This is a genomic window from Nocardia mikamii NBRC 108933, from assembly GCF_001613505.1.
Classification (GTDB): Bacteria; Actinomycetota; Actinomycetes; order Mycobacteriales; family Mycobacteriaceae; genus Nocardia; species Nocardia mikamii.
This window is the reverse complement of the sequence record NZ_BDCM01000010.1, coordinates 1-57671: the sequence shown is the minus strand read 5'-3', so window position 1 is coordinate 57671 and position 57671 is coordinate 1. Positions and strand designations below refer to the sequence as shown.

The 57671-nt window shown below is 65.9% G+C and carries 29 protein-coding genes and 3 pseudogenes; 20 read left to right on the top strand and 12 right to left on the bottom strand.

Annotated features, from left to right (window positions below):
- Window positions 1-609: 609 nt before the first annotated feature.
- The 3 genes from NMI01S_RS13335 to NMI01S_RS13325 all read right to left on the bottom strand — a co-directional run bounded on the left by NMI01S_RS13335 (window position 610) and on the right by NMI01S_RS13325 (window position 4780).
- The gene (locus NMI01S_RS13335) at window positions 610-1503 is read right to left on the bottom strand and encodes an SAM-dependent methyltransferase (protein WP_062997115.1); all 894 of its coding nucleotides are present in this window, start codon (window positions 1501-1503) and stop codon (window positions 610-612) included.
- 109 nt (window positions 1504-1612) lie between these two features.
- The gene (locus NMI01S_RS13330; RefSeq protein ID WP_157126163.1) at window positions 1613-2746 is read right to left on the bottom strand and encodes an acyl-CoA dehydrogenase family protein; all 1134 of its coding nucleotides are present in this window, start codon (window positions 2744-2746) and stop codon (window positions 1613-1615) included.
- Between the two features lie 192 nt (window positions 2747-2938).
- Entirely contained in the window at window positions 2939-4780 is a 1842-nt protein-coding gene (locus NMI01S_RS13325) for a cutinase family protein (protein WP_245716844.1), read from the bottom strand.
- Between the two features lie 751 nt (window positions 4781-5531).
- On the opposite strand from NMI01S_RS13325, the gene NMI01S_RS13320 reads away from it, so the two are divergent.
- The 7 genes from NMI01S_RS13320 to NMI01S_RS36525 all read left to right on the top strand — a co-directional run bounded on the left by NMI01S_RS13320 (window position 5532) and on the right by NMI01S_RS36525 (window position 36499).
- Window positions 5532-5798, top strand: coding sequence for an MbtH family protein (locus NMI01S_RS13320; protein ID WP_062997436.1), 267 nt, complete (start codon window positions 5532-5534; stop codon window positions 5796-5798).
- Window positions 5799-5912: 114 nt separating this feature from the next.
- Window positions 5913-6698 (top strand): hypothetical protein, encoded by a 786-nt coding sequence (locus NMI01S_RS13315; RefSeq protein WP_245716843.1) that lies wholly within the window; start codon window positions 5913-5915, stop codon window positions 6696-6698.
- 559 nt (window positions 6699-7257) lie between these two features.
- A complete protein-coding gene (locus NMI01S_RS13310) occupies window positions 7258-31725 on the top strand; it encodes a non-ribosomal peptide synthetase (RefSeq protein WP_062997109.1) in 24468 nt (8155 codons plus the stop codon).
- Window positions 31726-31861: 136 nt separating this feature from the next.
- Window positions 31862-33163 (top strand): cytochrome P450, encoded by a 1302-nt coding sequence (locus NMI01S_RS13305; protein ID WP_062997107.1) that lies wholly within the window; start codon window positions 31862-31864, stop codon window positions 33161-33163.
- A 360-nt stretch (window positions 33164-33523) separates the two neighbouring features.
- Entirely contained in the window at window positions 33524-35578 is a 2055-nt protein-coding gene (locus NMI01S_RS13300) for an NACHT domain-containing protein (protein ID WP_062997105.1), read from the top strand.
- A gap of 340 nt (window positions 35579-35918) precedes the next feature.
- Window positions 35919-36278 carry a nuclear transport factor 2 family protein gene (locus NMI01S_RS13295; protein ID WP_062997103.1) on the top strand — a complete coding sequence of 120 codons (360 nt, stop codon included), beginning with the start codon at window positions 35919-35921 and terminating at the stop codon, window positions 36276-36278.
- On the top strand, window positions 36239-36499 hold the full coding sequence (locus NMI01S_RS36525; protein ID WP_439956259.1) for a DUF6630 family protein: 261 nt from the start codon (window positions 36239-36241) through the stop codon (window positions 36497-36499). Before NMI01S_RS13295 ends, NMI01S_RS36525 begins: the two co-directional genes overlap by 40 nt.
- 166 nt (window positions 36500-36665) lie before the next feature.
- Here the strand turns inward: NMI01S_RS36525 and NMI01S_RS13290 are convergent, their stop codons facing one another.
- Window positions 36666-37373 (bottom strand): dihydrofolate reductase family protein, encoded by a 708-nt coding sequence (locus tag NMI01S_RS13290; RefSeq protein WP_245716842.1) that lies wholly within the window; start codon window positions 37371-37373, stop codon window positions 36666-36668.
- Window positions 37374-37435: 62 nt separating this feature from the next.
- Between NMI01S_RS13290 and NMI01S_RS13285 the strand changes: the two genes are divergently transcribed.
- Entirely contained in the window at window positions 37436-38428 is a 993-nt protein-coding gene (locus tag NMI01S_RS13285) for a sigma-70 family RNA polymerase sigma factor (RefSeq protein ID WP_084512961.1), read from the top strand.
- A 216-nt stretch (window positions 38429-38644) separates the two neighbouring features.
- On the opposite strand, the gene NMI01S_RS36365 is transcribed toward NMI01S_RS13285, so the two are convergent.
- Window positions 38645-38824 carry a carbohydrate-binding module family 14 protein gene (locus NMI01S_RS36365; protein ID WP_084512933.1) on the bottom strand — a complete coding sequence of 60 codons (180 nt, stop codon included), beginning with the start codon at window positions 38822-38824 and terminating at the stop codon, window positions 38645-38647.
- Between the two features lie 162 nt (window positions 38825-38986).
- Window positions 38987-39478, bottom strand: a complete 492-nt coding sequence (locus NMI01S_RS13280; protein WP_062997097.1) for an RICIN domain-containing protein — start codon at window positions 39476-39478, stop codon at window positions 38987-38989.
- Between the two features lie 587 nt (window positions 39479-40065).
- On the opposite strand from NMI01S_RS13280, the gene NMI01S_RS13275 reads away from it, so the two are divergent.
- The 6 genes and pseudogenes from NMI01S_RS13275 to NMI01S_RS13250 all read left to right on the top strand — a co-directional run bounded on the left by NMI01S_RS13275 (window position 40066) and on the right by NMI01S_RS13250 (window position 45567).
- Window positions 40066-41319, top strand: a complete 1254-nt coding sequence (locus NMI01S_RS13275; protein WP_245716841.1) for an MFS transporter — start codon at window positions 40066-40068, stop codon at window positions 41317-41319.
- A gap of 347 nt (window positions 41320-41666) precedes the next feature.
- The gene (locus tag NMI01S_RS13270; protein WP_062997093.1) at window positions 41667-42386 is read left to right on the top strand and encodes a DUF8020 domain-containing protein; all 720 of its coding nucleotides are present in this window, start codon (window positions 41667-41669) and stop codon (window positions 42384-42386) included.
- Between the two features lie 372 nt (window positions 42387-42758).
- A pseudogene (locus NMI01S_RS13265) lies at window positions 42759-43259 on the top strand (acetyl-CoA C-acetyltransferase); the annotation flags it as partial.
- Window positions 43260-43293: 34 nt separating this feature from the next.
- Window positions 43294-43875: pseudogene (gene ribB, locus NMI01S_RS13260) on the top strand (3,4-dihydroxy-2-butanone-4-phosphate synthase); the annotation flags it as partial.
- 243 nt (window positions 43876-44118) lie between these two features.
- Complete coding sequence (locus NMI01S_RS13255) at window positions 44119-44415, top strand: carboxymuconolactone decarboxylase family protein (RefSeq protein WP_439956258.1); 297 nt, start codon at window positions 44119-44121, stop codon at window positions 44413-44415.
- Window positions 44416-44766: 351 nt separating this feature from the next.
- On the top strand, window positions 44767-45567 hold the full coding sequence (locus NMI01S_RS13250; protein ID WP_062997089.1) for an alpha/beta fold hydrolase: 801 nt from the start codon (window positions 44767-44769) through the stop codon (window positions 45565-45567).
- Window positions 45568-45625: 58 nt separating this feature from the next.
- Here NMI01S_RS13250 and NMI01S_RS13245 read toward each other — a convergent pair whose 3' ends face one another.
- From NMI01S_RS13245 to NMI01S_RS13240, 3 genes and pseudogenes are all read right to left on the bottom strand, one after another.
- Window positions 45626-46678, bottom strand: a complete 1053-nt coding sequence (locus NMI01S_RS13245) for an SDR family oxidoreductase (RefSeq protein ID WP_062997087.1) — start codon at window positions 46676-46678, stop codon at window positions 45626-45628.
- Between the two features lie 788 nt (window positions 46679-47466).
- Window positions 47467-47712 (bottom strand): annotated as a pseudogene (locus NMI01S_RS34810) (family 1 glycosylhydrolase); the annotation flags it as partial.
- A complete protein-coding gene (locus NMI01S_RS13240; protein WP_167669905.1) occupies window positions 47713-48909 on the bottom strand; it encodes a lactonase family protein in 1197 nt (398 codons plus the stop codon).
- 676 nt (window positions 48910-49585) lie between these two features.
- On the opposite strand from NMI01S_RS13240, the gene NMI01S_RS13235 reads away from it, so the two are divergent.
- Entirely contained in the window at window positions 49586-49957 is a 372-nt protein-coding gene (locus tag NMI01S_RS13235) for an ester cyclase (RefSeq protein WP_062997083.1), read from the top strand.
- A 747-nt stretch (window positions 49958-50704) separates the two neighbouring features.
- Here the strand turns inward: NMI01S_RS13235 and NMI01S_RS13230 are convergent.
- On the bottom strand, window positions 50705-50947 hold the full coding sequence (locus NMI01S_RS13230; RefSeq protein ID WP_174554514.1) for a hypothetical protein: 243 nt from the start codon (window positions 50945-50947) through the stop codon (window positions 50705-50707).
- Window positions 50948-50962: 15 nt separating this feature from the next.
- Between NMI01S_RS13230 and NMI01S_RS34805 the strand changes: the two genes are divergently transcribed.
- Window positions 50963-51130: a hypothetical protein gene (locus NMI01S_RS34805; RefSeq protein WP_157126161.1), complete on the top strand. Its 168-nt coding sequence runs from the start codon at window positions 50963-50965 to the stop codon at window positions 51128-51130.
- A 147-nt stretch (window positions 51131-51277) separates the two neighbouring features.
- Here NMI01S_RS34805 and NMI01S_RS13225 read toward each other — a convergent pair whose 3' ends face one another.
- Window positions 51278-52192 carry an alpha/beta hydrolase gene (locus tag NMI01S_RS13225; protein ID WP_062997081.1) on the bottom strand — a complete coding sequence of 305 codons (915 nt, stop codon included), beginning with the start codon at window positions 52190-52192 and terminating at the stop codon, window positions 51278-51280.
- A gap of 346 nt (window positions 52193-52538) precedes the next feature.
- Between NMI01S_RS13225 and NMI01S_RS35320 the strand changes: the two genes are divergently transcribed.
- Window positions 52539-52823 (top strand): putative quinol monooxygenase, encoded by a 285-nt coding sequence (locus tag NMI01S_RS35320; RefSeq protein ID WP_167669904.1) that lies wholly within the window; start codon window positions 52539-52541, stop codon window positions 52821-52823.
- 60 nt (window positions 52824-52883) lie between these two features.
- Here the strand turns inward: NMI01S_RS35320 and NMI01S_RS13215 are convergent, their stop codons facing one another.
- Entirely contained in the window at window positions 52884-53315 is a 432-nt protein-coding gene (locus NMI01S_RS13215) for a hypothetical protein (RefSeq protein WP_157126160.1), read from the bottom strand.
- A gap of 674 nt (window positions 53316-53989) precedes the next feature.
- Between NMI01S_RS13215 and NMI01S_RS13210 the strand changes: the two genes are divergently transcribed.
- The 3 genes from NMI01S_RS13210 to NMI01S_RS13200 all read left to right on the top strand — a co-directional run bounded on the left by NMI01S_RS13210 (window position 53990) and on the right by NMI01S_RS13200 (window position 57632).
- On the top strand, window positions 53990-54484 hold the full coding sequence (locus NMI01S_RS13210) for a GNAT family N-acetyltransferase (RefSeq protein ID WP_245716840.1): 495 nt from the start codon (window positions 53990-53992) through the stop codon (window positions 54482-54484).
- Between the two features lie 267 nt (window positions 54485-54751).
- Entirely contained in the window at window positions 54752-55267 is a 516-nt protein-coding gene (locus NMI01S_RS13205; RefSeq protein WP_062997072.1) for a GNAT family N-acetyltransferase, read from the top strand.
- A gap of 745 nt (window positions 55268-56012) precedes the next feature.
- Complete coding sequence (locus tag NMI01S_RS13200; RefSeq protein WP_062997070.1) at window positions 56013-57632, top strand: ice-binding family protein; 1620 nt, start codon at window positions 56013-56015, stop codon at window positions 57630-57632.
- The last annotated feature ends 39 nt before the right edge of the window (window positions 57633-57671 follow it).

Below are 57671 nucleotides of genomic sequence, written 5' to 3'. Positions count from 1 at the left end.
TCAGCAAAGGCAACGACGTCCTCGAAGGGAGGTGATTGCTTGTGATTCTGTCTTTTGTCGTGAACCTGCTGCACTCGCTGCTCGGCATTGTCGGGCTGTGAGTGCGAGCCGGCCGGCGTATCTCCCCAATGTGCGGCCGGTATTTCATTTCGGCCCGTAAATTTCCGCAGTTGATCTCCTCTGTTGTGGGGTGCGCGGTGACGGGTCGAATCAAGGGTGCACCACACACCCTCGGGTAACGCGAATAGTCGATTCGCGGGAATTGGGTGCGGTGATAGAATCCGGCGATTTACCAACACCGTATTCAATTCTGTCTATGCTCGGATTTCCTTATCGGCGTCAACAGCTCGGTCAGGTAATTCGGTCACTGCTGGGATCTCACCCACGAGATACCCCATAATGTCGGACGCGGGTGGCACCTTGGCATGCCGCCCGCGTCCGTATATCCAGGTAATTCGACCCCGGCCGTGAACATCGTGGGTGGCGCGGTGCCACGGCTACTCGAAGCTCTAGTTTCCGCGTCAGCCACCTCCTCCCGCAGGTTCCGCCGCCACGGTCCGTTCGCGGACTCGGGCGTCACCCCCCCGAGAATTCCGCGCACCGAGCTCGTCACCGATGCTTGCTCTGCTGCTGAAGTGGGATCACGGTGGACCGCAACGTTTTGCGCCCGACTCCGCCGAGAAGTAACCGTTTCTCGAGGCACCGGTGTTCGAGTTCGGGTCCCATCGGCCACCAGTCGTCCAGTTCGACGAGTCCAGGGGCAAGTACCTCCAGATCCCCGAAGAACGAGGCGATCTCGTCGCGAGTGCGATACCAGCCGGACCCCAACCCCGACGCCATGAACCGGTGCTGGAGTCGAACAGCCATTTCGTGTGCCGCCGATCCGTCGGCGGGATCCCAGAAGTGGGTGATCGCAATGTAGGATCCGACCGGTATCGCGTCGATGTATCGGCGCATGACTCCGGCGGGGCCGGCATCGTCATCGATGTGGTGAAGGACGCCGCACAGGATCAGAGCGAGGGGGCGGCCCGGATCGAGCTGGGTGGCAATCTCGGGACAGGCCAGCAAGGCATGCGGTTCGGTCAGGTCGGCCGATATGAAGTGCGTGTGTTCGTTTCTTTCGAGTAGGGCTCGGCCGTGGAGAGCGCACAGCGGATCGTTGTCGACGTACACCACCTGTGCGGTGGGAATGTGCTGTTGCGCGATCTCGTGGGTATTGCAGACGGTCGGCAGTCCGGCACCGAGATCGAGGAACTGGTCGATGCCGACGCAGCCGGCGAGGTAGCGAACCACTCGGTGCAGCCATCGACGGTTCATCCATGCCACATCGCTTTGGCGCGGAGCGATTTCAGCGACCGTATCGCGAACGACACGATCGACTTCGTAGTTGTCCTTGCCGCCGAGCGTCGCGTCATACACGCGAGCGATGCTTGCCCGCGAAGTGTCCAACCCGACAGGTGTGCGCCTATGGGCCGCAGCGATGGGTTCGGACGGGTCCGGCATGAAGACCTCTCTGGACTACGTAGTCGATTGCGAAGTGTGGGAGCGTTTGCCGCAATTCCTCAGTGTGCCAGCAGATTCAGTGACGTGATGCGGTTTCCGGCCGCGGTCCTCAGATCGTGGCGACCGACGTCGCCGCAGAGACGAGGTCGGCAGTACTCGGCGCAGCCCCGTGGTCCTGTGATCGAGCCAGAGCGCATTCGGCGCGAGGGCACTCCAGTCGGAACGGCGATCCGCCGAGAACGCGGGCGATGCCCTTTGCTTGCGAGTAGTAGCGGGACAGCGGTCCCGTGTGTTCCGCGCCGATGCCGTTGAGCTGGTAGCACTTCTGCATGGCCTCCGGCAGCGCCGTGGTGACCCGGTAAGCCAACGTCTCGAGGGCAGTGTCGACCCGCTTTCGATGTTCGGCGCTGTCGTCCTCCTGCGCAAGCGCCCGATTCGCCGACAGTGTGATCGAATGCACCGCGCGAGCGGCGACGTAGATATCGTGGATATTCCGAGATGCTGCCCGGAACTGCATGGGGGACAATCCGAGCCGAGCCTGGGCCTGCACTCTTTCGGCGGTCCGTCTCAGCACTCCGTGCAGCAGGCCATCCGCCACCGATCCGATCGAAGCCAGCGCCAACCACTTCAGTGGCGGGACACTGTCGGGCAGCAACTGCTCCGCTGGTATGGACACGTTGTCCAATCGCAGCGTGAATTCGGGCACGCCGGTCGGGGACGCGTTCGGGACACGGCTGATACCGGGCGCTTTCGCATCCACGACAGCGAGTCCGGAATCGGTCGGCACCAGGATCCAGCTTGCCCGGTTCGCATACTGTACGCCGACCTTGTGGCCGCTTATTCTCACCGTGGTGCCGTCGATGACTGCAGTCGTCGAGGGTTTCGAGGAGAATGGTGCCCCGGGTTCGTTGAGCGCCGCTGTGATTATCGCTCCCGCGGCGACAGCGGGGAAAACCAGTTCCGCCACGCCAGCCGTCGCGGCTCGGAGCAAGGGAAGGACCCCGAATCCGAGGGTCGACAGCAGCGGAACCTCTACGGCGTCGGTTGCCAGCTCCTTCAATATCGCCGAGACCTCCAAGAGGCCCAGGCCGTCTCCGCCGTAGCCTTGTGGCAGGGGTGCCGAGAGCAGGCCGCTGCCGATGATGGCGGGCCACAGGTCGATATTGCGTGCCCTCTCGCGCTCCAGCAGGCTTACGACAATTTCGGCAACTGCATCCTGGCGCTCATCCATGGTGACGTTCAATACAAAGCTCCCGGTCGACCTAGATTCGTGTGCGACTTCGATGGATAACTCGATAAGCGGACCACTGAACTGTTCTGTTTATTCGAGAAGGGGCTTGCCAGTGCGAAATCCGGTCCGGGCCGAGCTGAATTCGGCCGACTGTCGCGCTCTGCCCTTCCGCGAAAAAGTTCGCGGAACAAGGCAGGATATGTTCTACCCGGTGGGAAGAGATGAGCAACCAGTGCTGCCGCGCGTCGCTTCCGGCGCCGATTCGCGCTGAGATATTTTAATCTCAGCGCCGTCTCCCGGCGGGGGAGTGGTGATGTTTTCCTGTGACGTGTGAACGACTTCTTTTATAGTGGAATCTTCTCGATGGGACATCGCAGCGGCGTGGGTCCGGCGCAGGCGAGTGCGTAGTGCGGTCGCAGCGCCGGAAACAACGGCGAAACCGATCAGGACCAGCAGCCAATCCAGTCGCCTGTCCGTCCGGCCGGTCTCGCTGCGAATCGAGGCGGTGCTGGGCCGGGTATTCGGCGTCGTCGCAATCGGGGCAGGGAGGACGGCTGGTGACGAGGGCGCCGCGGGCGGAACCGTGACCGGTGAACTCGCGGGCAGCGCCGGCGGCGCGGTGGTAGGTGCCGAGGCCGGGGGACCGGGCGTTTCGCTCGATCCTTCGCTGGGCGGGGGGAGCCGGTGGCCGGCCAGGTCTCGGGCTACGGCCGTGAACCACTCGGTGAGCATTTCGGTGCTGGAGCGGACGCCGGCGCCGGCGGTGGCATAGGCGCCGTGTTGGCGGACGGTATCGACATAATGGAGCCAGGTGTGCGGATCCAGCAATTCGGCGTTGTCCGCTCCTAGCTCGCCGAGGGCGTCGAATATCTGAGTCAGTAGCCGAGACGCTTGCGTCGGTGGCGACGGGTGGTGCGACGCGACGGCAATGTCTTGGGCGAGAATTGCGATCCCCGCGAGTGGGTTGATCGCCGCTGTGCCGGCGATTTCGGAAAACTCCGAGGTGGACAAGACGGTCCCGGTGATCGCGAGGAGGGCGTTGAATGCGGCGGCGGCAAGTTTCAGCAGTGCCTCGTGCGACTGCGGGCCGACGGCCACGCGCGGGTCGGCAGCTTCGGCGAGCCGGATACTGAGTGTCTTCTGCGGGGTCAGCGACAGTGTTCCCAGCGAATCGCCGCGCAGGTCGTCGCTCACCACCGCTGTCAGCGTTTTGGCGATTGTCGCCTGGAGGGTGGCCGCGATGGAGGACAAGGTCAGCAAGAGGTCGTCGGGGTCGAACTCGATCTGGCCCGCGATGGTCGCGATCATGTGGAGCAGCGGCGAACCGGCGGGTGCGTCGCAAGCCAGATCGCCGGGCCGACACAGCGACGCCACTCGCCCGGTGAGCGCACCGAAATCATCGATGATGTCTCGCACCGGGCCGATTCCGCCGCCAGGCGGCGTCGCGAGTGGAAACCGCGGCAACTCGGCGACCTCTGTGCCGGCGGTGTCGGGTGCTGGAGCCGGCCGGTCCTTACCAGGGGCTCCCGGAAACACGGGCGCAGCACGGCCGCGAGTCGGGTCCGCGAGTAACGCGACCGCCGCAACCCGGTCCGCCGGCACCGCACCTCCGCCGGCCCCGACCTCTCGTGCGAACATCGAAACGACGTGCGCCCCTTGTGAATACCCGATCAACCCCAGCTCGGTACGAGGGCATCGGCCGACGACCTCGCGCGCCATCGACCGCAGACGGCCGAGTCCCTCGGCCGCTGAGTACGAATACGGCGTCAAGCCGCCGGGGACCATCCCGCCGAACGAGGCCTGGTACGGGACGTACGCATGCCCGGCCTGCCGCGGCCCCACCCTGGACAGCAGCGGGACCAACACAGCCGAAAGCATGCCGTCATCGACGGAAGCCGGTGCGTCGGGCGACGATTCACCGGTCCCTTGCACGCCGAGTACATACAGGGGTGGGCAGTGCTGCAAGTCCAGTGCTGGCCCGTCTTCGGGTTGCGCCTGTGCTGAGCCGACGGCAGTGACGACGGCTACGACGAATACAGTCGACATCCCCCGCAACAACGCCGAGCGTATCTGTCGTGCGTGCACATTCGAAGTCAATAGACGCATCTCCCGGATGGAATTCTGTGCGTGCGGCCGCGGACCACCCGGCAACCCCGACAGTGCACCGTGCGGTTACGGGGAGGCAGGGAACAGTGCCGCTGACCGGATCCTCGGTTTCGAGGAAGTAGCAACGTGGTGCCGTGTCGAGCCGGTCAGCCGTCAAGGCTCCGGCTGGATCCGGCATCCGAACTTCTTGGCACGCCTACGGTTCCAGCTCGGCTGGATCGAGACGCTCGGCCGCGGAATCCGACTCACACGGCCTTTCTGCCCCTCCGGGATCCCCATCCACGAATGGCATCGACAGCTATTCGAAGCCGCCGAGTACTTGGATCGGACCATTTTTCGCTGTCTCCGGACCGCCGTTTGTGTCATATGGCCGACATGAGCGGTTCGCCCGATTAGCGGTTGCGCGTTCATCCGCATACTTTGGTACTGCCGGATCGACGATTGCCGACTTCTCGCCTCAGGACGGGCGTGGATGCTCGCCCCCATCCACGTGTGGTACCGCCTCGAAGACCCATACAATTCGCACCGTCTTCCCCTGCCCGATACCGACATACCGGGAAGGAGGATCCGACGGTGTCGCAACTCATCGGCCGTCCGCCGGAGCGCTCGCCGCTCCACGCACGGTGTGATCGCGCACCGACGCACACACGAGCATTCCTATCCGCACAATGCGAGTATTCAGCGAGGTGAAATGGGCACCAATCCCTTCGATGACGACAACGGCCGATTCTCGGTTCTGATCAACCACGAAGAGCAATACTCCCTCTGGCCGGTCTTTGCCGATATCCCCGACGGATGGAGAGTCGTCTTCGGTGAAGACAGCCGGGACGCCTGCATGGAGTACGTCGAAAAGAACTGGACAGATATGCGACCGAAGAGCCTGCGCGATGCAATGGCCGCCGACGACGCGACCCGCAAAACCGGCAAACCGAAATCATCCACCCGCCGCAGCAAATAACACCCGACCGGCCCCATCGGCGTTGTGCACGGCCGGAGCCGATCGACGCATATGGCGGGCCACCTCTGTTCGGGTATCGAGTGTCTCTTTTCCGATGAAAGGTGATCTATGGGCATGGGCAAGCACAGGGCTCACGACGTGCAGCGAAAAGTGGTGACTTCGGCGATCGGGGCAGGGGTCGCCCTGTCGATGACTCTCACGCTGGTGGGAACCGGACTCGCGAAAGCCGAAGCCGTTCACACTGTTCCGGCGACCGGATCCGGCCCGTCGGAGGTCGCGCAACCGGCGCAGTGGCCCGCGGCCGAGTCCCCGAACGTTCATCCGTACGAGGGGCTGGAAATTCCGCACGATACGTTGAGCTCGCTGCAGTGGGCACGGCCGATGCCGAAGGAGGACTATTTGGCGCCGGTGGGCGTGCTCCATCCACCGGTCCCGGTCGCGCCTGTCCCGCCGATCGCACCGCCGGCCGGAAAGTTGCGCTTCGGCGACGTGCAGGTCGACTCGCCGCAGTGGCTCTACCGGGAGCAGGCCATCCAGCTCAACGACGGTGCCGCGGTCGCGGAAGCCGATATGGCGACCTTTCTCGATTCCGTTGGGATGGAGCGCAGCAGGTCCGACCGCATCGCAGGCGAGGCTCTGGGCGCCGCCGCGATCGGTGCGGCGGCGGGCGCTGCGATTGCGAGCCCGTTCGCGATGATAGGAGCCGTCGTGGGTGGCGGAATCGGGCTGGCCGTCGGTGTGCCGTTCGCGCCGATCGGCCTTGCCGCGGGGCCGATCGGCGCCGCATACGGTGCCGCCCTCATGGCTGTCCCGTTGACGGTCATCGGTGCGGCGGCCGGCGGAACCCTCGGTGCGGTGCATGCTCTCACCGCGCCGCCGCGGACTGTCGGAGACCGATGAAAATCCTTCGGCGATAACGCCGATCCGAGTCCGAGCAGACCACCGTTCCGCGATGTGGTATGTGCGGTGAGCTCGAATATGCCGCACATACATATCTGTCCCCTCTTTTCGGCTCGGTAATCTCATTTTCGGCAGCGCCGAGGTGTGCGCGTACACGCTCGATCGCTGATCGGGCGAACCGCTCATGTCGGCCATACCGCGCGAACGGCACTCACCGAGACAGCGAAAAATGTTCCGATCCAAGATCCCTGTGGCTTCGAATAGCTGTCGATGCCGCTGGTGGGTGGGGATCCCGAAGGGGCAGAAGGGCCGTGTGAGTCGGATTCCGCGGCCGAGCGTCTCGATCCAGCATGCGTACTACTGCTGTCTGCAGAGAATTCGCCCGTTTCGGCGGCGGGTGCATCGAGCTGAGCCGTGCACCGCAGTCGATCGGCGAATTCGAATGCAGCCGTAGTTCGGGTTCGATCTCGAAATAGGCATGAATACACATTTCGGATAGGTGGTACGGCGTGGTTCCGTTGTGCCGCAATGCCCGCGAGTCTGAGCGAGGGATTACACGATGAATCTGAAGTCAAACGGAACCGCCGACGACGAACTGGATCTGATTCCGCTCTCGAGGGCGCAGCACGGTATGTGGTTCGCGGACAGCATGCCGGGCGGACCGGCCGTCAACATCGCGCAGTACGTCGATCTCGAAGGCCCGATTGACGCGGACGTGTTCGCCCTGGCGGTCAACCGGGCCGCGCTCGAGATCGAGTCCCCGGTGGTGCGGGTGGTCGAATCCGACGGTCGCCCATACCAATTCGTCGACCGCAGCATCGTCTACGACGAGCCCGTGCTGGATTTCAGTGCCGAGGACGATCCGTTCGAAGCGGCGATGGAGTGGATGCGCCGCGACTACAACACCAAGGTCGCCGACCTGAGCCGTGATCGGCTCGCGGTCACACGGCTCATCCGGATCTCCGAGGAGCGGCACCTGTGGTATGCGCGCGCTCATCATCTGGTGATCGACGGTTACGGTGCGTTCAACCTCATCACCCGAGTAGCCGAACATTACAACGCAATACGCGAGAACAGGCCGCCGAAGAAGTTGGTGGCAGCCAAGTTGCGCGACATCGTCGAGACGGAGCAGACCTACCGCGCCAGCTCTCGGTTCGAGACGGACAAGTCGTATTGGCTCGACAAGGTCGCGGATCTTCCGACGCCTGCAAGTCTGTCGGGCCGCACCGCACGCTGGAGCAAGGACGACCGCGTAGTCGGCCGGCAGCTTCCCTCGCAGTTGTCCGACCGGCTCGACCGTTTCGCCGACGATCTAAAAGCCTCCGCCGCCCAAGTGGTGATCGCGGCATTCGCGGCGTTCCTCGCCCGGATGACACGGACCGACGATGTGGTGCTGTCGATGCCGGTGAGCGGACGCGTGACGATGAAACTGCGCAACGCCGCCGCGATGTTGGCGAATATGGTGCCGATCCGATTCAGTGTGAACGCGGCAACTACCGTCGAGGAGCTGGTCGGCGCGTCGGTGTCCGAACTCGTCTCGGCGATGCGGCATCAGCTCTACCGATTCGAGGACCTGCGCCGGGACTCGAATGCGCTGGACGCGGCGGCGAGTTCGTTCGGGCCGATCGTCAATGTTCTCTTCTTCGACTCGGAGATTCGTCTCGGGTCGGCGGAGGGCCGTTACCGTGCCTTGACGTCCGGGGTGCTCGACGATCTGCAGCTGAATTTGTATCGGCCCGGCGCCGAGGCGCCGCTGCTGATCGAACTGCACGGCAACGCGAACCTGTACGACCAGGATGAACTCGAACTGCACGCACACCGATTCATCGCATTCCTGCACCGGATGATCGAGTCGCCGACGGGCACCGCCATTGTCGACGTCCCGCTCGTCGACCCTGACGAAAAGCTGCGAATCGTAGGGGAACTCGCCGGCCGCCACGGAGAATCACCCGGCGAGACTCTGGTGGACCTCCTGGCCCGGCAGGCTGCCGCGAGTCCGTCCGCGGTCGCTGTCAGTTCCGGCGCGACAGCCCTCACCTATCGCGAACTGAACGAGTCGTCCACCCGGTTCGCGCGCAGGCTCATCGCCCTCGGCGCAGGGCCGGAGACTCTCGTGGCCATCGCCATGCCGCGGAATGTCGATCTGATCGTCGTCGTCCTGGCCGTACTGAAGTCGGGCGCCGGATATCTGCCGTTGGACGTAGCTCACCCGGCCGAGCGGCTCGAATACGTGTTGGACGACGCCGACCCGATCGCCATCGTGACGAACCAGGCTATGCGCGAGCATGTTCCGGGTGACCCCGGACGCGTGGTCCTCTTCGACGACGATACCTGTGTAGAACCCGGCGACCGCTCGGCTCCGATCACCGACGCCGAGCGCACCGGCGCACTGCGTTCCGACCACGTCGCCTACGTCATCTACACGTCCGGATCGACCGGGCGGCCGAAGGGCGTCTCGATATCCCATCGCGCCGTCACCACCTACCTGGTGAATACGTGCGCCGAGATCGGAGTGTGCGCCGAGGACGTCTGGACGTTCTTCCACTCGTTCGCGTTCGACTACTCGGTGTGGGAAATATTCGGGGCTCTGGTCACCGGAGGCCGAGTCGTCATCGTCGACAGCCTCACCACACGTTCGCCCGACGATGTCGTGCGGCTCGCGGTCCGGGAGAAGGTGACCGTTTTCAACCAGACGCCTTCGGCGTTCCTCCAGTTCGCAGCCGCCCGGCAGCGCTACGCCACGGCGGGGGAGCCGGACGGTGCGCTTTCACTTCGATTGGTCATCCTCTCCGGCGAGGCGCTGGATCCGGCGGGGTTGGCGGACTGGTACGAGCACAATCCGAACTCGCCTGTCGTGGCCAACAGTTACGGGATCACCGAAACCACCGTCTTCGTCACCTACCTCGGCCTGACACGCGACATCGCCGCGCCGGGCGCGCCGAGCGCAATCGGGCCGGCGTTGCCGGGGCTGCGAACATTCGTCCTGGACGAGCGCCTTCGCCCGGTCCCGCTCGGCGCGTGGGGCGAGATCTACGTCGCAGGAGCTCAACTCGCGCGCGGCTACCTCAACCGCCCGGCGCTGACGGCCGGACGCTTCGTCGCGAATCCGTTCGGGAAGCCGGGCGAGCGCCTGTACCGCAGCGGTGACGTAGCACGACGAAACCATAACGGCGAGTTGGAATACCGTGGCCGAGCCGACCAGCAGGTGCAACTGCGTGGTTTCCGGATCGAGCTGGACGAAATCCGTAACTCACTGCTGAGTCACAGCGCGGTGTCGGCGGCCGTCGTCGTCGTACACCGCCCGGGCACGGAGGCGGCTCGGCTGGTCGCCTATGTCGTGCCCGCCGACGACGCCATCTGCGAGGCCGAATCCCTTCGCGCACATGTCGGTGCGCGGCTGCCGGAATACATGGTCCCCGCCGGCATCGTCGTATTGGCGGCTTTGCCGCTCACGGTCAACGGCAAGGTGGACCACCGTGCGCTTCCGGATCCGGTATTCGATTCGGCCGCAGCGTACGTCGCGCCACGCACCGCTGTCGAGGAGTCGATCGCAGACGTCTTCGCCGAGGTTCTCGACCTGGAGCGGGTCGGCGTGTCGGACAGCTTCTTCGAACTCGGCGGCAATTCGCTCACCGCGACCAGCGCGGCCGTGCGCATCGCTGAGGTAACCCGGCGCGATGTGTCGGTCCGCGACCTTTTCGGTAAACCGACGGTCGCCGAACTCGCCGCGCATATCGAGGCCGGCCGGCACGCTCGACGGCCGGTGCTGAGCCCGGCGCGGCGGTCCGGTCCGGTTCCCCTGGCACCCGCGCAGAACAGAATGTGGCTGGTCAACCAAGCCGATCCGGCTTCTGCCGCATACAACATTCCGTTGGTGATGCAGCTGACCGGACGTCTCGACACCGCGGCACTGCGTGCCTCCCTGACCGACGTGATCGACCGGCACGAGTCACTGCGCACGTTCTACCCGGCCGTGGACGGTACCGGGACACAGGTCGTTCTGCCGGCCGAGGAAGTCGTCGCGGAACTCGATCTGACGCCGAAGCCCACCGATCCCGACGAGATCGCGAACCGGATTCGCGAGCTGGCCTCGGCCGGGACCGATGTGCGCCTCGGTCCGCCGATCAGGGGCGCGCTGCTTGCGACCGGCGACCGGCGGTGCCACGTCCTCGTCCTTGTGCTGCACCATATTTGCTGCGACGGCTCATCTCTGCGACCGCTCGCCGCCGATGTGGCAGCCGCGTACAGCGCGAGGTCGGAGGAGAAGACTCCGGACTGGCAGCCGTTGACGGTGCAGTACGCCGACTACAGCGTCTGGCACCGGGAACTGCTCGGCGACGAGAACGATCCGAACTCGCTGGCGGCGCAGCAATTGGGTTACTGGACACAGCGGCTGGCGGGCATGCCGCCGGTGCTGGAACTCCCCGCCGATCGCCCGCGCCCCAGCCGGCGATCCCTGCGCGGCGACGTCGCGCACACGGTGATTCCGGCTCGGACCTTCGTCGAGATCGAGCGGTTGGCGCGCACCGCTAATGTCACGACCTTCATGGTCGTTCACGCCGCACTGGCCGTGCTGCTCGCCCGACTGTCGGGCACCTCGGACATCACCATCGGGACACCGGTCGCCGGCCGAGGTGAACGCGCGCTCGAACCGCTCATCGGAATGTTCGTCAATACGGTGCCGCTGCGCACCGAGGTGCGCGACGACGAGTCACTGACCGCGTTCCTGGCCCGGGTCAAAGATGTCGACGTCGACGCCTTCGCCTACCGCGATCTGCCGTTCGAACGCATCGTGGAGGAACTCGATCCGGCGCATTCGTCGGCGTATGCCCCGTTGTGTCAGGTCTATCTGGCCTTCGAGAACATGGACCGGCCGAAACTGGAGCTTCCTGAACTCACGGTCGAGATCCTGGATCCGGGTCCCGAACCGGCAAAAGTCGACCTCATCGTCACGGTGGCCGAAAACTCGGCTGCGGGCGGCGACGTCGGTCTGCGAATCAATTACGCGACGGACCTGTTCGACCGGGGCACGATCGAGGAGCTCGCCGCGCGGCTGAACCGTATTCTCGATGCCTTCGTATCGAACCCGGTGGCGCGGGTCGGTGCTGTGGAGTTGTTGTCGGGGCTCGAGCGGACGCAGCTGGTGCCCGCGTCGGGTGGCACCGGCGTCGAACCGTCGGTACTGGCGGACTTGCTGGGCGGAGATCCGGATGCGCCTGCGATCGTGTCCGGTGCGCACTCGGTGTCCTACGGCCGATTGGACGAGTGGTCGAATCGTCTTGCGCGAGTGTTGATCCAGGAGGGCGTAGGCCCGGGCGATCACGTCGCGTTGATGATGGCTCGGTCGGTGGAATTCGTGGTCGGACTGTGGGCGACGACCAAAGCGGGTGCCGCGTTCGTTCCGGTCGATCCTCGCAACCCGGCAGAACGTGTCGCACACATGATCGCGGACTCCGGCGTGCGGCTCGCGATCACCGTCGACCATTCGCGCAACCTGCTCCCGACCGCGCTTCGAGCGCTGGTTCTCGACGATCCCGACACTCAGGCGTCGATCGCGACACGATCGGCCGCCGCCGTCACGGACGCAGACCGGATGCGCCCCTGCCGAGCCGCGGATACGGCGTACGTGATCTACACCTCGGGTTCGACCGGCGCACCGAAGGGCGTGGCGGTCACCCACGCGGGCCTGGCGAATTTCGCGGCCGAACAGCGTGAGCGCTACCGGGTCGATTCGAGGTCGCGCGTGCTGCAGGTGGCCGCGCCCGGTTTCGACGCGGTGATGCTGGAGCTGTTGATGGCGCATACCAACGGCGCACTGCTGGTGATCTCGCCCCCGGATGTGTTCGCCGGTCGTGAGCTGGCGGAACTGATTCGGGCACACCAGGTTTCCCACGCGTTCCTGACACCGAGCGTGCTGGCGACGATGTCGCCCGCCGGACTGGATTCGCTGCAGGTGCTGGTGGCCGGAGGAGAGGCCGTGTCCGCGGAAACCGTGGCGATGTGGGCGCCGGGACGACGGCTGTTCAACGGGTACGGACCGACCGAGACCACGATCATGGTCGCGATCAGTGATCCGTTGTGTGCCGGCGACCTCGTGACGATCGGCGGTCCGATCCGTGGAGTAGAGGCTGTGGTGCTGGACGCGTCATTGCGGCCGGTGCCGGTCGGGGTGACCGGAGAGTTGTACGTCGCCGGCGTCCAGCTGGCTCGCGGATATCTCGATCGGCCGGCCCGGACGGCCGCGTCGTTCGTCGCGAATCCGTTCGGTGCGCCGGGCACCCGCATGTACCGCGTCGGCGATCTCGCCCGCTGGACACCGGAGCACACGCTGGAATATGTCGGCCGCACCGATCTCCAGGTCAAGATCCGCGGCCAGCGGATCGAACTCGGTGAAATCGAATCCGTTCTGTCCGGACATCCTCACGTAGCGGCAGCAGTCGCCGTAGGAGTGGCGACCGACGGCGGCACCCGACTGGCCGGATACGTGGTCCCCGCCGGAACCGATATCGACACAGCGGAACTGGTGAACCATGTCGCACAGCGCTTGCCCTCGCACATGGTGCCCGAGACGGTGATGGTGCTCGACAGGCTGCCGCTGTCGTCGGTGGGCAAAGTCGATCGTGCGGCACTGCCGGAACCCGTCTTCGCCGCGACGGTCACCGAGTTCGTCGCACCTCGCAACGCGGCCGAGCAGAGCGTCGCGGATGTCTTCGCGGAAGTTCTGGGCATCGAGCAAGTCGGTGTCTTGGACAGCTTCTTCGACCTCGGCGGTAATTCGCTGTCGGCTACCCGTGCCGCCGCCCGCTTGAGCAGCGCGTTCGGCGTCGACGTCCCACTGCGCGCACTGTTCGAAGCGGCCACCGTCATGGCGTTGGCGGAGCGCATCCATGCCGCGGACGCGAGCGGACGAGTGCCGCTCGAGCCACAGCAGCGTCCGGACCGAATCCCGCTGTCACCCGCCCAGACCCGCATGTGGTTCCTCAACCAATTCGACACCGGCTCTGCGATATACAACGTTCCGCTGGTCGTGCGCATGTCGGGAACCCTGGACGTGCGCGCCATGCACGCCGCGATCGCGGATGTGTTCGACCGGCACGAGTCCCTTCGGACCGTCTACCCGGACAGCGAAAGCGGCCCGCACCAGGTGATCGTCCCTGTGGATGCCGTTGTGCCGACGCTGGCGCCGCTGCCCGTCGCGGCGAAGGAAGCGGAGGCACGGATCGCCGCCGAAGTTGCGGCCGGGTTCGACGTCACCTCCGCCGTGCCCTGCCGAATCACGCTGCTGCGCACCGCAACCGACGAGCACACCTTGGTTCTCGTGGTTCATCACATCAGTATCGACGGTTCATCGCTCGCCCCCCTCGCCGCCGACTTGACAACCGCCTACCGAGCCCGCACTCGGCAGCAGGCTCCGCAATGGGCGCCGTTGCCCGTGCAGTACGCGGATTACGCCCTGTGGCAACGGCAGCTGCTGGGTACCGAAGACAACCCACACAGTGCCACCGTGGCCCAGATCGCATACTGGCAGGCAACTCTCGCCGATCTGCCCGAGGTGCTCGATCTGCCCACCGATCGTCCGCGACCGGTACAGCAATCGTTCCGCGGGGCGACGGTGTCGACGACGGTGCCGGCCGACCTGCATCGTGACCTGGCCGGGCTGGCCCGCCGCTACGACACCACGGTGTTCATGGTGACGCACGCCGCCTTCGCGGCACTGCTGGCACGACTGTCGGGAACCGATGACATCGCAGTGGGTACGCCCATCGCAGGTCGTGGCGAGCCGGGACTCGACGGTCTGATCGGTATGTTCGTCAACACACTGGTGTTGCGGACGCGCATCGAGCCCGATGCGTCCTTCACCCGGATTCTGGAACAGGTCCGGGCCACCGATCTGGCCGCCTTCGAGAATGCCGATATCCCGTTCGAACGCCTCGTGGAGGTGCTGAACCCGCAGCGCACCACGGCACACGCGCCGTTGACCCAGGTCGGATTCTCGTTCCAGAACATCGACATCCCGACGGTGACGTTCGATGGCCTGACGGTTTCGGCTCATATGCCCGACCCGGGCGTGGCCAAATACGACCTGCATCTGAATCTCGTCGACACTCTCGGGCCCGCTGGTGAACCGGGCGAGATGGCAGTCGAATTCGGGTACGCCACGGACCTGTTCGACGAGACGACGATCACCACGATGTTCGAGCGCTACCTGTCGCTCCTGCGAGCGGTCGTCGCCGATCCTGCCCGGGCCGTCGGCGACATCGATCTGCTGTCGGCACACGAGGCACGCGTACTCACCGCACGTTCGACGGGGGAGATCACCCGCCGTACGAGCTCGACGATCGCGCAGATGTTCGCGGCGCAGGCGGCGGCGACGCCGGAGCACACGGCAGTGCTGGCCGCCGAGACCGGGGATCGGCTCACCTACGGCGAGTTCGCCGCGCGAGTGAATTCGCTCGCCCGCGTGCTGATCGCACGCGGGGTCGGCCCGGAAACCGTTGTGGCAGTGGCGATGCGGCGCTCCGTCGATCTGCTGACCACCCTGTATGCCATCCACGCGGCCGGCGCGGCCTACCTGCCCCTGGATCCGGATCATCCGATCGACCGCCTGCGGGCCGTGCTCACCGCCGCACGGCCGAGCGCGGTCCTCACTCGTCGCGCCGACACGGTGACTCTGCCCGACGACGTTGCGGTGTGGACGCTCGAAGAGTTCGAGACCGCCCGCATGGACGGGTCGCCGGTAACCGATACCGACCGGACCCGGCCGTTGCGTGCGGACGATCTGGCCTATGTCATCTACACCTCCGGGTCGACGGGCGTGCCGAAGGGCGTCGCCATTTCGCATGCCGCGGTCGTGAACCAACTCCGGTGGATGCGCGATCACTACCGGCTCGGTGGCGACGACGTCATGCTGCTGCGGACACCGTTCACGTTCGATCTGTCGATCTGGGAGCTCTTCTCGGCGTTGACATGCGGCGCGTCGCTGGTTGTCGCGGATCCTGACGCGCACGCCGACCCCGCTGCCGTGGCCCGGCTGATGGCGGAGCATCGAGTGACGACCGTGGACTTCGTCCCGTCGTTGCTCTCGGCCTTCGTCGACGTGGCCCCTGCCGGCGCGTTCGCCGCCCTGCGCCGCGTGCTGTGCATCGGCGAGGCGCTCCCGACCGACACCGTCCGCCGGTTCCGCGATCTCAGCGACGCGCGCATCGACAACCTGTACGGGCCGACCGAGGCCGCGGTGAGCGTGACCGCCCACCGGATCGAAGATTTCGATGCCGTCGCGGTGCCGATCGGAGCTCCCGAAGCCAACGTGGTCGTCCACGTGCTGGATTCGCGGCTGCGTCCGGTTCCCCCTGGGGTAACGGGCGAGTTGTACCTGGGCGGAATTCAATTGGCGCGAGGTTATCACCGGCGGCCGGGTCTGACGGCGGTGACATTCGTTGCCGATCCTTTCGCCGGGGCCGCCGGCGGCCGCCTGTATCGCACCGGCGACCTGGTCCGCTGGGGCGACGGCGGAGATATCCGGTATGTCGGTCGCGCGGACTCTCAGGTCAAGATTCGCGGGCTGCGGATCGAACTCGGTGACGTCGAAGCGGCGTTGCTCGCCCACGAGCAGGTGCACGGTGCCGTCGCGCAGGTACGCACCGACGGCGGCGAGCAGCGATTGGTCGCCTACGTGGTAGCCGAACCCGCGCTCGACATCAGGCAGGTGCGAAGCTTCCTGCTGCAGCGATTGCCCGCCTACATGGTGCCGACACCGGTGGTCCGGGTCGACTCGATCCCGCTCACGGCGAACGGCAAGGTCGACTTCAGGGCATTGCCCGTGCCGGAAGCGGGCACCCACCCGTCCGAGTACCGGGAGCCGAAAGGTCTTGTCCAACAGGCCATCGCCGGCGTCTTCGGCGAGCTTCTCGAGCTGCCGGCGGTCGGCGCCGACGACAGCTTCTTCGACCTGGGTGGCAATTCGCTGCTCGCGACGCGCGCGTTGAGCCGCATCGGCCGTGTTCTCGACGTATCCATACCGGTGCACGTGATCTTCGCGGCATCGACTGTGGCCGACCTCGCCGAGCGTATCGGGCATTTGCGTGCGGTACCGGGCCTTCCTGCCCCGACCCGGCGCCCCCGCCCGGATCGCCTTCCGCTTTCGCAGGCGCAGAATCGGATGTGGTTACTCAACCAATTCGATCCCGAGTCAGCGGGATACGTTGTGCCGCTGGCGATTCGTCTCGAAGGCGCTCTCGATGTCGATGCGCTGGCAGCGGCCGTCGGCGATGTCATCGAGCGGCACGAGAGCTTGCGCACGGTATACCCGGCAATCGACGGTACGGCGGCGCAGGTTGTGCTGGACGCGGCCGACGTGCTCGCCACGTGCGATCTCACACCCCAGCCGATCGGCGAGCGCGAGTTGGCGCAGCGGCTGGCCGAATTCACGAGCGTCGGATTCGATGTCTCGCAGCGGGTACCGTTGCGTGTCGCGCTGTTTCAGCTGTCGGACACCACGTGGACGATCGCGATGGCTGTCCATCACATCAGTTGCGACGGTTATTCGGTGGCGCCCCTTGCCGCCGATATCGTCACCGCCTACCGGGCGCGGTCCACCGGCACCGCGCCGGACTGGGCGCCATTGCCCCTCCAATTCGCCGATTACGCGCTGTGGCAGCGCGAAGTGCTCGGCTCGGTGGACGATCCGGACTCGTACGTCGCCCGCGACATCGTCTACTGGCGAACTCGACTGGCGGGCATCCCCGATCTGCTCGAGCTGCCGACCGATCGGCCGCGGCCGTCCGTGCAGACACAACGCGGAGCGGTGACCCACGTCGCGATCTCCGCGGAGTTGCACGGTCGGGTGGAGTCGCTGGCGCGCAGCGCCGGGGCCACGACGTTCATGGTGGTGCACACCGCGCTGGCCATCGTGCTGTCGAAACTGTCCGGCAGCGACGACGTCACCATCGGTGTGCCCCACGCCGGGCGCGGCGACCGGTCACTGGACGATCTGGTCGGGATGTTCGTCAATACGTTGGTCATGCGTACCCGCATCACGCCCGACCAGACGTTCATAAGCCTGCTCCACGACGTGCGGCGCACCGACATCGAGGCATACGACCATGCCGATGTTCCGTTCGAGCAGCTCGTCGATGCGCTGAATCCGCCACGATCGACGGCACACACCCCGTTGTTCCAGGTGATGCTCGCCTACCAGAACATGGCGCGGGCACGGGTCGAGCTTCCGGGGCTCGCTGTCGAGAGCGTCGACCCCGGCGACAGCGCCGCGATCTACGACTTGCTGCTCATGATGACCGAGGAGCACGGCACCCACAACGAGCCGGCCGGCATGCGATTGCGCATGACATACGCCACGGATCTGTTCGACGAAGACTCCGTGCGACGCTTCGCCGAGCAGTTCGTGCACGTCCTCGATGTCGCGGCATCCGAAGCCGGCACGACCGTCGATGGGATCGATCTGCTCGGTACCGCCGACCGGAAGCTACTGGAACGGTGGAACGACACCGGCGGCGCCGTCGTGACGGGCCGGACCCTTGTCGATGCCTTCGACGAACAGGTGGCGCGCACGCCCGATGCTCCGGCGATCGTCCTTCCGGACGGTGACGTGTTGACCTACCGGGATTTCGACGCCCGCGTCAATCGCCTGGCCGGATGGCTCATCGACCGGGGCGCGGAGCCCGAAACCGTTGTGGCAGTGGCCGTGCGCCGCTCGGCCGAGCTCGTAACGGCCTTGTACGCCGTGGTGAAGTCGGGCGCCGCGTTCCTTCCGATCGATCCGGATCATCCGAGTGTGCGTATCGCGCGTGTGCTGGACGCGGCACAGCCGCTGGTGGTACTCACGACCACGTCCGACGGCGCCGAACTGCCGGATGAATTCGACTCTGTGCGGATCGATCGACTGGACCTGACGGGTGTACCCGACGGCCCGATCACCGATGCCCAGCGGCGCGCGCCGCTCGAGGCGGGACACTGTGCCTACGTCTTGTTCACCTCCGGCTCCACCGGTGTCCCGAAGGGAGTCGCCCTCACTCACGCGGCGACTGTGAGTCAGCTGGCGTGGGCACAGCAGCAGTGGCCGCACAGCACGGCCGACGTGGTGCTGCACAAGACCCCGATCACGTTCGATATCGCGGTCTGGGAATTGTTCTGGCCGTTGCAGACCGGCGCGCGGGTCGTGATCGCCGCGCCGGACGGACACCGCGATCCGGCGTACATCGCCGATGTCATCGCGCGCCATCAGGTCGGCACGGTGCACTTCGTCCCGTCGATGCTCGACGTGCTTCTCGAATCCGCGGGCTCGCGGCAGATGTCGTCCGTGCGGCGGGTGTTCGTCGCGGGAGAGGCGTTGGCACAGCGCACGGTCGACGCTGCGGCGCAGGTGTTCGTGAACGCGGATCTGGTGAACTGGTACGGCCCCGCAGAGGCAGAGGTCGTCACCTCCCAGCGGTGCCTGCCCGGCGTGACGCCGCGCGCGACGGTTCCGATCGGTACACCCGTCGCCGGTATGCGGGTTCATGTGCTCGATGCGCGGCTGCGGCAGGTGCCTATCGGGGTCGTCGGCGATCTGTACGTCTCGGGTGTTCAGCTGGCGCGGGGCTATCACGCTCGCTCCGCCCTCACATGCGCGGCTTTCGTCGCGAACCCGTTCGGTGACCCGGGGGAGCGGCTGTACCGCACCGGCGATCTGGCCCGGTGGACGAAGGCCGGCGAGCTGGAATTCCTGGGCCGCAGCGACTTCCAGGTGAAGGTCCGCGGACAGCGGGTCGAACCCGGTGACATCGAAGCCGCGCTGTCCGCACTGCCGCAGGTGGCTCGCGCGGTCGTTGTCGCCACCTCGGATCGGATCGTCGGATACGTGACGCCGGCACCGGGCGCGACAACCAACGGTCGAGCGATTCGCGACCAGCTCACTCGCTCGCTGCCGCCGTACCTGGTTCCGGCCGCGGTAGAAGTGCTCGACTCGATGCCGCTCACCGCGAACGGCAAGCTCGATCGAGCCGCGTTGCCACAGCCGACGTTCGACGATGGCGAGGAATTCGTGCCACCTCGAACCGGCCGCGAAACGGTACTGGCGAATATCGTCGCGCAAGTCACCGGAGCCGATCGCGTGAGCGTGACGGCGAACTTGTTCGAGATCGGTGTCAACTCGCTCTCGGCCGCGCAGATAGCGGCGCGGGCCCAGGCAGCTCTCGGTGTCGAGGCCGGCATCCGTGACATCTTCGACGAGCCGACGATCGCGCGACTCGCCGAGCACCTCGCCCGCCGCACCGATTCCACGACGATTCCCCTCGCACCACGGGCACGGCCGGCGATCGTGCCGCTGGCGGCGGCCCAGCGACGGATGTGGTTCCTCAATCAGTTCGACACCGTGTCGTCGGCGTACAACATCTGCTTCGCGGCGCGGTTGACCGGCGCCCTGGACGTCGATGCGCTGCAGGCGGCGCTGCTCGACGTGGTGGCCCGGCACGAGCCGCTGCGGACGACATATCCCGCCGTCGACGGCGAGCCGTGCCAGGTGGTGCACGACGTGTCCGCCATGGCGGCGCAACTGGCGCTCGTTCCCGAAACGGTCGCCGGCGAGCTCGAGCTGACCGACCGCATCCGCCAGGTCTCCGGGACGGGTTTCGACATCGCGCACTCGGCGCCCGTACGGGCCCGGCTGTACCGCATCGGCGCCGAAGAGCACGTGATCGTGCTCGTGGCTCATCACATCGCCGCTGACGGATCCTCGATGGCGCCGCTGGCCGGCGACATCTTCGCCGCCTACGACGCACGTGTGAACGGGCTTGTGCCGCAATGGGAACCGCTGAAAGTGCAGTACGCCGACTACGCGCTGTGGCAGCGCGACGTGCTGGGCGCCGAGGACGATCCGGCGTCGTTGTCGGCGCGGCAGATCGCCTACTGGAGCGATGTTCTCGAAGACGCCCCGGAAATGCTCGACCTGCCGACCGATCGGCCCCGGCCGGCCACTGTGTCGACGGCCGGCGGCAGCATCGATGTCGCGGTGCCGCCGCGGCTGCACGACGCTGTGGTGGGGCTGGCGCACCGCGAAGGCGTCACCGTGTTCGTGGTGCTCCATGCGGCGCTGGCGATCCTGCTGGCTCGCACCGCGCACAGCGAAGACATTTGTGTCGGCACTCCGGTTGCCGGGCGCGGCGACCAGGCGCTCGACGATCTGGTCGGCATGTTCGTCAACACCGTCGTGTTGCGCACGCGAGTATGTGAGGACCGGTCGTTCCGCGAATTTCTGTCGGAGGTGCGCCACACCGATGTGGAGGCGCTCGCGCACGCGGACGTGCCCTATGAACGACTGGTCGACGTCCTGGAATGCCCCCGGTCGACCGCGTATACACCGTTGTTCCAGGTGATGTTCGGGCTGCAGAACATGCGTCCGGCCCGGTTCGAGTTGTCCGGTGTCGATGTCGAACTCCTCGATCCCGGCGTGGCACAGGCCAAAACCGACCTCACCGTGCTGGCGACCGAACGTGTCGAGGATGAGCGTCCCGCCGGTATCGACGTCGAGATCGTCTACGCCACAGATCTTTTCGTGGATTCGACCGTGGAATCGTTCGCAGAGCGGTTCGTTCGCGTTCTCGAAGCGGTCACGGCCGATCCGACCCGGCCGGTGGGCGACATCGGATTGCTGAGTGCCGAGGAGGCGCAACGCCTGCTTCCCGCACGTGGCGCCGGCACGACCACGCCGTGCCTGCTTCCCGTGCTGCTCGCGTCCGCCGCGGTCGCGAACCCCTTCGCGATCGCGCTGATCGGCGACGGCGAGACCCTCACCTATGGGGAGCTCGACCGCCGGTCGAACCGGCTCGCCGCTCATCTGCTGGCCCGGGACGTCGGGCCGGGTGTATTCGTCGCCCTCGCCGTGCCACGGTCGGTCGACTATCACATCGCCATGTGGGCGATCGCGAAGACCGGCGCCGCGTTCGTGCCGGTGGATCTGCGGTATCCCGCCGAGCGAATCGGGCATATGGTCAACGATTCCGGTGTCGAGATCGGGATCACGATCGAGGCAGCACGTACGTCGTTGCCGGACGGTGTCCATTGGCTGATCCTCGATGATCCGCGTTCGGCCGCCGATATCGCCGCGTGTCCGCAGCGCGCCGTCATGGACGCGGATCGCCCGCGGGCCTTGCAGATTCGAGACGCGGCCTATGTGGTCTACACCTCCGGGTCGACGGGAAAGCCGAAGGGCGTTGTCGTCACACACGAAGGACTGGCGGGGTTCGCGGCCGAGCAGCGTGATCGGTACCGGGTGGACAGCACCTCGCGGGTGCTGCAAGTGGCCGCGCCTGCCTTCGACGCGGTCCTGCTGGAGGCGTTGATGGCGCACGCCGCCGGTGCGGCGTTGGTCGTATCGCCACCGGAGGTGTTCGGTGGTTCGGAGCTGACCGAGCTGATCAGGAAGCATCGGGTATCGCATGCGTTCCTGACCCCGAGTGTGCTGGCGACGATGTCGCCCGCCGGCCTCGATTGCGTGCGGATGCTGGCGGTCGGCGGGGAGATGGTGGCGACGGATGTGGTCGCCGCCTGGGCGCCGGGTCGGCGCTTGCACAACATCTACGGTCCGACGGAAACAACCATCGTCATCACGATGAGCGACCCGGTGCAGCCCGGGGACGTGATCACCATCGGCGGGCCCATCCGGGGTGCGCAGGCCGTGGTCCTGGACGCGCGGTTGCGGCCGGTGCCGGTCGGAGTGGAAGGGGAGCTCTACCTTTCGGGCGCTCAGTTGGCGCGCGGCTACCTGAATCGTTGCGTGGCGACCGCGGGCGCGTTCGTGGCGAATCCCTACGGGGAACCGGGTTCGCGGATGTATCGCACCGGCGACATGGTCCGCTGGACCGCGCGCGGTGCGCTGGAGTACGTCGGCCGCATCGACTTCCAGGTCAAGATTCGCGGCCAGCGCATCGAACTCGGCGAAATCGACGCCGCACTGCTCACTCATCCCGAGGTGGTCTCCGCCGTGACCGTGCACCGAACCGGTCCCGGCGGGCAACCGATTCTGGCCGCCTATATCGTGACCGACCCTGCGGTGGACCTCGAACCGAATGCGGTGCTCGACCATGTCGCTGCCGCATTGCCTGCCCACATGGTGCCGGCGGTCGTCACGGTGCTCGACCGCATGCCGCTCGCCTCGACCGGCAAGGTGGACCGGAAAGCTCTGCCCGAACCCGTCTTCGAGATCAGGGAAGACGATGTGCCGGTGGTGGCGACCGACCTGGAACGTACTATCGCGGCCGCCTTCGCCGAGGTTCTCGGCGTCGCGTCCGTCGGCGCGGGGACATCGTTCTTCGCGCTCGGCGGTGACTCCATCATGTCGATCCAGCTGGCATCGCGGCTCAAGTCCGCAGGTGTCGTCGTGACCGCCCGGGATATCTTCGAGCGCAAGACCGTTCGCGGACTGGCGCAGGTTGCGGCGGCTTCCGAACGGACATCGCTCGCGGAGCTGCCCGAGGGCGGAGTGGGCGAGATCCCCTCCACGCCGATCGTATCGTGGTTCGTCGACCGACTCGGAGCAGCCGATCGGTTCGCGCAATCGATGGTGGTGCGGTTGCCCGGTGACGTGCGAGACGACGACGTGACCGCGACCGTGCAGGCCGTGCTTCAACGGCACGACATGCTGCGCTCGCGGCTGCGCGAACGACGGCTGGACGTGCTGCCGGAGTCCGCCGCTGACGCGGCGGCGTCGGTTCTGACCCGCACATTCCGTGCCGAGGAGGCCCCGGGCAGTGACGGTTTCACGGCCGTGGTGGAGGCGGCGCTGGCTGCCGCGTCCGACCGTCTGGATCCAGCCGCGGGCCGGATGCTGCAGGTTGTGTGCCTGGTCCCCGAACCGGGTGTCGATGCCGAGGCCCGGGCTCTCATCGTGATTCACCACCTGGCGGTCGACGGGGTGTCGTGGCGCATCCTTATTCCCGACTTCGTGGCCGCCTGGCAACAGGTCACGCAGGGGCAACCGGTGGAGCTGCCGGCGCAGGGCACGTCCATGCGCCGATGGGCGCACGCGCTGGCTGCTGCCGCTGAGGATCGCGCCGGTGAACTCGACCTGTGGCATCGGATGAGTGCGGCCGCCGATCCGCTGCTCGGCCGTGCGGCATTGGATCCCGCAGTCGATACTCAGTCGACCGTGCGGCATCTGGCGGTGTCCATTCCGGCAGAGCGCACCTCGGTGTTGCTCGATGCGGTCCCCGGCGCCGTTCGCGGCGGCATCGACGATGCGCTGCTCGCTGCTCTCGCCGTGGCGGTGACACGCTGGCGCAGGCGGCGCGGTGTCACCCATGAGGGCGTGAAAGTCCTGTTGGAGGGCCACGGACGTGAAGAGCAGATCGCTGCGGGCGCCGACCTCTCACGCACCGTGGGGTGGTTCACCAACGCGTATCCGGTTGCGCTCGACCTGAGTGGAATCGCGCTCACGGATCCGCGCGCGGTGGTCAAGTCGGTGAAGGATCAGTTGCGCGCGATACCGGACAAGGGAATCGGTTACGGTCTGCTGCGCTATTCGAACGCCGGCACCGCCGACCGGCTCGCCGGCTCGCCGGAGCCACAGATCAGTTACAACAATCTCGGCCGCGCCGGCGTCGATCTCACGTCCTTGTCGGACCTGGCATGGGTGCCGACCGATGAACAGTTCGACCGGCGGGCCGCATTCGATCCGAATATGCCCGCCGCGGCCGTCCTGACGATCGACGTGACTATCGTGGACACCGCGGCCGGACCCGAGCTGTCGGCGCACATCGGCTACGCCTCGCGTTTGCTCGAACACGACGACGTGGCCGAACTCGTCGGCGAATGGGTCGACGCCGTGACCACGATCGCCGAGGCGGCCTGCGCGAACCCCGACTGGGGTCTCTCCCGGGCCGACGTCCCGCTCGTCGACGTCACCCAGCCCGACCTGGACGCGTTCACCGACCGCTACGGTGCGCTGACCGACGTATGGTCGCTGGCGCCGCTGCAGGCGGGGTTGCTGTTCCACGCCGAACTCGCCTCCGGCCGGCTCGACGTCTACACAGCTCAATCGGTGGTCGCCCTGGCCGGCATCGTCGACGAGAAGCGGCTCGAGCGTTCTGCGAACGTCCTGCTCGAGCGGTACCCCAACCTGCGAGCCGCTTTCACCCGAACGGCCGACGGCGTGCCCGCACAGATCGTGCCCGCCCACACCACCGTCAGCTGGCGCAGGATCGAGTTGTCCACCGGCGCAGAGCAATTGGATGACCTGCTCGCAGCCGAGCGAACGGCCACATTCGATCCCGCCGACCCACCGCTGCTGCGATTCTTGTTCATCGTCGTCGGGCCGCAGGACTTCCGGCTGGTGTTGACGGCGCATCACCTCCTGGTGGACGGTTGGTCCCTGCCGCTGTTGTGGCGTGAGCTGATCGGCCTGTACGCGGTGAACACCCGGGCGGAACTGTTGCCCGACGTCGCGTCGTATCGCGACTACCTCGACTGGCTGGACCGGCGCGAGTGGTCCACCAGTATCGCTGCGTGGCGAGATGCGCTGTCCGACATCGGTGAGCCCACACTGGTCGCCGATCCGCACGCAGCGGCGACCACCGACATTCCGATCGACCTGGCGATCGTGCTCGATCACGCCGTCACGGCCGAGTTGGTGGAATTCGCCCGGGCCCGAGCGGTGACGATGGCGACGATCGTGCAGTTCGCCTGGGCGCTGGTACTGGGCAATCTGCTCGGCGTCGAACGCGTCGTATTCGGCAGCACCGTCTCCGGCCGGCCCGCCGACCTGCCGAGCGTCGAGTCGATGATCGGCCTGTTCATCAACACGATTCCGGTTGTCGCCGACGTGGACCGGACCCTGACCGTCGAGGACGCGCTGAATCGTTTGCAGGCCGAGAACACCGGTCTGCTCGAACACCACTATGTCGAGCTGTCGCAGATCATGGCGGCCGCGGGCGGCACTCAACTGTTCGACACCCTGGTCGTCTTCGAGTCCTATCCGGTCGACAGCAGCGGCATGGGTGACGCCGACATCGACGGGATGCGGGTGGTCTCGGCGGAAGGCAGCGACGCCACGCACTACCCGATCACGGTGCAAGCGCATCACACCGACGAATTGCATGTCCGAGTCCGTTACCAGCGTTCCCGCATCGATGACGTCACGGCGGCTGGTCTTGCCGCCCGGGTCGAGACAGTGCTGCGTGCGGTCACCGCCCATCCCCGTACGCCGCTCGGCGCGATCGACCTGTTGTCCCCGCGCGAGCGTCGCGAGCTGGTCCCCGCTTCGGGTGGCAGCGCCGCAGCGCCGCGCCTGATGGCGGAGCTGCTCGCAGCGGGCTCGGCCGCCGGACCCGTTGCCCCAGCGATGATTTCGGGTGACCGCACCGTGTCCTATCGCGAGCTGGACGCCTGGTCGAACCGGATGGCACGGCAATTGATCGGTTGGGGTGTGGGCCCTGGGGATCAGATCGCGCTGGTCATGGCGCGGTCGGTGGAGTTCGTCGTCGCGTTGTGGGCGGTGACCAAAGCGGGTGCGGCCTTCGTGCCGGTCGATACTCGGAATCCGGCCGAGCGGGTTGCGCACATGATCGCGGACTCCGCTGTGCGAGTGGCGATCACGGATTCGGCATCGCGGAAACTGCTTCCCGATGCGGTGCGCATGCTGGTTATCGACGACCTGGACACCGCCGAATCGATCGCCTCGCAACCGGCGGCCGCCGTGACCACGGCAGAACGCACGCGCACCCCCCACATCTGGGACACGGCTTACGTGATCTACACCTCGGGCTCGACGGGGACCCCGAAGGGGGTCGCGGTCACCCACGAGGGACTGGCGAATTTCGCAGCGGTACAACGTGATCGCTTCGGTGTGGACCGCGGGGCACGGGTGCTGCTCGGCGCCGCCCCCGGCTTCGACGTGATGGTGCTCGAGGTGCTGCTGGCCCACAGCAACGCCGCGACGCTGGTCGTGCCGCCGCCGGAGCTGTTCGCAGGCGAGGCTCTGCGGGAACTCATGGCGGCACATCGAGTTTCGCATGCCTTCCTGACCCCGAGTGTGCTGGCGACGATGTCGCCCACCGGACTGGACTCGTTGCGGGTGCTGGCCGCCGGTGGCGAGGCGGTCACGGCCGAGACCGTCGCGGTGTGGGCGCCCGGACGGCGGTTGCTGAACGGATACGGACCTACCGAAACCACGATTCTGGCAGCAATGAGCGACTTGTATCCCGGTGACGTGGTGACGATCGGCGCTCCGATGCGCGGTGTCGAGGCCGTCGTGCTGGACGAGTGGTTGCGGCCGGTGCCGGTCGGCGTGGTGGGGGAGTTGTATCTGGCCGGCGTGCAGCTGGCTCGGGGTTACGTGAACCGGTCGGCGTCGACCGCTGCCGCGTTCGTGGCCGATCCCTTCGGTGCGGCAGGTTCCCGCATGTACCGCACCGGCGACCTGGCCCGCTGGACACCGCAGCACACGCTCGAATATCTCGGCCGCCGTGATTTCCAGGTCAAGATTCGCGGGCAACGCATCGAACTCGGTGAGATCGAGTCGGTCCTGGTCGGCTATCCCGGGATCGAGCGGGCGGGTGTCGCGCTGCGAAAGGACGAACGCGGCATCGACCGGCTCGTCGGTTATCTCGTCTCCGCTGAGGACGTGGACCCGGACGAGGTGCGGGCCGCCGCGCGGTTGCGGCTGCCCGCGCACATGGTGCCCGACGTGTTCGTGACGCTCGCCGAATTGCCCCTCACCACCACCGGCAAACTCGACCGCCGGGCGCTTCCCACGCCGGCATTCACGGGGCTCAGGGAGTGGGTCGCCCCGCGCACCGACGCCGAGCGTCGCGTCGCGGAGGTGTTCGGGGAGGTATTGAACGTCGACCGAGTAGGGGCAGTGGACAACTTCTTCGACCTCGGTGGAGATTCGCTGTCGGCGACGCGAGTGACCGCGCGGTTGAGCGCGGCGCTCGGGGTGCGCATCGGTGTCCGGGATCTGTTCGAAACGGCGACGGTTGCCGATCTCGCGGCTCGGACGGCGACTTACGACCGGTACGTTCGGAAGCCGCTGATGCCACGACCTCGACCGGCACTCGTGCCGCTGTCACCGGCGCAGCAACGGATGTGGTTCCTCAACCAGTTCGACACCTCGGTCGGCGCGTACAACATCCCACTGGTGGTCCGATTGCGAGGAGAACTCGATCTCGACGCACTGCGACGCGCGTGCGGATTGGTCGTCGACCGGCACGAGGCGCTGCGAACCAAGTTCCCGGTGGCCGACGACATGCCCCACCAGGTCGCCGTCGACAGCGACGAGGTCGTACCCGCAATGACACCCGTCCGGATCGAGGAACGGCATCTCATGGAACGCGTAGTCGCAGCCGTTTCGAGCGGTTTCGATGTGCGCCAAGCGCCTCCGGTGCGGATCGAACTGTTCGCTGTCGATGACCGTGATCATGTACTGGTCGTCTGCGTGCACCACATCTGCGCCGATGGGCAATCGATGATGCCGCTGGCGCGGGATGTCGCTGTGGCGTACGAGGCAACTCGGCAAGGGGCGGAGCCGACATGGCCGGCCCTTGCGGTCCAGTACGCGGACTACGCGTTGTGGCAACGTGAATCGCTCGGCGACGAGGAGGACCCGGACTCGGTCGCGTCCCGGCAGCTGCGGTTCTGGAAGAACACCCTCGACGGGCTGCCCGAGCTGCTCGAGTTGCCGACCGATCTGCCCCGGCCGCCGGTGGCGTCGATGCGAGGCCGCGCCATCGATTTCGAGCTGCCCGTCGCATTGCACACCCGCATCGACGCCGTCGCACGGGCGTCGAACGCGACGGCCTTCATGTTTCTGCACGCCGCGTTGACCGTCCTGCTGTCCCGGCTCGCGGGCGTCGACGATATCGCGATCGGCACTCCGGTGGCCGGCCGCGGGGAGCGCGAACTCGACGATCTGATCGGGATGTTCGTCAACACCCTCGTGTTGCGATCGCGCGTGTCGCCGAATCAACCGTTCGCCGAATTGCTGGCCGCGACGCGTGATGCGGACCTTGCTGCCTTCGCGCACGCCGAGGTGCCCTTCGAACACGTCGTGGATATGCTGAATCCGCCCAGGTCGACCGCGCATCTGCCGCTCTATCAGGTCACTCTCGATGTGCAGAACCTGAGCAGGGCCGCACTGGAACTGCCGGGGCTCACCATCGAGCCGGTGGAGGGTGGCTTCGATCAGGCACAGGCGGACCTGGCCGTGAAGCTCGTCGAGCAGGTGGACGAGGCGGGGCGTCCGGCCGGCATGGTGGGTCGATTGACCTTCGCCACCGATCTTTTCGTCGAGGAGACGATGACTCGGTTCGCGCAGGCCTTCGTGCGGACGCTGGAGGAGGCGACCACGAATCCGGCGGTGCCGGTCGGCGATATCGACCTCGTCGGTCCGGTGCAGCGGCGCGAATTGCTCAGCGCGGCAGGGCAGCCGGGCGTCCCGGTCGCGGACGCGACGCTGGCGGAGCTGTTCGTCGAGCGGGTCGCGGCGCAGCCGAACGCGGTCGCCGTGACCGACGGCGTGACGCAGCTGACCTATGCGGAGCTCGATCGGCGCGCCGGTGACGTGGCCGCACGGTTGGCCGAGCAGGGGGTGGGACCGGAATCGCTGGTGGCAGTGGCGCTGCCGCGCTCTGTCGAACTGGTCGTCGGCCTGCTCGCGGTAGTGCGGGCGGGTGCCGGCTACCTGCCGTTGGATGTGGCCTACCCGCCCGAACGATTGCGGTTCATACTGGACGACGCCGCTCCGGCGGCGGTGTTGACCTCGGCGGATATGGCGGCGGCGATTCCGGAATACCCGGTACCGCTGATAATCGCCGAGGATTGTGTGGGAGCGACCGCGGCCTGTCGCGACGCGGCGGCGCCGAAGCCGCGGCCGGACAATCTTGCCTACGTGATCTACACCTCGGGGTCCACGGGCCGTCCCAAGGGAGTGGCGGTCAGCCATCGTGACGCGGTCACCTTGTTCACCCATGCGGCCGAGCGATTCGACATCGGTCCCGAGGATGTGTGGACGCTGTTCCATTCGTACGCCTTCGATTTCGCGGTGTGGGAGATGTGGGGTGCGCTGCTGTCCGGTGGCAGGGTGGTCGTTGTCGACTACGACACGTCCCGGTCCCCGCAGGCGATGGTCGACCTCGTGGCACGAGAGCGCGTGACGGTCCTGAGCCAGACTCCGTCGGCGTTCTACGGGTTCGCCGATGCAGAGCACTCCTACCGCGAATCCGATTGCGGAGCGGGTAATCTCGCCTTGCGGTACGTCGTCTTCGGCGGTGAGGAATTGGATAGCTCACGGTTGGCCGGCTGGTTCCTGGCTCATGCCCCGGAATCGCCGCGATTGGTCAACATGTACGGAATCACCGAGACGACTGTGCATGTGACGTCGACCGAAGTCGATCGGGCGGGTGGGGCCGGGATCGGATCGCCACTGCCGGGCTTGAAGGTGTACGTACTCGACTCCCGTTTGCGGCCGGTACCGATCGGTGTCGCAGGGGAGATCTATGTAGCCGGTGAGCAACTCGCGCGCGGCTACCTGGGGGCTCCGGCGCTGACCGCGGGCCGCTTCGTGGCGAACCCGTTCGATCCGCGTGGCGCCCGGTTGTATCGATCCGGAGATGTCGGCCGGTGGCAGAAGTCTGCGAGCGGTCTGGAGCTGACGTATGCCGGCCGTGCCGACGCGCAAGTACAGCTGCGGGGTTATCGGATCGAACCGGGTGAGGTGGAGGCGGCGCTGCTGCGGCATCCGTGCGTGACACGGGCCGCCGTGGCAGTCCATCGCCACCAGCGCGGCGTGGATCAGCTGATCGGTTACGTCGTGGGTGTCGACGGGCAGGCGATCGAACCGGGCGAAGTCCGGGAGGTCGCTGCGCAGGTCCTGACCGGCTACATGGTGCCGTCGGCGGTCATGGTTCTGCCGGATCTGCCGTTGACGGTCAACGGCAAGCTCGATCGAAAGGCGTTGCCCGCCCCCGATTTCGACGTGTCACTCGACGAATTCGTGGAGCCGCGCACTCGAACGGAGAAGCTGATCAGTGACGTCTATTCGAAAGTGCTGGGAGTACAGCGGGTCGGCGTATCGGATGGGTTCTTCGATCTGGGCGGCAATTCGCTTTTGGCCACGATGGTGGTCACCGAGCTGCGAACGCGAGGTGTGACCATCGCGTTGCCGTGGATGTTCGACGATGCGACGCCGAAGGTACTGGCGCGCAGGGCCGACGAGGCGACGGGCGGTGGCTCCGGCCTGGACGTGTTGCTTCCACTGCGCGCGCACGGAACGAAACCCGCGCTGTTCGCGGTGCATCCCGCCGGCGGGCTGGCGTGGTTCTACGGTGGCCTGCTCGAATATCTCGACAGTGATCGACCGGTGTACGGATTGCAGGACCCCCACGTAGTGGCGAGCGAACCACCGGCCGAGTCGGTGGAAGAACTGGCCGACCGCTATGTGGCCGAGATTCGCCGTGTTCAGCCGCACGGGCCCTATCACCTGCTCGGTTGGTCGTTGGGTGGGCAAATCGCGCATGCCATGGCGGCGCGACTTCGGTGCGACGGTGAGCCCGTCGGAATGCTGGCCGTGCTGGACAGCGCCGTAGCCACACCGGAGGAGCCGATCGCTCCGCCCGCAGTGGTGGAAGAACCAGCGCCGGGGCAGCTGATGGCAGACCTGCTCGGCGGCTGGCGAGAGTTGTTCGGCCTCGGAGACGAAGCGCACGCCGACACCTACGAACAAGCATGGGCCGTCATCCGCGATCAGGTGACCGGCACCGGGCTGTTCACCGCCGAACAGGTGAATCGGGTCATGGCGAGCTTCGAGACCGCGAGTCACATCGCCGATGATTATCAGCCGGGCGTTTTCGACGGAGATCTGATCTTCTTCACCGCGGGCAAGGACCACTCGGATCATGATGAACTCGCGAAGCAGTGGCGCGTCTATGTCACCGGTGAGGTTTACAACAAGGTCGTCGATGCGCGTCATCTCGAGTTGAGTCATCCTCACGCACTGTCGGAGGTCGGCCCGGTCATCGAAAGGGTGATGGAGCAGTGGTGACGACTCGGCTCGACGACGGCCGGATGCCCGCCTACACGAGTACGGCCGAGGCGCGGGTACTTCCGGGCGACAGTCACGAGACATGCCATGTCCACACTTTCCTACTGGGCGGGACAGTTCGACGATGGGGGGCTCGATGAAACCGCAGTACCTGTATCGGTGGGTCAACAACCACGGGGTGATCCGCCTCTTCACGAAGGTGCAACTCCGTCGCGGTGATCTGTTCGCGCAATTGATCGGCAGCCGGGAGGGGATAGATAACCCGTACGCTCTGATCGAGAAGATGCGCGGGAAGGGCGGATTGATCCGGGCCCACCCGGTATGGATCACCTTCGATCACGATATGGCTCGAGAAATATTGCGCGACAAACGTTTCGGTGTGGGCGTACCGACGGTGCTCGCGCCGCGCCCCGTACGGCGCGTCCTGCACCGCCGGCCCGTCCCGCCGAACCCGGTGGACGCTCCGTCGATGCTGGTGATCGACCAGCCCGAGCACACCCGGATGCGTAAACCGGTGACCGCGGCCTTCACGCCACGTGCCATCGCCCGGCTTCGAGAGAGAATCGAGACCGTTACAGAGGAGCTGCTCGCGACGCTTCCCGACGACGGGCCCGCAGATCTGGTGATGCAGTACGCCGCGCAGGTGCCCATCGCCATCATCTCCGAAATACTCGGCTTCCCGGACTCCGACCGCGAGATGTTCCTGCGCTGGGGCGACGACATCAGCCCGTTGCTCGACCTGGGGATCTCCTGGCGCACACATCAGCGGGCGATGGAATCCTCGGAGCGAGTGCACCGATATCTCATGGAGCACATCGACCGCCTTCGCGCTGAACCCGGCGACGATATCCTCAGCAACCTCGTCACCGGAAGCGATCTGTCCACTCACGAACTGTGCGCCTCGGCGACCCTGCTGATGGCCGCGGGCTTCGAAACAACGGTCAACTTGATCGGCAAGGGCGTCACCTGGCTGCTGCGTCACCCCGATCAGTTGAGTCGATTGCGCGCCGAACCGGAGCTGTGGCCCAACGCGGTCGAGGAAATCCTGCGGATAGATCCGCCGGTGCAAACCACCGCCCGCACCACCCGTACGACGCTGGAGATCGGCGGTACCCGACTTCGCGCGGGTTCGACCGTGGTGCTGTCCTTGGCCGGCGCGAACCGCGACCCCGCTGTGTTCACCGACCCGGCCCATTTCGACATCACCAGGAACAATGCCAACAACCATCTGTCATTCAGCAGCGGTATCCACGTGTGTCTGGGCGCCGGTCTGGCACGGATGGAAGCGGCGCATGCTCTGCGAGCCCTCTTCGAGACTTTTCCGGACCTGCGATTGTCCGACGCGCCCACCCGTCGCCCGCTCTTCACGCTGCACGGATACGAACGCCTTCCCGTGCACACCGGTCCACGCCTTCGCAGCCCCCAGCCCGCCGTCTGACCTGCATCTACAAGGTGACGCCGTACGAAGTGTCGTCCATGACACCGGACACACAACGTCTAGCCTGACACCGCGATCGCCGTCGCTCCGGAGCAGGTGCACACCCCTCTCTGGCTCGACGGGTGGCCGACGCGCGGCGGAACATGGGTTCCGCCGCTCATCCTCGCCCACTCGAGCGATACCCACTCTGATTGGTGGGCAGGGAGGCTTACGGATTCAGGCGGTTGAGGTTCGCAGTGAACGCTCGAAAGCATCGGGGCTTTGGCTCCCGATCGCGGAATGCCGCCGGGTGGTGTTGTGGAGGTTCATCCACTTGTCAACCGAGACAACGAATTCGGGGTCGCGCCGATAGTAGTGTGTATGTCCGTGCGTCAATTGATGTCGGCCGTCACGGGCCTGATCGTGGTGGGGGCCGTCTGGTGGATTCTGTGGGTGACGCTGCTCGGGCCGAATGAGAAAAGTACCGCCAGTGGGTACGGGCAGTTCGTCGTGGCTGTGGTGGTGGCAGTCTGCTCACTCGTCGTGTGGGTGGTGAGGACGTTCTGGTCGAGGACGGCCGAGCCTCTGGATCGGCTCGCAGACCGATTGGCGGCCCGCATGCACGAACGATGGGCCGAGGAGGCGCACGATCGTGATCTAGTGGTCGAACCGTTGCCTATCAGGTGGCGTCAAGCGGCGCTCTCTGTTGCCGTTCCTGTGGCCGCAGCAACGTCGACACGGGGTGGGCGGCCGCGGTTCGACCCTCTACCGGGTGTTTCCGTCATCACTAGCGCTGCCTTGCAGGAGGGTGACCGTAGCACCCTGTATGACGTCTACGGTGGGCTGCCCTCCGGCCGACTGGTGATCACCGGGGATGCGGGTTCGGGAAAGAGCGCCGCCGCGATTCTCCTGCTACTCGACGCCCTGAAGTTCCGCGAGCAGGGTCACTCCGGGATTCCGGTGCCGGTGATGTTCACCTTGCACAACTGGGACCCGGAGGGCACACCGTTCAACGAATGGCTCATCGACAAACTCGCTGAGACCCTCCCGCTCCGGAGACGCGAAGCGAAGAGCCTTGTCCAGGCGCGACGAATCGCGGTGTTTCTCGATGGTCTCGATGAAATGCCGGAGCAGCTGCGGCCGATCGCGTTGCAGGCGCTGAACAAGGCCGATTTCCGCCTGGTACTGCTCAGTCGGCGCGAGGAGTTCCGCGCTGCCGTACAGCACGAGCCGCTGTTGGGTGCTGCCGTCATAGAGCTCCGGTCTTTGAAGCCCGCCGACGCCGCCGACTACCTACTGCGTCACGTCGTCTCCCCGCCACCACCGAATTGGCAGGCCGTCGCCGAAAAGCTCAACGCCGATCCACGGAGCCCCCTGGCCCGGGCGCTGAACAGACCACTCACCGTGACCCTGCTCCGCGACACCTACCCACAGAGCGGAGAGGTCGACGAACTCCTCGACCGCAAGCGCTTTCCGACACCCAAGCGGATCGAGAGCCACCTGCTCGACCAGGTGCTCATCGCCGCATACACCCCGGAAGCGGGTGGCCCGAAGCCTCGATACTCCGTGCAGACCGCGGAACGGACGCTCGGCTACATCGCCGACCGCCTGAAGCGGAACGGAAGTCGTGACCTGGCGTGGTGGACCATCGGGCAATGGACCGAGCCCGGGATCGCGCTGTTTGCACGGGCGATGACCGTCTGGTTCGTGACCGCAATCCCCATCGGCTTCCTGCTGGGTCTTTCGTACTGGATCGCGGATGGCAGAGAGATCGCGTCCGGAGTGCCGGTTGGGCTTGCCATCGGGCTCGTGTCCGCGTTGTCGACCATTCGCGAGAAGACCAAACCCAAGCGGGTCGCTGTTCGCTGGTGGCTGGCACCAGTCACGACCACTGGATTGTTGATGGCGCTCCCGCTCGGGCTCGGAACCGGATTCGCACTCGTTTTTGTCAACGACCTCGAGCCCGCGCTCGTGTGGTGGCTCGTGCTCGGGGTGGTGCTCTGGCTTACGCTCGGGATCGGGACTTCGTTGTTCGTCTCGGACCAGGACGACAACCGCTCGCACGACCCTGTTACCTCGTGGAGGCAAGACGTCATGGCCGGCCTCGGATTCGGGGTCATATGCGGGTTCGGCGCGCTGACGGCAGGGCTGTGTTTCGGCATGCGGTTCGATCTCGGGTTGCCGGCCGTGCTCGCGGTAGGGCTGCTCGGCGGACTTGCCGCGATGCTCGCTTTGCCCCCCGCAATGACCGCGTCGTGGCCAACCTTCTGTTTCCAGATCGAGCTGGCCCTACGGCACCGAACGCCGGTGCGGCTCATGCGGTTTTTGGAGGACGCAAGGCAGCGAGGCGTGTTACGCACAGTGGGACCGATTTACCAGTTTCGGCACGCGGAGCTTCAGGATCGATTGGCTGCGAACGTGAGCAAGCCTCAATAGGCGAGCAGGCAGGGTCATGTGCCGGCGGGTCAGAGCCGACAGCGCGCCCGTGGCGACATCAGCACCGCGGGCCGCCGAAAGGACCCGAGTAGCCGACGCCGGTGACGCCGTCGTCGAAGTCCAAGCCACGCAGGGAGATCCGGCCGAGCACCTCCTCGCCGCCGCGGACGCCAAGCTTTGCTTGAAACAGTTCCAGGTCGGTTTCCCTGCACGCCCTGGTCATGCCGCGACGAATCCGGCACCTCGACGGGTGCTTGGACCTTGCCCGGGCGGACTGCCAAGATCAGCCGAGTGTGAACGTCCTGGCGCGGATACGGCATCGGCTGGGAGAGTGTTCCTCATGGAGAACTTGCGGGACGCCGAGCGCCGGCTGCAGACCGCGCAGCTCGCTGGAGACGTCGAGGCGCTGGATCGGCTGATGGATGATCGGCTGATCTTCACCTTCGGTGCGAATGTTCAGACCAAGGCGGACGACCTGGAGCTGCACCGCACTCGAGCGCAGGTGGTGACGAAGGTGGCCGAGGAGGAGTTGACCGTGCTCACCGACGGGCGCACCGGGGTGACGTGGTTTCTCGGCACCGTCGAAGGGACCGTCTTCGGGGCGCCTTTCGCGGCCAGGATGCGCTACACCCGTACCTGGCTATACGACGAGACTCACGGTTGGCGAATCATCGCCGCGCACGCCGGCACGACCGATTGACGCAGCCGACACGTTGTCCGACGACCGGCCCGTTGCCGTCCACCTGCACGTTCGCGACAGTATGCCAGCCCTTCCAGGGATGTCTACCAGCATTTGACATCGAGTCCGACTGCTACCCAGTCACTTTCGTTCCTGCCGAACATGTCGATCGGCTGACGGCGCTGGCCACCGAGGCGGCCTACCGCGTCGTCGTCCTGCGCGCGAGACCGCGGACGAGGTAGGTAGCAGCGAGCAGCACCGGGACATGGACTGCCCCGGTGCCGTGGGTCGGCGGCGGGGCGAGGTCGGCCCGGTAGTGGGAACCGCCGGGAGTAAGCGTTGCCATGACCGCGCGACCGGCGGGACGTCGACGCGGCCATGGGCAACCGGGCTGGGGCTGTAGAGGCGTTAGCCTCGCGCGATTTCGTAGCTGTAGTACACGAGGCCGTCGCCGAGCTGTCGGGTGTCGGCCAGGTGTAGCGGTTTCTTGGCACCGGCCTCGTCGAACAGACGCCGGCCGGTTCCCACCACCACCGGAAAGACGACCAGCCGCAGTTCGTCGAGCAGGTTGTGTTCGATCAGAGTGCGTGCGAGCTGGTAGCTGGCGTAGATCAGGATTTCCCCGTCCACCGTGCCCTTCAGCTCCGAAACCTCCTTGACCGCGTCGCCGCGCAGGACGGTGACGTTTCTCCACCGAGGGTCGTCGACGGTCGAGGACACGACGTACTTGGGCATGCTGCGCACCCTGTCCGCCCACTCGGGGCCCACACGCCCCTCCGCCAGGTTCTGCTCTGTCATCCGGTCCGCGAACCACTCATTGGTCCGCCCGCCCAGCAGCAGCACTTCGGCATGCAGCGCTTCCTGCGTCTCACGCGCGGTCCAGTCTTCGAGGTCCTTGGGTCCTACGAACTGGTGGAACCAGCCGCCATGTTCGAAGCCCTCCGCGCCGTCCGGGTCCTGGACCACTCCGTCGAGTGTGACGTTCGAGGTGAGAACGATTTTTCCCATTTCCGTGCTCCATTGACGATGTTGTCGGTTGTCACGGGTGTGGACGCCGCGACATCGGAAAAGGGGGCGCTGCCCGAGCGCCCCCTTCGCGCAGCGGCCGGCGTCCATACAGGATGGAACCGCACACACGGAGAGAGGCGGCGGGAGTGGAGTTGGCGGGAACAGACCTGATGTCGCGGGCGCGGGCCGGCGACGGCGAGGCGTTCCGAGCGCTGACCGAGCCGCACCGTCGCGAGCTGCAGGTGCACTGCTACCGGATGCTCGGATCGTTTCAGGATGCCGAGGACGCCCTTCAGGACACGTTGTTGGCCGCGTGGCGTGGCCTCGACCGATTCGAGGGCCGCGCCTCGGTTCGCACGTGGCTCTACCGCATCGCGACGAACCAGTGCCTCGACGCGTTGCGCGCCGAGCGCCGGCGCCCCGCGAAGCCGTGGGACGTTCCGGGGGTCGAACCGCCGGAACCGACGGGTTTCGGCGAAATCCATTGGCTCGAGCCTTATCCCGACACCCTTCTGAACGGCACGATCAGTGTGCCGCTGGGTCCGGAGGCCCGCTACGGGCAATCCGAATCCATCTCCCTGGCATTCGTGACCGCCTTGCAGATCCTGCCGCATCGCCAGCTCGCCGTTCTCATCCTGCGCGATGTCCTCGGATTCCACGCCGACGAAGTGGCCGACATGCTCGACACGACCGTCGAATCGGTCAAAAGCGCCCTCAAGCGCGCACGTGCGGGCATGCGAGATCGACTGTCGGTGACGGCTGCCGGAGCCCAGCCGCCCGCCGCCGGCTCGCCTGCCGAGAACGCGCTCGCGGCGAAGTTCGTCAGCGCCTACGAATCCGCCGACGTCGATGCGTTGGTGACGCTGTTGACCGACGACGTCTTCATGTCGATGCCACCGATACCGTTGGAGTACCGGGGCCGAAACAGCGTGGCACGCTTCTGCGCCTTCGTTTTCGGCTCGGTACGGAGATTCGAACTGGTGCCGACGCGAGCCAACGGTCAACCGGCGTTCGGTGTCTACCGACCGACCCCCACCGGTAGTCGGGGAGTCGGCCTGTTCGTGCTCACTCTCGCCGGCGACCGAATCAGCGCCATGACCCGCTTCGAGGAGATCGTCCTCCCTACGTTCGGGTTGCCGGCATCCCTGCCACGTGCACGGTAGAACGCCGTCGACTCGTGCCATGTACCGCCCTGCGCGGCGACGGTGAACGCACTGCGCGAGCAATGCCGCGAACGGTCGGGCGAACCCCGGCGGGGTGCGGCCTGACACGCTCGCACACCACGAGCTGATCGGCGCAACCCGGACCTCCGAAAGCAACTCCCGTTGACGAGTGTCGTTGACCCTCGCGCAGTTATCGCAGGCGCGTTGGTCACCGGCCTATACGCATCGTCCCTGTTCAGAGTCGAAGTGCGTGCCTGGCGGGCAATTGCGCTCGTAGGCGTTGGTACGTGCGACGCACGACATGAACTTGGTGGTGTCGCCGGTCGGATGGGGGTAGTTGCCGTCATCCTTGTTCGAGCAGTCGTACCAGTCGACCAAGCGATCCTCGTCAGGCATGGTAGGTGTCCCTTCTCGGTGCTGGTGTGGGAGTCCGGCTCTCTCTCGGTGTCCGCGTTCACAATTCGCGTATGGCTTTCATCGTCGACACGATCAGATCTCGGTCGAGTTCTGACCCACGCGCCCGGCAACCGTAGATGAATCAGCCTGCGCGCGAGGCTACTACGTTGCAGTGGCCGGGGTGGTGGGCTCGGAAGCGGTGGCGGGGGAGCCGTTGAGGTGGGTGCTGCGGATGCCGGTGGAGCCGTCGGCTTGTCCGTGCAGGTTGAACGATTCGGGGTATTTGCCTTCGTAGGGCCTTGGGTAGACGTCATTGGTGCCCGTCGTGGCAAGTGCGATGTTGTGGTCGTACCTACAGCGGATGCTCGTAGATCCGTATCCGTTGTTTATCCCTACAAAGGTGAAGCTCTGGTCCCGGCTGCCATCGTAGGGCCGCACGTTCACACCGGTGGCTGTCATGCCGAGGGCCAGGTCGTAGTACTTACAGCGGATACCCTTCGAGCCGTCGGCTTGATCAACGATGTTGAAGCTCTGCTCTTGCGTACCGTCGTACGGCCTGGCGGTCACACGGCCCTCGCGCGTGATGCCGAGAGCCAACCGGAGTTGAGGATTGCCCGGTGTGGAGGCTTGCAGATCAGGTGTGGCGTCCGACATAGCCTGTCTCCTTCATTCGGCCGCGTGCAAGGTCCCCCGGCCCCGCTCGGTTACGGTCTACGAGAAGCTCTACTACTAGGGTATTTCGACCGGACGTGTCTCGTTGCTGATACCGGCGGATTTACTCTTCGCCCACCGATTCGTGCCGTGGCGGTGTCTCCGGCACATACGTCACCACCCGTGCGCCCGGACCTACACCGGCCCCCACGGCTGCTTCGGAGTCCAGAAACAGTGGACCGCACGCGCCACGTATACACCCGCGGGCGCCCGTTGACGACGAGTCGCACCAGGATCTAGGACACGCTTCCCACGCACCGCGATGATCGGTGCCCGCGCCTCCAGCAACCACCCAGGTACTTGCGCGCGAAACATATAATGCTTAATATTTTGTGACGCCGGTCGCAGTCCCAGGCTCGATCAGAGCGCGGGCCGCATTCATGCGCGCCTTGTGCGATCCGGCGAATCCCTGTCGGCGGCCAACGTCCGACGCGCCGACGAGACAACGGAATCGGAGAACGACCGTGGTGAGATCCCCCAGCCGCCCACGCAGTGGCCTGGCAGTCGCCGTACTGTGCTTTTTGACGATCGTGGCTGATGGCTACGACATGGTCGTGTACGGAGCGACCCTTCCGAAGATCTTGGAAGAGCCCGACTGGCATCTGACCCACAGCGCGGCGGGCTTGATCGGGACCTGGACCCTCGGTGGTCTGATGGTCGGCTTCCTCACGGCCGGTCCCCTCGCCGATCGGATCGGCCGACGGCGGATCATGCTGGTAGGGGTCGTGTGGATCGCGATTGGATCGCTGCTTTCGGCGGCAGCGCTCAACGTCGGAATGTTCGGGGCCGCACGGTTTCTCACTGGTATCGGAATCGGCAGTATCGTGCCGTCTGCGGTGGCGCTGACGCTCGAGTACGCGCCGAAGCATCGCCGGCAACTGTACAACGGCGCCATGCTGACCGGTTTTTCCTTCGGCGGCATCGTGGCCTCGCTGGCTGCCATCTGGCTACTGCCTCATTACGACTGGCGCATCCTGTTCGGGCTGGGCGCGGTTTTCCTGCTACTGATCCCCGTGATGTGGTTCCGCCTCCCGGAATCCGCCGGTTTCCTCGCCGCGCAGGGGCGCGAAGCCGAAGCCCGCGAACTGGCAGAGTCGTTCGGACTCGACTATCACGAGCTCAATGAGCAGGCAGACGATTCTCCGCAACAGGAAGCGAGCGCGGGGGGCAGTCGCCGGCTACTCGAACGTCCACTGCTTGCCCCGCTCGTCGTCTTCATCATGATGTGCGTGTGCGTGAACGTCGTCGTCTACGGACTCAACACGTGGGCTCCGGCCCTCATGCGTGAACAGGGGTACGCACTCGGCTCGTCTCTGACATTCATGCTCGCACTGCAATCCGGCGGCGTCGTCGGCGCTGTGATCGGCGCCTACTTCGCCGACCGCATCGGATGCGGCCGTGTGGTCATGGTGATGTTCGGCGTCGGCGCCCTGTCCCTGCTGCTTCTCAGCAACAAGATGGACACCGGATGGATGCTGCTGGCAATTCTCGGCGCGGGAATCGGCGGGACCGGAACGAACTCGATCATCTACGGATTCGTCGCCCACTACTTTCCCGTGGAGAATCGCGGCGCCGCCGTCGGCGTGGTCCTGGGGCTCGGCCGCATCGGCGCGATGGCCGGACCGGCGATGGCCGGTTGGATCCTCGACGCCGGCCTCGGCGCGCAGTGGAGCTTCTACGCATTCGCCGCCCCCGCCGTCATCGGCGCCGCACTCGTCGCCCTCCTGCTCTGGCTCTCCACGCAACGAGACACCACCGGCGGTCCAGCCTTGGCAAGCGCTTGACCCACCGACCGCCGAGGCCGGTTACAGCGTGGCGAACTGACGAGCCGCAGACCTCCTCGACCGTGACCGCGAGCTGTCCGGCGATCTGACCGCAACCTCACCTTGTGGCTGGGATGCGATCCGGCCGATCGGGCACGGCATCTCCGCAGAAGTCTTCTCCGGCTCCCGAAGACACTGACGGCGATGCCGTGCCTCGGCCTGCGCAATTTGCCCATTCATTCCGCCCCGACGAGCGATATCGACTCACCGGCTCGACGTAGTTCACTTCGTTCACACAAAAACGAATTCTGTTCTCGTAGAACGAGTTTGTCACCCAACCATGCCCTTTTCACGATGAGGATCGACTGATGAAGATCAAAAATTTTGCGGGTACTGCTGCGCTTGCGTCTATTGCGATGGGAATCTCGGCGGGCACGGTGACGGCAGCGCCTGCCGCCGGCGACGAAGGTGTCAGGTTTACATCCACCACCGACGCGACATCGACGATCGTGCGGACCGATGCCGGGTCGATGGCTGTGAAAGATGGCGTGTTCACGATCGCGGCCAGTGACGGGACGGTTCTGGCCGGCACTGAACTGTCGTTCCGCGTCGATGATTTCGTATTTCCGATCGCAGCCGAGATTCATGACCGGACCGCCGAACTGACTCCCCGGTTCGATCTCGCTGACGCGGTGTACAGACCGGTCGCATTGCCGTTCGAAGATCAAGCGCCGTTCAAGACGCCTTACGACCGCGAGCAGGCGGCGTGGAACCGCATGGTCACAACGATCACCACCGGAGCTACGCTCGGGACGATGGTCGGAGGCATTACCGGCGGCGCAGTCGGTTGCGTCCTGGGCGGTATCGCAGGTGCGACCGTCGCGGCCGCCACGATCGTCGGCATGTTCGGGGCGTTCATTCCGGCGGCAGCAGTGGGATGCCTCGGCGGCGTCGTCGCGGTCGGCGCTCTCGGCACATTGGCCGGCCAATTGCTGGTCACCGCCCCGGTCGCCATCATGGCCGGCATCCAGTACTTCACCACCATCAATACGCCGTTTTCCCCGGCTTCCCCGTCCCCGGCCAAATAACTCCATGCCGCCGATGCGACCGCGCACGATCACCAGCCGTGCGCGGTCGCAATCCGGCATTGACGCTATCGATAGTCCGATACCCGAAACAACCGACAACGCGAGATATCGACGACGGGTACCTCTGATCCGCGCAGCATCATCCGGAGACTGCTGCGGTGCCGGGAGCCGCCACGGTGGGGTGGGGCGCCGGTGCCGAGTATGCTTCCTGGCCCAGGGTGGCGCGATCGAGTTGTGAGTGGTGTCCCTGGTCGACACGTCGATCGCGGAGGCCGACTGTTTTCTCGATCGCGAAGACCACCACGAGCGCCGACATCAGGCCGAGTGCGACGAAGACGGCGACTCCGAGGAGTTGGTGCCCGAAATTGATTGTCCGACGAGCTGGCCCGTAGGTTCCCGGAGCTGGAATGGCGGATCACGGCGGCGAGCTCGTCGCAACTCACCGACGGGGCGAGCGCGGTCCTGATCGTGAGCGAACGGGCTGCCGAACGGTTCGACCTGCGACCGCGAGCGCGATTTCGCGGATTCCACGCCTGCGGCGACGATCCGATGTTCATGCTCACCGCGCCGATCGCGGCCACCAGGACGTTGCTCGAACGTACCGGCCTCACAGTGGACGACATCGACCACTTCGAGGTGAACGAGGCGTTCGCATCGGTCCCGCTGGCATGGCAGGCGGAACTGGGCGCCGACCTCGCTCGAGTGAATCCACGCGGCGGAGCGATCGCGCTCGGACATCCGATCGGCGCCACTGGATGCCGATTGTTCACCACGATGCTGCACGCCCTGGAGTACAACGGAGGCCGCCTCGGATTGCAGACGGTCTGCGAGGCCGGCGGCATGGCGAACGCACTTGTGCTGCAACGAATGTGACGCTGGCATGAGACCGGACGGGTAGGAACGGGTGATGGATCGACAGATCCGCCTGGACAGTGTGGACAGGGCGATCTCCGACATAGCGGCGGGGCCGCCCGTCGTGGTGGTCGATGATGCCGACCGCGAGAACGAGGGCGATATCATCTTCGCCGCCCAACGTGCCACGCCGGAGTTGCTGGCGTTCACCATCCGCCACTCCAGTGGCGTGATCTGTGCGCCGATGGCGGGGGAATGGCTCGATCGCCTGGCGATCCCGCTGATGACGCCGCACCATCAGGACCCCTTGCGCACCGCCTACACCGTGTCGGTGGACGCGAGAGCTGGTGTCACAACAGGCATCTCGGCTGCCGACCGGGCGCGCACCCTCCGCGCCCTGGCCGACCCGGCATCCATGGCTGCCGACCTGAACCGGCCCGGACACGTATTCCCGCTGCGCTACCGGGACGGTGGGGTCCTCGTTCGCCGGGGTCACACCGAGGCAGCGGCGGACCTGGCCGAGTTGGCGGGCTTGGCGCCGGTCGGTGTGCTGGTCGAACTCGTCGACGATGACGGGACCATGACCCGCGGAGCGCAGCTGCGGGCCTTCGCCGACACCCACGGACTGGCGATGATTGGCGCACATGGGAATTGCGGTTGCCGAACGTGTGCCCGTGGTAGGGCACCGACCGATCACAACGCTGGCTACCTCGGCGCCAAACGCGACCGGATGGGCCATGCATTACCGAAACTCGGGCCGGTGGCGGCAGGCCGGGCGCAGTTGGCCGGTGTCACATCGGCACTCGAAACCGAGTCGTGTTCGTAGCCGTTCGACCGAGGGAGCAGACCAATGGCCGACGGGCCGAGTAGAACGCGTGAATTGCTTGGAGAATTCGCACCCGCCCTGGCCGATCTGACCGAACGGATTCTGTTCGGCGACATTTGGACCAGGCCCGGACTGTCACCCCGCGATCGCAGCCTCGTCACGGTATCAGCGCTGATCGCGATGAACCGCACCGAGCAGATCGGTTTCCACCTGGAAGCTGCATTGGACAACGGCGTGACCATCGACGAACTGGTCGAGGCGATCACTCACCTTGCCTTCTACGCCGGTTGGCCCGCCGCGATGTCGGCCGTCACCCGGCTCGAACACCTCGCGAACGATCGCGGCCGATGACTTGTGCGGCCGGGCCTATTTCATGTGTCGCTGTGGTCGGTCGGACCCGCCGGATCCGACCGCTACGCGATCGCAACGGCCGCGATAGCCCTGCTCCGGGCCCAGTCATCATCGCGATCGACATCGGCGCATTCGCTCCCCGCTGATCATCTGCGGGAATCTATGTGATCGCCGCGTGATAGTGATCTGACTCCGCCTGCGCCCGGTGCCTGCTCGACATTCGGCTCGGCAGTGGTTCGCCACGCCGCAGCGGCCGTGGCCGCTGCAGCCCGGCGATCTGCCCCTAGTTGAGGCCGACGTCGAACCGGCTGCTTGACCGTGACACAAGTGTAAAGGTCGGAGGGTGTGGTTATGACCCGCTCGACCATCCGGCACAGCGCCTTCGGTGACGGCACGCCGCTTGTCCTGATCCACGGCTACACCGTTGACCACCAGGTCCTGCTCCCGCTCGAATCCGCCTTCGCCGACCGTACCGGCTGGCGGCGCCTTTACCTCGACCTCCCCGGTCACGGAGCCAGCTCCCGGCTGCCGAGACCGACCTCGGCGGCCGCCCTGGCCGAAGCTGTCTTCGATTGGCTCGACACTGAGTTGGCCGACCTGCCGTTCGCGGTGGTCGGGCAGTCCTTCGGCGGTCAGCTCGCTCGCGCGGTGACGGCACGTTACGGGGAGCAGGTGCTCGGCTCGGCGCTGCTGGCACCGGTCGTGCGCTGGGGCGACGACCGGACGCTGCCCGAGGAAACAGTCCTGGAACGTGACGAGGAACTGCTCGACCGCCTCCCGGCCGCCGACCGCGAGCTGTTCAGCTCCGTCATGGCCCACCTCGACAAGCCGAGGTGGGAGCTCTTCGAGCGATATGTGCTTCCCGGCTGGCGAGCCCACGACGAGGCGGCCGCCACCGAGCTGGAAACCGACTTCCTGCTGCCACAGTGGCCGGAGCACCATGCGCCCACGCACCGCGGGCGCCACTTGCTGGTCACCACCCGGCAGGACGCCCTGGTGGGCTGGCGCGACCAGCTGGCCCTGCTCGACCACTACCCCCGGATGGCGGCAACGGTGCTCGATGCCGCCGGGCACAACCCGCAGGTGGAATGCGCCGGGACCGTATGCGGCCTGGTCGGACACTGGCTCGACGGGATCGCGTGCCCTTGCTGATCAAATGACGGAGCGCTCGATCTTTGCCGTTGTGTCGTGGAGGGTAGAGCCAGTGGCATCAGTGCCAGTTCCCATTGCAGCGTGCACTTCGTCGAGGGCGGTTTGTGTGCCTCGTCACCCAGCTCTTTCCGAGGGTAACCGCGGTTCCAGCCCACAGCAGGCGCCGCGCCTTGGGGTGCGTCGCCAGCCAGGTGTAGGGACTGACCTGGAGTGCTCGACTGTGGAAGTCCCCTTCGACGCGCGCGTCGCCGCTCGGTTCGTACAGATTGCCGTCCACGTCCTTCGCAGGCTCGGTCGTGCGCTCCATCGGGATGCCGAATTTCGCCAGGACGACATCGGCGAGTCTCGGAGCGAGATGTTGGGTCACCTTCATCAGCTTGGCGGCTCCGCCGGCGTAAAGATCACGCACCGGGTGTGCGGCGGCGAACAGAACGCAATCTGCGACGACCGCGGGACGGTAGAACGGTGGGGCGCCCTTCGGTTTCACGTCCATTTTGTTGCGTCCGTTGGTGAAGAAGGGTGTGTTGATCGCCGAGGGTTTGATGCTGGTGACCGAAACCGGTGTGCCCGCGGCGTCCAGCTCGCGTCGCAGCGCATCGAGCATCCCTTCCACCGCGTGCTTGGATGCGGCGTAGGCGCTGTTGAGCGGCATAGAAATCACCGTCTCGCCCGATCCGACCGATACCAGCGCGCCACCGCCGGCCCGGCGCAGGTGAGGTAGCGCAACCTGAAATCCGTGCACCTGGCCCATGAAATTGATGTCCATGAGGCGGCGGAATTCCTCGGGTGTGGTGTGTTCGAAATCCGCGTAGACCACGACGCCGGCGGCCGAGACCCAGGTATCGATGCGTCCGAACGTCGCGACGGCCAGGTCGGCGACTGACTCGACCTGGCCGCGATCGCTGACGTCGCATACCGCGTACACCGCCTCACCACCGGCTGCGCCGATCTCACGCACGAGCGAGGCGAGACCCCGTTCGTTGCGCGCCGCCACGACCACCTTCGCTCCAGCCTTACCCAGGCGCAGCGCCGTCTCCCTGCCGATCCCGCTGGAACTACCAGCGACGACCACGACCTGCTCTGCGAGTGGCTTCAACTTGATTCGCGCCATCGCGCGCCTCCTTCCGATCCGCGAACGGATGATTACGCATAATGTGAAATCCTGCGACACGCGGTGCATACCCCCTTTCGTTGCCGGGAACGCGATCGTCCGGTGGTGTCGTCGTTCACACAACAGTTCGGAGGAAGAACTTTCGGGCTTGTGGTGGGCAGTGCGGCAGTGGATGCTCACCGTCAAATCGTCGAGAACCTCTGCGCCGCATACCGTTCGACGACCGTGCCGCAGGTCGCTGCCGCTGATGGGGTGCGAGAGGACCCGTGCAGGTGACTCCCGAACAGCCGGGGTTGCCCAGCTGTGGTGGCTCGAGCGGGTTCGGTCCGCAGTGAGAGAGTGTGCAGTGCGACGGTGCGTACGGCCCGACGCCGAGGGCGCCCAGAATGAGGTCCGGGTCGAAGAATCCGGGAGGGTCGATATTCGAATTCATCGAGGGGATGTGGGGGTCGCTGTTGGTGTTGGAGCTGAGCACTGCGGAGGGGGCGGTGGCGAGGATGCGGTGCGGGCGGTCGGGTCGAATCCCTCGTCGGCGGGGTCGGCAGTCTGTGGTCCGGTCGTGGACGGTAGCGAGCAGTGTGTGGGGGAGGTGGGTGTGGCGTCGCCGCGCGGCGCAGTGGACACCGAGGGATCGCCGCAGCGGCGAGGGTGAGGTCGGCGCATGCTCGGGTTCGATTCCCGGGGCGGGATGCCGAGCGTGGACGTCGTGGTCTCATCGTTCTTCTATCCATGCTTCTATCCATGGCTATCGGGTGGCGCCAGCGGATGAATGTCGGCGTAGAGGCCGGTTAACACTTTGTGCGACTGGGAAATTCGAGTTGCTCGCGAGACGGCCGACAGCCGTCGGGTACGCCACCGCGCGCGATGGCGGCCCGGTATGCGGCTACGGTGTCAGTCGGGCGGCGACGTAGCTGTGGGTCTCTGACGACGTCGATGGTGTAGAGCCCGAATCGTGTTCGGTAGCTTCCCCATTCGTAGTTGTCGGTGAAGCTCCAGCAGTTGTAGCCGATGACGTCGGCGCCACGAGTTCTCGATCAGACGGCCGGGACCAGTGTCAGTGTCCTGCCGTCGGCGACGGTTGTGCCGGTGTAGCGGGCGGTCGAGTCGTCGCGGATCAGGGTGCCGTCGGCGCCGATGGCGAAGCGGCGCAGGACTTCCTCGCCGGCGCGCATCGGATCGGTGCCCAGGACCCACAGCGCCTTCCCGCTCGGTGACATCACCGATGATTCGGCGTTGACACCGGGTTCGGGGGCGAAGTCGACGTTGGGCATGGGACGCAGGGTCCCGTCGGGGTGGATCTCGTAGGAGCTGATGAACGACGAGCCCATATTGGGCACGTACAAGTAGTGGCCGTCAGGGGTGGTGCTCGCGATGTGCGGCAGCAGGCCCGCCTGGTATGGCGACCCGGGCGCCTCGGTCAGTGTTCCGTCGTCGGCGCGGTTGAATGCCTGTACGGTGCCGCTGATCTCGTTGGTGAAGAACAGGTGCCGCCCGTCCGGGGTGATCACCGGGTAGATGGTGTTGATGCCACCGGCGACGCGCTGCTGGGCCTCGGACAGGGTGCCGTCGTCGTGGATGTCGAAGACCACCAATTGACGGCCGGTGACGCTGGCCACGTACAGGTTGCGTCCGTCGGGCGATATCTCGGCCGAGCCCAGGCCGTCGACCGCGCCGCCCACCGGAACCGCTGGACCGTTCGGAGACGGCACTCCGTCGCTGTCGATCCGGATCGGCAGGATCGACGCATTCACCGCGCCGACCGTGACGAACCCGTCGCGGCCGTTGGGCGCGAACGTGATATCGACCGGAGTGTCGGGCAGCGGCATCGATGCGCCCGGCGTCAGGCCACCGTCGGGACCGACGGTGAAGGAGATCAGCCGCGGATTCATCGCGGGGGCCGCGTAGAGGAACCGCCCGTCACGCGACGCCGCGTGCGGCCAATTCGGGAGGCCGGTTTGGGCCCGGCCCGGTATCGGGGTCGGCTGCCCGGTGTCGGAGGCGTTGAACCCGACGATCCCGTCGCTCATGAAGCCGTGGGCGTAGATGCGGTAGCCGGCCTCCGATGCCGCCGGAGCCGCCGTCGCGGGCTGGGCTACCGCGGCGAAACAGGGGAGTACGGTCGCGGCGACGGCCAGCACCCAGCCGGCACGCCCGCGTTGGCGAGGAAGCGCGGTAGGGTCGGTCGTGCGAGCCGCCCCGCACTGACCTGTCGTGGTGGAATGAGCTGTCATAAGGCGGAGCCTATGGCGGGTCCACTGGCACGGACTGTCCAGAGAATTGGACATTCGCGGCGTTGATCGCCGACGCCCGACCCGGGCCGATGGTTCCGCCAACCGTCCCTCGGGTTGTCGAGCTCGTCACCGCCGCGGTGCCGGCGGTTCGCAGCCCCGACAGCGTCTCAGGAATCCTTACCCGCTACCGCGCGCCCTGCTCGGGAGCATGTGTCGGTGCTCCAACGGTCAGCGCCAGGTGAGCTGATTCCTTCAGTGGCGGAACGTGTTCGAGTACCGGGGGAGAGGGCGACAGGGGCCATGCGGTCGAATCATCAGAGTCCAAGCTTTGCCGATTAGGTGCCGCTGAGTCGACAGCCGCAATCCCGGAGCGGCCGCCTACGTCGGCGGAAGGACTGCTCCGGAGAAGCGATCGGCCGACGCTGTCGGTGATGTCGTCGGTGATGTCGGGTTATTGGACGTTCAATGTGGTGTGCAGCAGCGTGTTCCATGGCCGGCAAGCGGCGTCGCGGGCGGGCTGAGTGTCCAACTCCTAGGACACCGCAGGGGGGATATGCGGAATACCGTTGGTGGTGTCCAGATTCCGACGACCATCGTCGAGAGAAAGGCATGTCTATGAGCGAGCTGCTGGACGGTTTCATCGAGGCGCCCCACCGGGGATTGAAACATCGGCGACGTGGAGCTTGCGGCGAGTCCGTTCTCCGAGGACGTGGCGTGCGAATTCCCGTCCGGCCCCCTGTCGGGCATCGGCGAGCTGCGCGGGATGATCCAGACCTTCATCACCGCGTTCCCGGATCTGACCATCGCGGTGCGCAACATCTGGCACGACGGTGACGGCGCGGTCGCCGAAGTGTCGTTCTCGGGAACCCACCACGGGCCGCTGGCCACGCGGCAGGGTGAGGTTCCACCTACCGGCCGCGCCATGCAGTTTCCGCTGGTCGACACCTTCGCCGTGGAGGACGGCAAGGTCGTGGAGCACCGCGGCTACTGGGCCAACGCCTCGTTCCTGACCCAGCTCGGCCTGTTGCCGACAGCCGCCGAAGCCTGACGCATAGCCGGCACCCCACGGGCACAATGCTCCTTGGTGGCGCTGCGCGTCCTGAGCGCGCAGTTCGGCGGCGGGCTGCTCGTGAACCGCAGAGCGGAAAAGCTCTCCGAGGCCCTGGCGAATCGAGATATACCGTGCGCCGCGGCCCACGGGTGCGGACATCTTCGGTGCGGCACAGGACCTTCGGTCGGCGCCTACCACCACCCGAAGCCAACTGTTCAGACGATCGATACGCGGAGGGAGTATGCCCTCACCTATTCACACCGATGTCCAGGAACTGCTGGACTACTTCGGCAGATGCGCGGACTGCGGATACCCTTCCTCGGCCTCGCAGGTCACCCGCCACTACCCCGATGGTGCCACCGAGCAGGAGATAATAGCCACCTGCGGTCTGCCGTGCGGCTGGCGTGGACCGGTCCCTATGACGCGGATGACCTGGGCGCACCGATAGTGCAGGCACCCGCAGATCGGTTCGTGCAGGCCGGCTTCGGCGTCGTCCGTGGCACGATTCGGCGGTGAGATGACACGCGCTGCCACAGCCCGATGCGGCCACGCGGCCATCAGAAGTTGCGATGCGCGCCCACGAAGCTGGTTCGACGGTGCCGTCTTCGATCGGCTGCCTTCTCTGTCGGCACTGATCGAGGAACGGCTGTTGCTCGAGGTAGGAGGGCTCACCGCGCCCGGACGGGCATCGCTGTGGCGGCTGCGGTCTGGCAACCGTCGCTGTGCCGCCACATGGGCGCGGAATCAAGGGCTGCGAAGCAGGCCGTGGGCGATACTGTCGGCTGCGCTTTCGAGGAGCTGCCGCAGTTCTTCCTCGCTGCGGTGTAGCTGGTCCGGGCGCCAGTTGAGGCTGATGATGCCGTTCCATGCAGCCAACAGCACCAACGCGACCTGGGCGGGGTCGACGGGTCTGGCGATGCCGGCGTCGATACCGCGGTTGATCGCCTCGACTAGCCGGTCGTTCTGCTGCTTGATCTGTTGTGCCATGCGATCGGCCAACTCGTGCCCGGCGGCGTACTGACCCGGCTCGGCGGGGAATGCGAGCATCCGGAAGTACTCGACGCGCTCGACGAGTTCACCCAGGACAAGGGCATCACCGTCGATCTGTCCGGCGACGTCAGCCGTCGCGCGTACGGCTTGGTCCTGGGCACCCCGCCCGCGGCGAAATAGCCGTTTGCGTCCACGACCGGTGAATCGCCAACCGGCATGGTAGTCAACGGCTTCCGTGACCGACGCGAAAGCGCCTGTCCCACACGGTGTTCTGTGTGGGACAGGCGCTACGGGGAAACCCGATGTGCTCGGCTTCAGCGGACTCGCTCAGCCGGCGAGGTTCTTGCCGAAGAACTCCTCCAGCTTCGCGACGGCCGGAGTGACGTACTCGTCCACGTCGTACAGGTCGATGTGGGACGCGCCGTCGATGACGAACAGTTCCTTCGGCTCGGCGGCCTTGGCGATGGCCTCGTCGCTGAAGTACTTGGTGTCGGCCTTCGAGCCGGCGATCATCAGCAGCGGCCGCGGTGCGATCATCGCGATCTTGGCGTAGGCGTCGAACTGGGCGATGCGGTCGATGCTCTGCAGCGGCCACTTGTTCTCCGACCGCGGATGCTGAGCACGCGGGGTGCGGTAGTAGTCGTGCGCCTCGCGGAACAGCTCGGGTGCGTCCTCGAGGCCCTCGGCGGTCGGCGGCGCCCAGATCTGGTAGTTCGGCTCCGCGCCGAGCGCTTCGGCGGTGCGCAGGGCGCCGGCGGCGTCCAGCATCTCGTTCAGTACGGCCGGGTCCTGGGTGCGGCCGAGGCCGTTGCTCAGGTAGTCGCCGATGTCGAGGCCGCTCACGGTGGCGACTGCCTTGATGCGGTGATCGGTCTGCGCGGCGAAGGGCACATAGCCGCCGGACGCGCAGATGCCCAGAGCGCCGATGCGACCGGCATCGATGTCGTCACGGGTGGTCAGATAGGTGACGGCGGATTTGACGTCCTCGCTGCGCTGGAAGGGATCCTCCAGGAAGCGCGGTTCGCCTTCGCTCTCACCCTGGTACGCGGCGTCGAACACGAGGGCCGCGAAACCCTTGTCGGCCAATCGCTTCGCGTACACGCTGGCGGTCTGTTCCTTGACGCCGCCGCCCGGGTGGGACACCACGACCGCGGGCAGTCGCTCGCCTGCGCGGTCGTCCGGGGTGAAAAGGATTCCCGCGAGACGGAGACCGTTGCTGGGGAAGCTCACGCTGGTTTGCATGGCGGTGTTACGTCCTTTCGGGGAGGTTTCCGTGGCTCGATGGCCACATATCGAGGTTCGTTCAGCGTTGAGTTCCCGACAATGGGAAAGATCGTTCCCCGGAAGCCTCGCGGCCAGGAACGGAAAGCGGCTGCCCGCCGCACCGTCGAGTGCGTCCGCCCGGCCCCCGCACGCGAGTTATGTTGGGACACAAGGAGATCGCGTCGGATTCGCTCGCTTCGAATCCTCGCTTCAGGATAATTCAATTGGTTGGAACTGTGACGCAGGTTACGGTCGGATTGTTCCCTCGAACAGGATCGCGCTCTGCGCCCATCAGTCCTTTCTCATGAAATTCGGGAGATATCTCATGGCAATTCAGGTCACCATCGATATGAACGTCACGGACGGTCACTTCGACGAACTGCGCGTTTGGTTCGTCAAGAACGTGCCGGGGACGCGCGATTTCGAGGGCAACATCACCGTGGAGATAGCCCGTAAACAGGACGATCCGGCCCGGATCCTCTTCGTCGAGAAGTGGGATTCGCGTGAGAACTTCGAGAACTACCTCGCCTGGCGGGACAAGACCGGCGTGATCGCCGAACTGCTCGACATGCTCGACGGCGACATTACCTTCCGCTACCACAAGGTTTGAGGACACGCCCTAGGGCAGCTGATCCGTAGTCAGCGGAATCACACCCGTCTCCGGCACCGATCAGCCGGGCATGACGACCTCGAGACGGGAAGCGTCGGGGAAGTGGGTACCGAGCGTGGTCAGCTCGATCGCGATCCTTCCTGGGCCGGGGGCGAAGGATATCGAGTTGGTCTCGTTGTGGAACATGTGCTGGGACACGCTACCCACGCCGCCGCTGTCCAAATTACGCCAGTTGACGACCGCGACCAGCGACGACCCACATCCGGCGCTGCCGGTGCCGGCGATGTCGTTGGTCTGGTAGCCGAGGGAGACCCGGTTGCTGTCATCGAAGATGTTGGCCTTGGCGTCGATGGTGGTCGCGCACGGGCCGCCGTCGAACTGTGCAGTCAGCGTCGGCATACCGGTGTGTGACTCGGCTGAGGCCGGCGCGGCCTGAAACAGAAGCGCGCTGCCGACGGCAGCGAGGATGGAAACAAAGGAAGGAGCGTGCATGGTGTCCTCTCGCAGTTCAGGCCCTACACGCTATCGGCACACGGGTTCAGGTTCCATCGACCGCACCACCCCGAGTCCACTCTGACCCGGTAGGCGCCGGCGCAACCGTACATCTTGCTGTGCAGCCCGAAGATGCCCTCGGTGGGCACATCAGGTTGGGATCACCCCAAACCGTCCCTGTATGACTGTGTTTCAGCCAACTCCATACCCGACGGATCCGCGTAGTCCTCAGCTTGCGGGAGTTTCCGGGCTGGACATTCGATGCCGCTGTCGCTGGCAAGTGCTTCTGCCAGCGCGGTGCGCACCAGTTCGAATCCTCGGCGCGTGCGCAGCCAGTAGCAGAAGTGTGCGCGTCGGCGAAATGTCGGTCTCACAAGTTACGTTCCGGGGCAGCAGGATTCGTGCTCGCGGCGGTGGACGGTAGGTCGGCGAATCCGCTTGCGCCGCTGCGTGACGTGATAGTGTGCGTGGCTGTTCGTGTCGGTCGGCGACAGGGCTGGAGGTGGGTTGATGGCGGCGCGCGAAGCCGTTGCCGGACAAGAAGTCCGGGGATTTTCCACGTCCCGGCCGACGGCCTGACTCGTATTCCCTTCGCCGCCCGCCCGATAGCGCGGCGGCATCATCGACACGAACATGAAGGAATCTGTTCCGCGATGACGATTCGTCATACTTGGATGACGCGCGCCGAAACCAGCGCCGACATCCCCACCATCCGCGAGATCGATCTCGCGTCGTTCGACACCTCCCTGGAAGCCGACCTTGTCGAGGCGCTGCGCAGCGATCCGGCGTGGATCGATGGCCTGTCCCTGGTGGCCACCGACTCCGATGGCGCGCTCGTCGGGCATGCGCTGCTGACCCGCTGCCACATCGGTGAGGTCGCAGCCCTGTGCTTGGGCCCGGTGGCCGTGTGGCCCGACCACCAGAACAGTGGGGCCGGCAGCGCGGTGGTGCGGGCCGCCCTGCGGGCCGCCGCTGATAACGGCGAGCACTTCGTCACCGTCCTCGGACACCCGGGCTATTACCCGCGGTTCGGGTTCACCCGTGCCTCCGCGCACGGTATCGGCCTGACCATCGATGTCCCGGATGAGGCCCTGATGGCCCTCACCCTCGACGCCCGATACCCGCTGCCGGCGGGGACCATCCGTTACGCCGCCCCGTTCGGCATCTGACGGAAATCGCCGTGGGAGCGGGCACAGCTCTCGCTCCCACGGCATTCCGGCACCGATGTCGGGTCGCCGCCGCGTCGACACCGGCATCAGCGATATTGCTTTGCTCGCCGTCGGTGGCATTGCTAGCGTCATGCCGGCGCGAAGGGCGTGAGCTGGTGACAGGGAGGTTGATGAATATGGCCGCGGTCGGCCTTCATCGGCATGTCCTTGTCCGGCCCGCGCGATAGCACGGTGCGGTCCGGTCTTCTCTTCCATCAGGAGTGACTCGTGACTTCCCATTCACCATCAGACCTCATCGACCTGACCACCGACCGCCTCGTGCTTCAGCCGTGGACGATGGCCGAGGCCACCGCGGTTCTCGCCGACACCAGGCCGGCGCATTGGGCCGACGACTTCCCCGCCGAAGGTGACCTTGTCATCGCGGGCCTGTTCGATCAGCATCCGACATGGCTCGGCGAATGCGGCCACCGCCTGATCATCGAACGTGACAGCCGCCTGGTGGTGGGCTCGATCGGGCTGTTCTGGCCACCGCACGAGGGCGCACTGGAAATCGGTTACGGCATCGTGGTTTCCCGCCGCGGCCGCGGTTACGCCGCCGAAGCCACCCGGGCATTGGCGGAGTTCGCACTCACCGCACCCGGGGTCCACACCGTATTCGCGAACGTGGAACTGTCCAACCCGGCCTCTGTCCGCGTGCTGGACAAGGCCGGCTTCCATCAAGCGGCCACTACCGGCGACACAGCCAGATACGAGATCACCGGACCGAATCGCCACATCCGGTGACCTGAGGGGACCGGTGGTGGCCACCTGAGATTCGATCTGAAGCCGCGGGTCTCGGTGCCGTGAACACCACGGCTGGCCAGGCCAAGGTGGTATGTGAGTTCATCTTTGTCAATCCCCTCCTCACACGGCAAACTCCACCGGTCATCGTCAGCTACCAGTTGGTGACGTTTCATATTTCGCAGGGATCGACTCTTACCGGCACGTGATTCCTATCGCCGATCCGGGCTGCGGTTGGTCGTGTATGTCGACACCCTGGGGGTGGCGAGTCCTCGCGCGCAGCTGGCGCCGATGACCGAGCGGGCCGACAGGGGCGATGGACCACGTTTCTTCCACGCTGCGCTCAGCTGGGGCGTTCCGCACCCCCAGCGGTGTCCAGGGCGTCCGGACACCCGACCGCGGACTTCGGCCACGCGAGCACGACATGCCAATCCGGCACCGCCGCAGGCGATGTCAATGGTGTCGACCATGATCGGAACCACCCCGCCCGACCGGCATCGGAATTCGCGAACGAAGCCGGGCGCCCGGGGCGGACGGCAGCGCCGGCCGAAGGGGGAAGCAAAGATCACTGCTGGTGTCCAGCTTCCGAACAGCTACTCGCTGAACGGAAACCGGACTGAAACCGGACCAAAGAGGCATTGCCGAGGTGCCGTCGCTGGGCGGTAACTGGTATCAGCGGCGTCATCCAGCTGAGTCGGTGTCGCTGCGTAAGAACCCTTTTCACTGCTTCTCTCATTAAGGCAAGAAAATGTCACCTGTTATCACCTCGCTGAATCCCTCTTTCGGTCCTCCGGCGGGTCTCAACTCCGTCATCATCACCGGTTCCGGCTTCGCCAACGTCGGTCCGCTGACTGTTCGGTTCGGCACCACGGCAACGACATTCACCATCAACTCCGATACCCAGATCACGGCCATCGTCCCGCCGGGGACCGGCACGGTGAACGTCACGGTACAGGCGTTGCTGGACGGCACGAGCAACCCGCTGCCCTACACCTACGGCGGTGCGCTTCCTACGTTGACCAGCATCATCCCGGCGTCGGGGTCAGCGGCCGGTGGGACGACGGTCGTGCTCACCGGGACGCATCTGACCGGAGCCACCGCGGTGAATTTCGGTGGGACACCGGCAACCTCGTTCACGGTCAACTCCGATACCCAGATCACCGCGGTGGCCCCGGCCCATACGGCGGGGACAGTGCAGGTCACCGTCACCACTCCCAGCGGCACGAGCAACGGAGTGTCCTACACCTATATCGCGGTGCCGACGCTTACCAGCGTTACTCCGAGCTCGGGTCCGCCGAGTGGGGGGACGGTGGTTGTGCTCACCGGCACGGGCTTGACCGGAGCCACCGCGGTGAGTTTCGGTGGGACACCGGCGACTCTGTTCACTGTCAATTCCGACACTCAGATCACCGTTCTGACCCCGGCCCATACGGCGGGGACAGTGCAGGTCACCGTCACCACCCCCGGCGGTACGAGCAACGGAGTCTCGTTCACCTATATCGCGGTGCCGACGCTTACCAGCGTTACTCCGAGCTCGGGTCCGCCGAGTGGGGGGACGGTGGTTGTGCTCACCGGCACGGGCTTGACCGGAGCCACCGCGGTGAGTTTCGGTGGGACACCGGCGACTCTGTTCACTGTCAATTCCGACACTCAGATCACCGTTCTGACCCCGGCCCATACGGCGGGGACAGTGCAGGTCACCGTCACCACCCCCGGCGGGACCAGCAACGGAGTCACCTACACCTACGTGTCGGGTCTGGCGCCGGTCAATCTGGGTACGGCATCGACGTTCGCGGTGCTGGGTGCCTCGACAGTCACCAACGCCGGTGCCACAGCCATCACCGGGAACCTGGGCGTCAGTCCGGGCACCGCAGTGACCGGGTTCCCGCCGGGAACGGTGACCGGCGGAGCGATCCATGCCGGGGACGTGGTCGCGGCGCAGGCACACACCGATTTGCAGGCCGCCTACCTCGACGCGGCGGGCCGCACGCCCACCGCTTTCGTGACCGCTGATCTCGCGGGTCAAACCCTGACCTCCGGGGTCTACAAGGCAACCGGCGGGATCGGTCTCAACGGCACCGTCACCCTGGACGGGCAAGGCAATCCGAATGCTGTGTTCATCTTCCAGGCCGGGTCGACGCTGATCACGGGCGCGAACAGTGTGGTGAGCCTCATCAACGGAGCCACCGCGCACAATGTGTTCTGGCAAGTCGGTAGCTCGGCCACGCTGGGTGCCAACACCAACTTCGCCGGCAACATTCTGACGTTCACCTCGGACACGGTGACCACCGGCACCACCGTGAACGGGAGCGTCCTGGCCCTCAACGGCGCGGTCACCCTCGACACCGACACCATCACGGCCGCCTGAGCCGACTCACCGAAAGGATCTCAACCCCCTGTCCGCGCG

Excerpts from the sequence above, each read along its gene's own strand:
- NMI01S_RS36365 (WP_084512933.1), bottom strand. The coding sequence starts at position 38,824 with ATGCCTGACGAGGATCGCTTGGTCGACTGGTACGACTGCTCGAACAAG.
- NMI01S_RS13295 (WP_062997103.1), top strand. The coding sequence starts at position 35,919 with ATGGAGAACTTGCGGGACGCCGAGCGCCGGCTGCAGACCGCGCAGCTC.
- NMI01S_RS13305 (WP_062997107.1), top strand. The coding sequence starts at position 31,862 with ATGAAACCGCAGTACCTGTATCGGTGGGTCAACAACCACGGGGTGATC.
- NMI01S_RS13285 (WP_084512961.1), top strand. The coding sequence starts at position 37,436 with ATGTCGCGGGCGCGGGCCGGCGACGGCGAGGCGTTCCGAGCGCTGACC.
- NMI01S_RS13225 (WP_062997081.1), bottom strand. The coding sequence starts at position 52,192 with ATGCAAACCAGCGTGAGCTTCCCCAGCAACGGTCTCCGTCTCGCGGGA.
- NMI01S_RS13300 (WP_062997105.1), top strand. The coding sequence starts at position 33,524 with ATGTCCGTGCGTCAATTGATGTCGGCCGTCACGGGCCTGATCGTGGTG.
- NMI01S_RS13250 (WP_062997089.1), top strand. The coding sequence starts at position 44,767 with ATGACCCGCTCGACCATCCGGCACAGCGCCTTCGGTGACGGCACGCCG.
- NMI01S_RS13335 (WP_062997115.1), bottom strand. The coding sequence starts at position 1,503 with ATGCCGGACCCGTCCGAACCCATCGCTGCGGCCCATAGGCGCACACCT.
- NMI01S_RS13325 (WP_245716844.1), bottom strand. The coding sequence starts at position 4,780 with ATGTCGACTGTATTCGTCGTAGCCGTCGTCACTGCCGTCGGCTCAGCA.
- NMI01S_RS13280 (WP_062997097.1), bottom strand. The coding sequence starts at position 39,478 with ATGTCGGACGCCACACCTGATCTGCAAGCCTCCACACCGGGCAATCCT.
- NMI01S_RS13310 (WP_062997109.1), top strand. The coding sequence starts at position 7,258 with ATGAATCTGAAGTCAAACGGAACCGCCGACGACGAACTGGATCTGATT.
- NMI01S_RS13245 (WP_062997087.1), bottom strand. The coding sequence starts at position 46,678 with ATGGCGCGAATCAAGTTGAAGCCACTCGCAGAGCAGGTCGTGGTCGTC.
- NMI01S_RS13215 (WP_157126160.1), bottom strand. The coding sequence starts at position 53,315 with ATGCACGCTCCTTCCTTTGTTTCCATCCTCGCTGCCGTCGGCAGCGCG.
- NMI01S_RS13315 (WP_245716843.1), top strand. The coding sequence starts at position 5,913 with ATGGGCAAGCACAGGGCTCACGACGTGCAGCGAAAAGTGGTGACTTCG.
- NMI01S_RS13210 (WP_245716840.1), top strand. The coding sequence starts at position 53,990 with ATGACGCGCGCCGAAACCAGCGCCGACATCCCCACCATCCGCGAGATC.
- NMI01S_RS35320 (WP_167669904.1), top strand. The coding sequence starts at position 52,539 with ATGGCAATTCAGGTCACCATCGATATGAACGTCACGGACGGTCACTTC.
- NMI01S_RS13270 (WP_062997093.1), top strand. The coding sequence starts at position 41,667 with ATGAAGATCAAAAATTTTGCGGGTACTGCTGCGCTTGCGTCTATTGCG.
- NMI01S_RS13240 (WP_167669905.1), bottom strand. The coding sequence starts at position 48,909 with ATGACAGCTCATTCCACCACGACAGGTCAGTGCGGGGCGGCTCGCACG.
- NMI01S_RS13290 (WP_245716842.1), bottom strand. The coding sequence starts at position 37,373 with ATGGACGCCGGCCGCTGCGCGAAGGGGGCGCTCGGGCAGCGCCCCCTT.
- NMI01S_RS13320 (WP_062997436.1), top strand. The coding sequence starts at position 5,532 with ATGGGCACCAATCCCTTCGATGACGACAACGGCCGATTCTCGGTTCTG.
- NMI01S_RS13230 (WP_174554514.1), bottom strand. The coding sequence starts at position 50,947 with ATGGCACAACAGATCAAGCAGCAGAACGACCGGCTAGTCGAGGCGATC.
- NMI01S_RS13200 (WP_062997070.1), top strand. The coding sequence starts at position 56,013 with ATGTCACCTGTTATCACCTCGCTGAATCCCTCTTTCGGTCCTCCGGCG.